Source organism: uncultured Porphyromonas sp. (assembly GCF_905372525.1).
Classification (GTDB): domain Bacteria; phylum Bacteroidota; class Bacteroidia; order Bacteroidales; family Porphyromonadaceae; genus Porphyromonas.
The window spans coordinates 1-45,417 of sequence record NZ_CAJPPN010000019.1 but is presented as its reverse complement, the minus strand read 5'-3'; the positions used below and the strand labels follow the sequence as shown (position 1 = coordinate 45,417).

Below are 45,417 nucleotides of genomic sequence, written 5' to 3'. Positions count from 1 at the left end.
ACTGGGCAACATGCTAAATATCTTTTCCCGGGATGGCGAACTACTACAAACCATATCAGGAGAAGGCTACTACTATACGCTGGCACTCAACGAGGGTAGGCAGATCTACTTCGTCAATAGACGCCGCTTATTTAGCTATGACCTCTCCACCAACACGTACAGAGACCTAGATCCTCCCCAGCTAAAGTCACCCTCCTACTATAAGGGTAGCCACCGTGGTCTCCACTTCTTTACCAGCCAAGGGAAGAGCCAGCTGGTCGCCATGCGAGATAAGGGCGGCCAAGGCTTGGAGGAGGTCTATCGGCTGGACTTCTCTGAGAGTGGTCGTGGCTATTCCCCGTGGCACAACAAGATCGTTTCTGGAGAGATTTACTTCCTCAACTTCTACGGCTCTGATCTGTGGGTGACGACCCAAGAGCACTTACATCGTATAGATGTAGCTACAGGAAAGTCCTTAGAGATACGAGAAGAGATGATACTACCAAAGATGTCTCATTGTGGGGATCTTGGCTACTCTATCTTTGCCAGCTTCTACAAGATATTCGACTTCAAGGCCGGGCAGATGCTCTATGAGGGACGCTTGGATAGGTTTACTCACGAAGGGAAGGAGTATAACGCTCAGACTAATGGCCTCTTGCTACACGAGGGGATCTTCTACGTCTCGGTGCGGGTGTCGGGGATCTTCTTCCTAGCAGCCTTCGATGTACAGACGGAGGAGTTTGTTTGGCACGATCTCTGGGGCGGTTGGGATATCGGCTCTGTGCATATCATCGGTGACCGAATGATCGCCCACTCCCACGACGAGGTACGCATCTATCAGCGGGTATGGCAGAGGTCGTGACTTTAATAGAGCGACCTAACGTTAGGCAGACTCTGAATGAAGCCTTGGGAATAGACATCCTTGAGGCTCGGACTCTCTATATAGCCCTCAAAGAGACTAAAGTCTTTAATTCAATCTTCGATATAATAGAATGATACAGCAGTTAATTCAACGAATTCCAGCTCCCTGGATGGCGATCTATGAGGACTCTATCTTCATTACGACGACCAACAAAAAGCGGACTTACAGTACCCACCGATACTCTCTGGATGGTGTCTGTCAGGAGAGACTACAGTCCCTGTATAGTCCCTATGCAAGGGTCCCTGAGCTGCGAAGAGGCTTGTGGTTCATACATTACTCACCAGACTCTCCGCTCTCTGATCGGATAAATATATTCTCTCTGGATGGAGAGCTGAAGCAGTCTCTAGTGGATGCAACGGGATATTTTAACATACTCGATACGGAAGAGGAGGACTGGGTCTACTTCGTAAATAAGAGGGTCGTCAAGTATAACCTCTCCACTCATGAGTATCAAGACCTAGGGGTGTTCCCCCTCGAGGTTAATTCCTTCTATAGGGGTAGCCACCATGGTCTCCACTTCTTCGCCTGCCAATGGAAGAGCCAGTTGGTAGCCATGCGCGATAAGGACGGCCAAGGCCTAGAGGAGGTCTATCGGCTGGACTTTTCCGAGAGCGGTCGTGGATATTCCCTTTGGCGCAATGGAATTGTTCCAGGGATGATTGAATTCATCAACTTCTATGGCTCTGATCTATGGGTGACGACCCAAGAACACTTACATCGTATAGAGGTAGCTACGGGAAAGTCCTTAGAGGTACGTGAAGAGATGATACTGCCAAAGATGTCTCATTGTGGGGATCTTGGCTACTCTATCTTTGCCAGCTTCTACAAGATATTCGACTTCAAGGCTGGGCAGATGCTCTATAAGGGGCGTTTAGATAGGTTTACTCATGAAGGGAAAGAGTATAGCGCTAGAACTAATGGTCTCCTACTACGCGACGGGATCTTCTACGTCTCGGTGCGGGTATCGGATACTTTCTTCCTTGCAGCCTTCGATGTGCAGACGGAGAAGTTTGTCTGGCATATCCCCTGGGATGGGTGGGATATTGAGTCTATCCACATCATCGGCGACCGAATGATCGCCTACTCTCAAGGCAAGGTATACATCTATGAGTGGGAGGAATCCAGCGGTGTACCCAAGGCCAGGGAGTGTGAAGATAAGGTATAACGGCCTGATACCAAACAGGTGCAACCTGCCCAGATAGGGCTGACGGAGGAGGTCAGAGAGAGACTGAGGGGGGAGTGTCGCTGAGGTGTCCAGAGCTAAGGCAGGAGTATCAGTATCCTAGGTGTGGACGCATCCCGTGTATACCTACTACCTAGAGGGGAAGAGTATACACGCAGGTATACAATAGTGTACACGTGTGTATACCATAGTGTACCCACGTGTACACTCCCTCCCTCTAAGTACACTCTCTGTAGGGCTCTCATCTGTGTTTGTCACACGCTGTACACCCCTGAGGCACCCCCATAGATAGGAGGGGGATAGGTAGGGCAACTCGTGGGCATGAACGAAGATCCCAAAGGAGGAAGCTAGAGGCACAATGGGGTCCTAGTATGAAGGAGCTACAACGTGAGAGCCCGTTACATTTAGAAAAGGATAGAATAAACAATATGATCGTAATAAAGAGCGGAAGATGAATAGAATGCGCATTCCTTATCGCTTGATAGCAGTACTGCTGGTGACAGCCTTGCTATCGTCTTGCCTCAGGGAGGAGTCCGTGCCGATAGCCTCCGCCTTCTCCATTGAGGTGGCGGAGGATAAGACTACGCCCGTGCAGGTTCAGCTGAAGAATGAGAGCTATGGGGCGGATGAGTATGAGTGGACGTTTGAGGGCGGTTCGCCAGCATCCTCACGTGAGAAGCGACCCGGGACAGTGACATTCACCGAGCCTGGAGAGCATAGGATACGGCTCCGTGTGCGGAATGCCGTTGAGGAGAAGGTCAGCGAACAGACCCTTCGAGTAGACTCGGCTCTTTCGCTGAACTTCGACTATCAGATAGCGATTAACGATATCGCCCCAGCGGTAGTTACGCTCCGTAATTGGAGCAAAGGAGGCAGTCGCTATGAGTGGAGCTTTGAGGGCGGAGAGCCCTCCTCATCTGCGACCCAATATCCTTCGGCTGTTACGTTCAAAGATGGCGGTGAGCATAAGATCCACCTTAGGGTCTTCAATGGCAGTCGCTACGAGGAGCTGAGCAAGACCTTTACCCTGCAGGCTCCGATGCATGCAGACTTTAGCTATACCCCCAGTGCCGTAGACCAAGACTGGGAGGCTCCCCTGACCCTGAGGACCCAGAACCTCACCACAGGGGGGCTTACCTATCGCTGGCTCTGTGAGGGAGCGACCATAGAGCATCCCGAGGCCGAGGCCACGAGTATACGCTTCGAGCGGGCTGGGAACTACAAGCTGATCCTTTTAGCTAGCAATGGCAAGGAGGAGCAACGTGTCGAGAAGCTCCTTACCATCAAGCCCAATCGAGGGATCATCGAGCAGGTGGACCTAAAGCTCGGCATCAATGAGGCTAAGAACACTGTCGGATGCTTCTATTCGGCCTATGCGGGAGGGGTCGTGACGTCGAAACGTATTGCTGAGGAGCAACTCGGAGCTAAGGTCGATTTGGGCTTCTTTGCCTTGAACTCCTCCTTTAGTTATTGCTACTTCTTTGCACCCAATCAGGCCGTCTCCAGTTCCTTTCCATACATTCCTGGGGCACAAGGGGCGAGCTTCGTCCATTATCCATCTGACTACGGGAGCACGATCACTGATGCAGACTTCGAGAGCTTCGAGCAGGCTAAGGACTTCGACCGCTTCAGGCAGTGGAGCGAGCCACGTCCTAGGCACTTTGACAAGGGGAGTCTGCCCCACTTCGTCCTCTTTCGTACGGCAGATGGTCGTCGTGGCGTGATCCGTGTCAAGCGCTATGTCCAAGCAGGTGCCGCCTCCTACATCCTTGCGGATATCAAGGTCGAGAAGCGCCCCAATGAATAACCTCTATTGCCTATGCTGAAGATTTACCCTACGCCCCTCCGGAGGATACTCCTACTGACAGCTCTGCTGCTCCTCGGGATGAAGCCTAGCTATGCCCAGAATATCGAGGAGGTGCTTGCCTTTCGTAAGAAGACCCCCCTTAAGATCAGTGGGAGCATCTCTGCTCGTGCTACGCTATTCAGCAGTCAGCCTAGCGAAGCCCGCCAGAGCTTCACGTACCAGCTCACGGGGGCGGTGAACCTATCGCTCTACGAGCTCCTCAATATCCCCCTCTCGTTTAATCTGAATAACTATGGGGCGAACTTCTCCTATCCCTCGCTTCCCAATCGGCTAAGCCTCCATCCTTCGTATAAGTGGGCGAAGGCTCATATCGGCGATGTATCTATGAGCTTCGGGCCCTATACGCTGAATGGTCATCAGTTTACGGGTCTGGGCGTAGAGCTAAGTCCCGGGAAGTGGCAGGTATCGGCTATGGCAGGGCGACTACTCAAGAGGGTGGATGCCGACCCGAATATTCCCTCCCTGCAGGTGGGCTATGAGCGATGGGGGTATGGGCTCAAGACTCGGTATGAGGGGAGTACCTTTGCCCTCGGAGGGACGGTCTTTGCGGCACGGGATCGAGATGGGCACATCTCCTTCGACATCGATGCGCTAGGGATCTATCCCAAGGGGAATATAGCTCTGGGACTAGAGGGGAGCCTCAGTCTCATCAAGGACCTTAAGCTCTCGCTGGAATATGGGCTCAGCAGGATGCAGCAGGATCTGCGAAGCACAGAGGTGAGTTACTACCATGCCCTCAAGGCCGACGTGTCTTATAGCTTCGTCGGCAATACTCTGGGGGTAGGCTACGAGCGTATCGATCCGGGCTATGCGACCTTAGGGGCTTACTACTTCAACAACGACTACGAGAATCTGACGCTCAACTATAGCCGGAGCTTCTTCGATAGTAAGCTCAGCCTTGCACTAAGTGGAGGCCTCCAGCGAGATGACCTCATGGGGCAGAAGCAGGAGCATAATAAGCGCTTCGTGGGCTCAGCACAGGTCGGCTTCACTCCCAGCGAAGCCCTCTCCGCCTCGGTCTCACTATCCAGCTTCCAGTCTTATCGCAATCTGAAGTCCAGCTTCGACTATATCAATGCACGGACTCCCTATGACAATCTTGACACCCTGCAGTTTACCCAGCTCAGCCATAGCCTAGATGCCGATATTAGCTGGCGCCTCAAGCAGAGTGAAGCTCAGACACAGACCCTGTCAGCTACTCTGAGCTACCAAGAAGCCGCCGATAGGCAGGGGCGCTATATCCAGCCCGGTCAGCTCACCCGCTTTATGAACCTCGGGACGAGCTATAGCTTAGATCTGAGCGCGCTGGACCTTACACTCACGGGGGGCTTCAATGTAAGTAATAACTATGCCGACCGCAAGGCCGTGCTTACCCTCGGGCCAAGCCTCAGCCTAGCTAAGCGCTTCCTAAAGAAACAGCTCAGTACGGGGCTTAGCCTATCCTACAATGAGACTCAGGAGGTAGGGCACAGGCTAGCGCAGGTGTACAACCTCCGAGCTACTGCAGGCTATCGCTTCTGGGGCAAGCACGGCCTGAATGCAAGCGTCGCTTACCAAGGGCGCAAGCTCCTCCAGGCAGTGAGCGCTCCTAGATCTTCCTTTACGAGCGAACTTAGCTACAGCTACTCTTTCTAGTATCTTTATCGATTAGTATCATCCTATGACGTCACACTATATCTCTCGTCGGGCACTCGCCGTCCTGGTCGGTCTCCTTCTATTCCTCTCCTGCAAGAAGGAGCATGCGCCACAGACTCCCTCTGAGCAAAGTCCCTTTGCTGATGCCACTTCGGCTACGGAGGCTGTCCAGCGACTGTATAAGGAGGGACTTCCCTCGATCTACTTAGATACCGATCCAGAGGAGGGGGTACGCTCCGCTTGGCCCGCCTATCTGAGCGGCTTGATAGAGAGCGAAGCACTTGCTGGCCCTTACCCCATATTAAATACGGCGAAGCTATCCTCTCCTGCGGTACAGAGGCTCGCTGAGACTATTTATTCTCGGTGCTATGATGGGATAGAGCTCGCAGACTCACTGCTTCGTCTCCTCCCTACGGCGAAGGGGCTACAGGCTGGGGAGCAAGCACAGCTACTCGGAGAGGTACGTTTCTTCCGAGCCTTCAGTCGCTTCTATCTCTTGCGTAGCTTTGGGGTCATTCAGGAGAGCCGTGGAGGACAAACAAAGTCCCTAGAGGAGGGCTATCAGCTGATCGAGCAAGACCTCCGGTCGGCTATTGCCCTTCTTCCCAGTAGGACAAAGGAGGTAGGGTCGTATCGTGTACACCAAGACCTTGCCCGAGTGCTCCTAGGGGAGGTATACCTACAGATGAGTGGCTATCCTCTGAGACAAGCTAAGTACAAGGACGCGGCGGCTATCCTCCGCCCCGTCCTTAGCTCTGGGAGGTATCGATTGATGCCTAACGGTGGGAGCGAAGAGCATTCGGCATACAACACGCTACGCACCAACCCTGCCTGCGACGAATACCTCTTCACCCTCCGAGGTGCCAGTGCCCCGAGTCTGGAGGCCTATACCTTCCCTCGGGAGGCTAAGAGCTGGGGTAAGGTAGGCGAGTCGCTCGCCTTCAATGCCTTTCGACCGACGAAGCTCTTCATGTCGGTCTATGGTGAGAGTGATTTGCGGGGCAAGGATAGGCAGTATTTCCACAGTTTCTATAAGGTAGCGGAGGAGGGGAAGACAGTCTTTCAGATCTTTAATCCAGCCCCTTGGTTCTGGCTCCGATCGACCCCTGAGCATATAGGCACGAGGCCGATGGAGCTGGGGCTCTATCCCTACTCAGAGGTGTTGCTCCTGCTCGCCGAAGCACTGCTGGAGAGCGAAGAGGAGACAAGTACAGCTATTCGCTGCCTTGCGGAGGTTCGAGGGAGGGCCCTGCAGCAAGCTCCCTCGGAAGTAGCCCTCGCCCTCGCCCCCCTTTCGAAGGAGGAGCTCCAAGTGGAGCTGTGGCTGGAGCGTCTCCGTGAGCTCCCCTTTCAGATGAAGCAACTCTGGGACATTCAGCGCACGAGGAAGTACCCCAAGGTGCAAGGTGGTCGCCTCCACCTCATCCCACTGGAGCAGGCCGTGACCCCCCAAGGCCATAAGCTCAGCCCTCAGGGGCTCGTTCTGCCTCTCCCTATTTAGTTCATGGCATGTACTAGGCATTACTCACTACCGTGCTTTAGCAAAGCACGGTAGTGAGTCTTAGGTACGTCGCCTTCCTCATTCCACCAAAGTAGGGCTGGAGTGAACGTGGATGGGAAAAAGCTAAGCAAGTTTATCCAGCTATGAGCAACATCATGCGTTAGCTCTGCCTATAAACTGAAGGCGAACAATGGAAAGAAAACTTGTGAATACGCTGTGAGCTATGGGGCTACTTACCATAGTGAGCCTTTGTCTCCCTGCTTGTGATCGGGAACTGGAGGTGCAGTAGGCTTATGACTTCACGCTGGAGACGATGCTAGTCCAGAAAGACCGTTATGGAGAGGAAGTTGCCGAGATAAGATACTCTCTCAAACGAGCGGGTCGCTTTGCTGGAGCCCGCTATACCCTTCGCTACTTCCAAAGCGAGGGTAAGGGGATGCTGAGGTTGGATAAAGGAGCAGCACTCAAGCCTAATCTGCTATCCCTTAGAGAAGGAGGAGTTTCGCTTGTACTACAGCTCGTAGTCGGCAGACCGCCAAACGATAGATGCCTATATCGAAGACAACTTCGGCAAGGTGCAACAGCAGACTTTTTCTTTCAATCATAAGAAGGCTGAATAAGGCTCCTTCTGTATGAAATGGATATAATCCCCCCCAAAAAAGCCTACCTTTGTCTTTATGAAGACTGTATTTGAACTATCTTGGCGTGCCACTTTGCCATTAATGTTTTTCAAGAGAGAGGATAAGACTTGTTCGAATCCCCAGGGATTTGGGAGTGGATTTTTTCTCTTGTATCGTGGTCGATATATCTTTGTCACTGCAGATCACAATACACATAGTGAGGACTTTGAAAAAGGTGAAAGAACCCCTGCAGAGAATACTGTTTGCATTATGACAGAACAGGTCGATTCTGAAAACCTCTCGACAGCGTTAATTCCTATAACCGGCTTTTGTGATTTTACTTCGTTCGATCTGAATGATCCTAATTTTTCTGATTTTCCTGATTTGGTAGATATCTCTTTTAAAGTGTTTGAAGAGAATAGCATACCGATGAAGATTCTTTCTCCAAGATTAGAAGTAGGAGGTGAGATCTTGGTCGAGGAGGGTGAGAAAATCCTGATTCTAATGGAGGATCCAATACCATTGTCAAAAGATGATTTTTGCTTAGTTACAGGTCTTGTACAGAATGAAATTGTTAGGACTATGTGTATTCAGAGAAAAGCAGCAATACATATAGACCTACAATTTAAGGAATTAGACCGTGACAGATATTATGTGATGAGTTATCCAAAGCCCGTTAAACGAGAGGAATGGGCTGGGTTAAGCGGAGCCCCAGTGTTTAGTGATAAAGGTAGCTGTATCGGTATGATCATTCGAGGTGCGGAAGATTATGATACGGTCACGGTTGTTCCAATACGTAAGATCTTAAGCTTGATTGATGCTGCAATGTGCTTTGAGAAGCAAGCCAATGCTCATCCCATCTAAGAGAGGCTTTACTCAAACTTATCTAGATAGATTCGTTTACCCTAGTTTTTGCACAGAATCTTTCCCTAGTAGCTCTCATATATCAAGAGAAAATAAAGGAAGCCCTGAAGCGATAACACCGCTTCGGGGCTTTTTATGTGCAAGTGGCTCTTTAGGCTACACGGCTTTGTATCTGTTTCATATTCTGATGCACGAGTTCGATGATGCGCTCGTGGTACTCGGTGTCTTGATTCATCAAGCCACGGCACTGAATGACCTTCATCGTTTCCGAGGATAGCTCGATGGTCTCTATCGGCTTGCCGTCAATACTTGCCGATAGAATAAGGCTCTTCTCCTTGAGGTGGTACTCATTAGTGAATACGCAATGGTGTAGAGCTTGTCCTTCCTCTATATACTCCTACACGCTCTCCAGCACTCGGATTTGGATGATCCCATCAGTGAAGGTGTAATCCCAAAGAATAGAGCTTTGAGTTTTTAGAATCGTGTTTCACCCTCCGTGCCTTCTTTCGTTTGTGCTCCTCTTGTTCTCGCTCTTGCCGGGCTCGCAACCTTGGGATAATCTCGTAGTGGGCTTGCTGTAAGTCTTCGGGGCAAACGTAGTGAGCGTTGTGCATATCTCGACCAAGCCTTATGAATATATCTACGTAGTCGTACCATAGGACAATCTCTGTGATGTTATAGCCTCTTCGGAGGCTCATCTTGTAGGCTAGCCAATAGTTACTCTACTTCTGCGGACGGCTGAGCAAGTAACGCAGGTGCTCGGTGCGTCTCGCTTTCATTAGGATCTTGACCGTCTGTGAGCAAGGCAGGGATAAGACTTGTATAGCAGAATTTGACCGATTGATGACAATTAGGCCCTAGGGGTAAGCCGTCAGGTCTATGGACTGCGTACAAAGAAAAATCGTTGTAAGACCATGCCTACAACGATTTACTCTTGTTTTGAAGGCTTCTCTGACAACCATTTTGCAGTCATTTTGAAGCCTCTTTTGCGGAGAGAGAGGGATTCGAACCCCCGGAGCCTTGCAGCTCAACGGCTTTCGAGACCGCCACAATCGACCACTCTGCCATCTCTCCTTTGGGTCTTTGCCTTAGCTCTGTAGAGTTAGGGATACTCTGGGCTAACGCGGTGCGAAGATACATATAAAATACTATTGCTTGCAAATATCCTCTGTGCCTGTCCTCTCTATACACCTGTATGGGGCCGTTCTCCCTCGCTATCCGTCGGGTGGGGGAAGAGTGAGTAGGGTGGGAGAGGACATACTTAGAGCGAAGGTGTGTACACGTGTGTACACTGTTGTGTACAGGCGGGTATACTACAGTGTACACACGTGTACACTTTTGCCCCTTAGGTAGTAGGTATACCCTGGGTGAGGATACCCCTCGGGTAGAGATGTTTCTATACAGTATGTGTGCTCCTGCCGAGGAGCATGCTCTGGGACTACTTTGTCCTCGACCTCTACAGTTTTCATGCCTTAGCCCTAGTGCTAAGGGAGGAGAGGGACGAATTGCGTATCTTTGCCCGTGACTTATGGGTAGACTCTTAGCTATAGACTATGGACAGAAGCGGTGCGGTGTCGCCGTCACTGATCCCCTACAGATCATCCCCGGTGGACTGGGGACGATCCCGACGCATCAGCTTCTAGACTTCGTGCTGGACTATGTGCAGCGTGAGGAGGTCGAGCGCATTATCATTGGCTACCCAAGGCAGATGAATAGCCAGGAGTCTGCCTCGATGAAGTATATCCGCCCCTTCGTGGGACGGCTTCAGAATGCCTTGCCCTCGATGGCTATCGAGTATCAGGACGAGCGCTTCACCTCCACCCTTGCCCAGAGGACGATCCGTGAGGCTGGCATTGGTCGGCGACGGAGAGAGACGGACAAGGGGCTCGTGGACGAAGTCAGTGCCGTCATCATCCTGCAGAGCTATCTGGAGGCTAAGAAGGGGCTTGGCCCAATCCATCTACCTGGCTAGATCCAAATCATTTATTACTCCAAAAGGAAATTATACACCCTATGAAGCTACCTATTTATATCTACGGCCATCCTGTCCTCCGAGAGATGGGGCAGGACATCACCCCTGAGTACGAGGGGCTCCAGCAGCTCATCGCCGATATGTGGGAGACGATGTACTTCTCTGAGGGTATCGGGCTTGCGGCACCTCAGATCGGGCGAGCTATTCGCCTCTTCGTGATCGATGCTGACCCGATGAAGGAGGACTTCCCCGAGTGTGCGGGGCTGAAGCAGACCTTCATCAATGCTCGTATCATCGAGCGGAGCGAGGAGACGCTCTCCGAGAACGAAGGCTGCCTAAGCATCCCCGGGATCAATGAGCGGGTCACACGCCCCTCGACCATCACCATCGAATATCTCGATGCGGACTTCCAGCCTCATCGGGAGACTTATTCGGGCTTTGCAGCACGTGTCATCCAGCACGAGTACGACCATATCGAGGGGATACTCTTCATCGATCAGATCGCTACTATCCGTAAGCAACTCATCAAGGGCAAGCTCACAAACCTCGCCAAGGGTAAGGTCTCGGCACACTATCGTGTCGTGACTGCACCACAGAAGCGTCGCTAGGATACACTACCCGGCGTAGCTACGCCGTTCATCCTATATAACACTGTAGACACGGCCTCATAACGATATAGTAGATGGTAAAAAGCTCCCTGAGGAAGCTTCAGCTCCTGATCCTTGCCCTTACGCTCGGTGCGCCACTGGCGCATGCGCAGATAGATGTCCACCAGGTGCTCTCTATCGGGCGAAACGCTATTTACTTCAACGACTATATCGTCTCTATGGGGTACTTCAACCAAGTGATAGGTCTTCGCCCTTGGATGGCAGAGCCCTATTTCTATCGCTCGGTAGCGAAGATTAACCTCGAGGACTATCGTGGAGCAGAGGCCGATGCTACGCTGGCGCTGGAGCGTAATCCCTTCCTGAGCAAGGCTTACCTCGTGCGTGGTATCGCGCGCTTCTCTCAGAAGGAGTACGAGGCCGCCATCGGAGACTTCCGACAGGGGCTGAGCCTATCCCCCTCGGACGTGGGGCTACGCTACAACCTCGCCATCGCCCAGCTCGAGGCCAAGCAGTATGCAGCTGTCGATAGCACGGCACATGAGCTGCTGCGCTTCTCCCCTCGTAACAAGGATGCCTACCGCCTACTCGCTCAGACGGCTCTCGAGCGTAAGGATACGGTGCAGGCACTACGTCAGGTGGAGGAGCTCCTGAAGCGTGACAGCCTCTACACCCCAGCCCTTCTGCTACGTGCTCAGGTAGCTGCTGACCGTCGGGACTATGCTACGGCCATGAAGGCGATCGATCAGGTGATCGGGATAGAGGGGGGCAATGCCAGCCTCTATGTCAATCGTGCCATCATGCGCTATCATCAGAATGACCTACGTGGAGCCATGCAGGACTACTCGGAGGCCATCAAGCTCGAGCCCTCTAATATTCCAGCCCGCAACAACCGTGCCCTCCTGCGCTCGCAGGTCGGTGAGTACAGCCCTGCTATCTCCGACTGGGATGAGGTCATCCGCCTATCCCCCAAGAACTATATCGCCCGCTACAACCGTGCCCTACTGCACATGCGTCTCGGGAACCCTCGTGCAGCCCTGCAGGATCTCAATGCTGTGCTGGAGCAGTACCCGATCTTCGGTGAGGGCTTCCTCGCCCGTGCCGAGGTCAAGCGTATGCTCGGCGATGTCAAGGGCGCTGGACGGGATCAGCTCCACGTCTTCGACCTGCAGAACAGCAAGCAGTATCGAAGTTCAGCTGCTAAGACCTCCAGAGACAAGACCAAGGAGCGGGATACTCGCAGCAAGGAGGATGAGGCCATAGAGAAGTACAACATGCTCGTCGAGACAGCGCCACGAGCAGAGACTGAGAAGCCCAAGTACACCAGCCAGGTGCGTGGACGGGTGCAGGATAGGGAGACGCAAGCGCTACCCAAGTCCAATATCACCCTCTCCTACTTCACCGAGGTCGATAAGGACGGCAACCAGACCCGCATCTACTACTCTCCTCTCTTGGATCGCTACAATGCCCAGCAGCTACAGCGAGACAAGCGCACCCCCCGTATCCTACTGCAGGAGCGCACGCTGGCTCTGTCCTCGGATCAGATCAAGGCACTAGAGCAGGATATCGCTCGCCTCTCTCGGGAGACTGCGGAGACAGCCTCGCTCTACCTGCGTCGTGGGATCGACTACGCCCTCTTGCAGGACCTAGACCAAGCCATCCTAGACTTCTCTCGTGCGATCAGCTTGGATCCAGCCTCACCCCTAGCCTTCTTCGCACGTGCTACGGCTACGATGCGTCGCTCCGAGGCCGAGCAGGGACGTATCCCCGAGGAGCACTCGCAGCAGGAGCGTGCTATCATCCGCTCGGCAGCCACGGGGGGTAAGGCGCTCCCCACGGCTCCCACAGCCACGACACCTGCCCTTCCTCGGACACCACGTCTGAGCGAGCAACCCGCCCTACTGGATCTCAATCGAGCCATCGAGCTAGATCCACAGTTCGCCTACGCCTACTACAATAGGGGCAATCTCTATGCCCGATCGGGGGAGGAGGATAAGGCACTGCTAGACTATACGAGAGCCATCGAGCTTAATCCAGCCTTCGCCGAGGGCTACTACAATAGGGGCCTGCTCTACCTCTCTCGTGGTAGGGTCGCCGATGGCGTGCGGGACCTGAGCAAGGCGGGTGAGCTAGGGCTCTACGAAGCCTATAGCTTCATCAAGAGGATGAATAAGTAACCTATTCGCTCAAAATGCGTACCTTAGCAGAGGCTCTGATGAGCAATTGCTAGAGTCAACGGTAATTAAATCCCACACTTATTAACCCCTAAAACGCTATGATCGAGACAATAGGAACGAACGCTGGTCTCATCTGGAATGCCCTAGACAAGCTAGGCAAGATGGACGTCAAAGCACTGAAGAAAGCCACGAAGCTACGCACGGACAAGGAGCTCTATGCCGCCCTTGGCTGGCTCGCCAAGGAGGGTAAGCTCCACTTCGATGAGGTCGGCGAAGAGCTCTTCGTGGAGCTAATCTACCTCTAGTAGGTCGCGCAGGGCCAGAGATGGCCTAGAAGAAGGAAGCCCCCACAGCATGTCTTGGATAGATATGCTGCGGGGGCTTCGATGTGTCGGGTGGTATCGTCTTACCTCCCCCCCTTGGGATCCTTATCGCCTTTTAGTCTCATACTGCTCCTTATCTATGTCCTATCTCCTCATGGGGGCTGGAGCGGAGAGGCTCAGTAGACAGCCTTGTAGCGACAGGGCGTCAGTCGGGGGTCGAGTACCCATAGCTCCAGATCTAGGAGGTCTAGGCTGAGCTGAGGCCTCGTCTGTAGGCGGAGGGTCGTCGCTAGTCGCTTGGCCGTGCGGGAGCGGGTATTGATGAGTATGGTCGTACGCTTGGGGCTACTCTGGTAGCCACTGAGGAGAGCGCCTAGCTCCACTAAGGTCGTAGCCTCGGAGGGGAGACGCTCTAGTAGGATGAGGTCATAGTCTCCACTCAGGGCGGTTGCCCCTGAGGCCTCCACCTGGTGTAGTACCTCTACATAGCCCGTACGGACGAGGTATAGGGGGACCATCGTCTGTTCTCCAGAGATGAGGAGGACACGCTGAGCCTGCTCCTCGTGCGCGATACGAAAGATCAGCTCTAGTGTGCGTGAGCTACGTATCGGACGTGGGCGCTCGGCTCGTGCCAGCTCCCGAGTATGGCGTCCGAGCTCCTCCCTCAGCTCGGCGAAGCAGTAGTAGGGGCGGCGGTTGCGGATGACCCTAGAGATCAAGTGAAAGGCATAGGGCGAGTGCACCCCATCCCCACGGCGATTGATGATGAGGCGCTTCGAGCGCTTCAGCCGACGGGTGAGTCCCTCTAGCCGAGGGAGCCTACGCCCCTTAGCTAATCGCCTCATGGATCTCTTCGCTAGGTACACCCTGTAGATAGCGGTAGAAGAGTGTGTGGTAGAGCATCCCTAGAGGGAGCGTAATGATCACACCGAGCCCTAGGGCTATCCCTCCGAGCAGGGATAGTGCCAGCTGGATGACTAGTAGGAGTAGGAGGGGGTAGAAGTGCCCGTCGGTGAGTCGCCAAGCTTCCTTGACGGATCGCCGTAGGCCTCCCTGCTCGATGTAGACCTGGGGGAGGAATGCGAGCCGCAGCACTAGATAGAGCCCTGGCACGATGAAGAGCACGAGCCCTAGACTACAGGCGAGCCCTAGGAGCAGGCCTAGGAGTAGTAGGGGGAGGAACTTGCGTAGAGCTACCCGGTAGGCACTCATCTGTACGCTCTCCTCGCCCCCTCGGGCTGTGATGTGTAGCACACGTATCTGTAGGACGAGTATTAGATAGGCATATAGGAGGGTGGGGGCGGATAAGAGGCCGAGGCTGAGCCATGGCGCTGTCGTAGGGGCGGGGGCACTCGCTAGCTGCCCTTGGGCGAAATAGAACCCATAGACGCTCAGTAGGATGAGGACGAAGATGAGTACCGAGAGTCCGTAGAGTCCCTTGTGGCTCTGCAGTAGCCGATAGGCTTGCTTGAGCGCTTGACCATGAGCGAAGGGGGGGAGTGGATGCTGGATCATTGCTCTTAGGATGAATATTATCGTGGACGTAGATGCTATGTAGCGTTTATAAGGACAAATATACGTATTTGTGGGGGCTTGTGTACACTTTCCTTGCTATTTCATTACCTTTGTCGCGGGATTGTGATCCCAGTGAGCAGATTTGTTTCACCTATTAACTTTGAGACGATAATGAAGAAGTTTATTTTGGCTTGTGCCTGCGCCTTTGCGCTTGGCGTCAGTGTATCCGCCCAGACACCTCAGAAGAAGGAACCCGCGAAGACCTGCTGTAGCCCTGGTGCTAAGAGCTGTGACTGCAAGGCTGGCTCGGCCTGTGAGAAGGACGGCAAGAAGACCTGCAAGAACGCTCAGTCCAAGGAAGCCGCTAAGTGCGACAAGATGGACGGTGCCAAGTGCGACAAGAAGGACGGCGCCAAGAAGTCCTGCTGCAAGGATGGTGCTAAGTGCGACAAGAAGGACGGCGCTAAGAAGTCCTGCTGCAAGGATGGTGCCAAGTGCGACAAGAAGGACGGCGCCAAGTGTGACAAGAAGGACGGTGCTAAGGGGTCCTGCTGCAAGGACAGCGCTAAGAAGGCAGACCAAGCAGAGAAGATGTAGTCCACCTCCTACGAGATCATACACGACTAGCCAGAGGCGATCCCTAGAGATGGGGGTCGCCTCTGCTCCTTTTCGCCCCTCTGCTCCATCTGCCATTACTGTCTATGGAGACTCATGGGCGGGGAAGAGAGCTAGAGATACCTACGTCAGGGGAGGGATGAGGTAGATGACATATCCGTATCTTTGTGGAGTGCCCCACCGGTATCGGATTACCCCGAAGGGGGGCACACATGTCTCACACAACTACTAAGTATCGATATGGGAAAGAACATATTCCAGGACGTACTCCGTTCGTTCGGCTTCAGCTCCAGCGATGACTCCACCAGCAGCGATCACCCTCAGGCTACATGCGATGCCCTGCACCCCACTCTGCTCGCTGGGGTCTACTACTATCGTGGGTACGGAGGGGTAGAGGAGGTCGATCGGCTCGTCAAGCGCTATGGCAAAGGATTGATTGAGGGCTACTCCTACTTCTTCATCGATCCCTTCGAGGGAGAGCGTGTCGGCAGTGTGCTCGCTATGCTACGGCATGACTGGCGTATCACCGACGTCGCTTCGCTCCAGGCGATGCTCTCCAAGCTCAAGACCCAGGAGTCCGAGCACAAGGCTTGGGACTTCGCCCGTGCTGTACATGTCTCGTGGGCTAGTGTCCGTGCTGGCTTCATCTCCCTGCCTGATGCCGAGTCCTATCAGAGGGAGATCCTCTCCCTCGCTCAGGCTAAGTACTCCGACTGGGCTACGTACTTCCAAGACTTCCTCGATGGTCGTATCGCTTGGGATCCCGAGAATGAGTATGGTGGCCAGGCTGAGCTTGAGGCGACTGTCAGAGACCTCCTCGGCTCCCCTGTCTCCATCTATAAGGTTATCCCTCTAAGGTAGTCCCTCCGCCTTCGCACGAAGGCTGTCCCCCTACGATCCCTCCGAGAGGTCGCACCCCGAGTCCTGTGGGACGGGGTGTGACCTCTCGCTCTTTGTGACTAGGCATTCCTCCTCTGCCCCTCGTCCTACCCGAGGTATGTAGTGTCTAGGTGGAGGGGTACGGCCTCTCCCTCCCCTCCTACAGCGCACACCGTCCCTCTATAGGAGCCCGTGAGATGCCGAAGAGGCAATATTTCTGAGGATCTGGTGATAATGATATGCATATATATATATATACTTATCTTTGTGGTGCACCTCACCAATATAGGATCGTCCTAGAGGTGCATTCAAGTCTCATCCAAAATAATGACAACATGAGAAAGAACGTACTCAAGACCGTACTCCTCGCTCTGCTCGCAGTAGTAGGTCTCGCCTCCTGCGGAGGCTCCTCATCCTCCTCGTCCAACGGCCAGAATAATGCCGAATACGATGCCCTGCGCCCAACCCTCCTCGGTGGGGTCTACTTCTACCGTGGCTATGGTGGGGTACAAGCCGTAGATAGTCATATCAAGAGCGGCGGTGTGGAGCAGATCGAGGGCTACAAGCAGCTCTTCATCAACCCCTACGAAGAGGAGACTGCCTCTAATGTAACTGGTATGCTCAGGAAGGACTGGAGCGTCACTAATGCAGATGAGCTCAAGGCTCAGCTCGAGAAGCTCAAGACTCAGGAGTCCGAACACAAGGCTTGGGACTTAGCTCGTGCCGTGAATATCTCCTGGGCTGGTCTCCGTGTAGGCTACCTCACTCAGGCTGAGGTCGAAGCCTACCAGAAGGAACTCCTCGCTCTAGCTCAGGCCAAGTACCCTGACTGGACTGCGTACTTCAACGACTTCCTCGCTGGCCGTACGGCTTGGGATCCCAACGATGAATACGGTGGCAAGGCTGAACTAGAGTCCGTCGTCAAGGACATCCTCGAGTCCCCTGTCTCTATCTATAAGGTAATCCCTCTGAAGTAAGCCCCCTTCGATAGAAGAACTTCTTCTCTGAGGTCGTACCCTCAGTCCCTCTGGGACGGGGTACGACCTTTTCCTTTTTCCCTCTCCGCCCCTTCGAGTCGCTTCTCTCTCCCTCTACCCTACACCCTTCTCGCTACGTCGTACTCCCCACTTTGTGGTATCGTTCACCCCGAGGTAGGAGGGTGGGGGAGTTTCTCTAGCTAGATAGCTCTGTGTCAGGCGTTCCGATCGGGCTGAGACGTTCATACCGAGAGCGTGACTGCGCTCTCGGTATGAGCGTCTCCATCACCTTACATAGGTGACGAGAGCCTTCTTACCGAGACCGCTCCGACGATGATACTATGTTCGTTTTAGCCTGCTTGGGGTGGGCTAATAGTTGAGCTGAATATTGGCCGAACCATCCCACTATCCCCGCTTCTAGCTCCCCACTGCCCCAGCTCCCTGATCCCCCTATCGCCCGGGTCGTCGCCCAAGGGCTGCATCCTTGCCCGAGCACTAGAGTAGTGGTATGCCTCCTTTATTGCCTTGATTACTTGTGTCTGGAGCTTCATTGATCGAATGCTTATCTTCCTCGAGATCTTCCTCGGGATAATTGTGCTCTCGACCGTATCTTTGCGGAATGATAGGGGCTTCTCTTGGAAGTCCTCGAGCTGGGCTATTATTGATGGCTAAGAAAGAAGTACAAACCGATATATAGATATGCAATAATATTTATGGATGAGTTATTGGTGTTTTCGGACAATAAGACAGGGGATAAGGTCGGTGTGTATTATAATACCTGGTTGTTTATAATCAGATGTATACTAGTGGAGTATGCGCATAAAACGACCAAAGAGGTGGACGAGATCCTAAAGAAGCGATACTACCAAAAGCCCCAAAATTATGAGGACGCCCTATGTATAAGTCATGAGACAGAGTACCATTGGGCTATGCTCGGAGCCTATGGTGAACGGTATTGGTTGAAGGGGATTAGCGCCCTAAGTCCGATCGACTATGATGAATGGTATAACGACTGTATAAGGCAAAACAAGTTGCACAGCCCTATTAAATGGTTTTGATACCTACCACGCAGGAATGAGTAGTGGCACACCTTTTCCCTCGGATTGATAGCTGGTATTTGGGCTTTATTACCCCTGGATATAAGGCTTGTTGAATCCTACAGCCCGTGGACGTTAGTCCGCTGGCTGTCGCTTTTTATTCCGACGATTGCCTCTACGAGGAGAAGGGTGGTGGGCAGGGCTGATGCATGAAATCACCTTAGTGCGAGGGCAAGGTCGTGGGGGAGCATACGCCGAAGATAGAAGTACCCGTATCCTAGGTGTAGAGATCCCCAGCGTATACCTCCTACCTAGGAGGGATGAGTGTACACGTGTGTACACTACTGTATACCCACGTGTACACAACAGTATACACGCGTGTACACAAGTGCGCTCTAAGTATCTTCTCTGTAGGGCTTGCTTGTATGTCTATCCCTTTGGGGGTAATGCCTAGGATCTTTAGGGATAGGCTAAGGCTCCCTGGGATCTAAAATGATACCCCCGAAGATCCAAAGGCAGGAGTGCGAGCGAGATTATGCGTTGGCTCTGAGGTGTATGGGCTAGGGGAAGGCTCATTTGTGTGATTATATCTATCTTTGCGTGCAAATTGTCCATGGTCTGTCCGTATGGTTGCTATTTTAGCTGATCAGTGTAAGGGCGATGGACGAGCTGATATATCCTAAGGAATAATGGGTGCGCCCAATACAAAACAGTCTACGACGCTCCGCTACTCGCGTCTCTTGAGCTTCGTCAGTATCACTGTCTCGCTCTTCATGCTCGGGGCTCTGGGGCTGGTCTACGCTCTGGAGCAAGGGCTGAGTGGGGAGGTGCGTGAGCGTGTCTCCTTCACCGTGGAGCTCCCACGCGAGGGAGAGCTTACCGCAGAGGAAGCAGTAGCACAGCTCCGTGCACTACCCTATGTACGTCAGGTCGAGCTCATCTCCTCCGATAGTGCTGCCCGTAGCCTCACCGATATCCTGGGCGAAGATCCTACGAAGGTGCTTGGCTACAACCCCCTTCCCCCGCTTGCCAAGGTACATCTGCACGCAGCCTATACCCACCCCGATAGCCTACGCTTGATCGCACGGCAGAGCCCCCTGCTCCGTACGGCCGAGGAGCTGAACGACCAGGAGGGACAGTGGGCCTCGGCAGCAGCGAACCTCCAGACGATACGTATGGTACTCTGGTGTATCCTCGTGCTCAACCTCCTAGTGAGCTTCCTGCAGATCAATACCGCCACGGGGCTCGTCATCTACTCCCAGCGGATGCGTATCCGTACCCTCTCACTCATCGGAGCTACGGCTGGCTTCATTGGCCGGCCCTTCGTGGTGCGGGCGATGCTAGACGGCTTCCTCGGGGCTCTAGTTGCCCTAGCTCTACTGGGGGGCGGGATCTATGGTATCTATAGGGGCTTCGGCTTCGACCTCCTAGCCTACAGTCCCGTTGTCCCCTTGGTCGGGGTGATCCTCATGATCCCCCTCGTCGGGGTCTCGGTGAGCTTCGTCTCCTCCTGGAGGGCTACTCGCAAGTACATCCACATGGATGAGGGCAAGATCCACCTCATCTAGTCCGAGGGGAGCACTTCGTCACGCTTACACATACAGCATCATTACATCATGCTTTATAATAAAAAGAACTACATCCTAATGGGCATCTCTGCCCTGCTGATTATCGTGGGCTTCGTCCTGATGTCTGGTGGGCAGAGCGAGGACCCACGAGCCTTCAGTCCCGATATCTTCAGTAGCCGTCGTATCGTCCTAGCGCCGATCGTATGCCTCTCGGGCTTCATCCTGATGGTCTATGCTATTCTCGTCCATGGAGGCGGGGATAAGAGCACGGAGAAGGAGGCTAAGGAATGACCATCCTCGAGAGCATCATCCTAGCGATCGTCGAGGGACTGACGGAGTTCCTCCCCGTCTCCTCGACTGGTCATATGATCCTCACGGAGGGCATATTGGGCATGCAGAGCACGCCCTATCTCAAGGCCTTCACGGTGATGATCCAGTTCGGCGCTATCCTCTCCGTGGTAGCCTATTACTTCCGCCGCTTCCTCCCCTTCCCTATGCTGGGGATGAAGCCCGATGAGACGACGAGTCTCGGGGGCTGGCGCTTGTATGGGCTGATGATCGTGGGCTGTATCCCAGCGGCTATCTTCGGTGCTCTGCTGAGTGACCAGATCGATATGCTCCTGGGGAACACTTGGGTTGTCCTAGGGATGCTGTTCCTCGGGGGGATCCTCATGGTGTACTTTGACCGCCTCTTCGGTACTAGAGAGGAGCGTCGTGTGACGGTACGCAATGCCTTCGTCATCGGTCTCTTCCAGTGCCTAGCGATGATCCCTGGAGTTTCCCGCTCGATGGCGACGATCTTCGGGGGGATGCAGCAGGGGCTGAGTCGTAGGCAGGCCGCTGAGTTCTCCTTCTTCCTCGCTGTGCCGACGATGTTCGGTGCGACCCTGCTCAAGGGGTACAAGCTCTATAAGGAGCTCGGGGTGGAGATCTTCCGTGACAACTGGCAGACCCTGCTCGTGGGCAACGTAGTGGCCTTCGTTGTCGCCCTGCTCGCCATCAAGTTCTTTATCGACTTCGTAGCCAAGTACGGCTTCCGCCACTTCGGCTACTATCGTATTGCCCTCTCGGTAGGGATCGCTATCGCCCTGCTCGCAGGTGCACACATCTCGCTGAGCTAGATGCCGGAGCAGCTAGACCTCATCGCTGGGGCTACAATTGCCCTAGATAAGCCCCTCGGGTGGAGCTCCTTTAGCCTAGTCAATAAGTTTAGGTACGAGGCTTGTCGCTACCTCGGCATTCGCAAGCTCAAGGTCGGTCACGCCGGGACGCTTGATCCCCTAGCCACAGGTGTGATGATCCTCTGCACGGGACGGCATACCAAGCTCATCGAGCAGCTCCAGTCGGGGCGTAAGGAGTATATCGCTGATATTCGCCTCGGGCAGACGACGCCGACCTACGATATGGAGAGTGAGCCTGATGCCTTCTTCCCGACAGAGCATATCACCGAGGAGCTCGTCCGGACGAAGCTCCTCGGGTTCGTCGGCGAGATCGAGCAGGTGCCCCCTGCCTTCTCCGCAGTGAAGGTGGATGGGAAGCGAGCCTATAAGCTAGCCCGCAAGGGGCGAGAGTTTGAGCTCAAGGCCAAGAAGCTCACGATCGACGAGATCGAGCTCCTAGCCTACGCTCCCACACAGATCCAGATACGTGTGGTCTGTAGCAAGGGTACCTACATCCGAGCCCTAGCCCGAGACATAGGCCTCGCTCTCGGCTCGGGGGGGCACCTTACCGACCTTCGCCGTACACGGGTCGGGGACTATAGCCTAGAGCAGTGCTACCGAGTGGAGGATATACGTCACTTCCTCGCCGAGCACGTCGCTCCACTAGATGATACAAACGAATAACTACTCCAGACAAGATAGATAGAAATGAAGGATACTAAGCTGAGTCACTTCGAGCTCGACATCCCAGATAGCCTGATCGCCAAGAAGCCTGCTACCTTTCGTGACGAGTCCCGTATGCTCGTCCTGCACCGAGGTAGTGGGGAGATCGAGCACCGACAGTTCAAGGACGTACTCGACTACTTCCAGCAGGATGATGTCTTTGTCTTCAACGATACGAAGGTCTTCCCCGCTCGTATGTACGGCAACAAGGAGAAGACCGGAGCCCAGATCGAGGTCTTCCTCCTACGCGAGCTTAACCCTGCCCTCAAGCTCTGGGACGTAGTCGTAGACCCTGCCCGTAAGATACGCATCGGCAACAAGCTCTACTTCGGCAAGAACGATGAGCTCGTAGCGGAGGTCATCGACAATACGACCTCCCGAGGGCGTACCCTACGCTTCCTCTATGATGGGACTCCCGAGGAATTTCGCCGTGTGCTCTACTCTATGGGCGAGACTCCACTACCGAAGTACATCAATCGTAGCCCCAATAGCGAGGATGCCCACCGCTATCAGTCCCTCTTCGCTCGTCACGAGGGGGCTGTCGTAGGGCCTGCAGCGAGCTTCCACTTCAGCCGTGAGCTCCTGCTACGTATGGAGATACGTGACATCCACAAGGCCTTCATCACCGTGCACAATGGACTAGGTAACTACCGGGACATCGACGTCGAGGATCTGACGAAGTACAAGATGGAGAGCGAGCAGATCATCATCCCCGAGGAGGCCTGCACTATCGTCAATAAGGCGAGCGACGCAGGGCGCAACATCTGTGCCGTCGGTACCTCGGTGCTACGAGCTATGGAGACCGCAGCTGGGACGGAGCGACACCTCAAGGCCTTCGATGGCTGGACGAGTCGCTTCATCTTCCCTCCCTATGACTTCAACGTCCCCAACGCTCTGGTGACGAACTTCCATATGAGCAAGTCTATCCTACTGATGATGACGGCAGCCTTTGGAGGGTACGAGGAGACCATGCAGGCCTATGCCGTGGCTCTCAAGGAGAAGTACCGCTTCGGAGCCTATGGCGATGCCATGCTCATCGTAGACTAACCTACGGCTTCTACCCGCTTGCTCCTCTATGCCCCAGCTCTATCTGGCACTAGGTAGTAACGAAGGGGACCGAGAGGTGCTCCTCTACCGCGCTATAGACGCTATCGGTGTGTCCATCGGGCATATCGGTAGCGTCTCTTCATTCTACGAGACGGCTCCCTGGGGCTTCGAGAGTCCTCATCCCTTCCTCAATGCAGCCCTCAGCCTCACGACCCAGCTTACCCCAGAGCAAGTGCTTGACCGGACTCAACAGATAGAACGACAGCTGGGGAGAAAACAAAAGAGCAGCCTCGGTAATTACCAAGACCGCCCTATAGACATCGATCTACTGCTCTACGATAGCCTCGTCCTCGATACCGAGAGACTGACTCTACCACATCCCCTCCTACACCGCCGTGCCTTCGTCCTTGATCCGCTGGCGGAGATCGCCCCTCATCTATACCACCCCTTACTAGGAAAGACCATACGTGAGCTACAGCTGGAGCTCTACGCCATAGATACGTCCCAGCCTAGCCTCTAGTTCCTCCCAGCGCCCTAGGCGAATGGAGAGCCGTAGGCGACACGTCTCCCGAAAGTCCTGCTCTAGGATCGTCGCTCCGAGCTCCTTGACCTGACGCATCACGACCCCCATAAGGTCGTAGGCGAAGAGGACATTACACTCTTGCTCTAGGATACATTCCCTTCGCTCTGCACCCTCCAGTGCCGCTAGTGTCGCCTCTCGGTAGGCCTCGATGAGTCCGCTAGTGCCGAGCTTTACCCCACCGAAGTAACGTATGACGAGGACGATCAGATTGGTCAGTCCCTGGGAGATGAGGATCCCTAGTATGGGCTTGCCCGCTGTTCCCGAGGGCTCTCCATCATCATTGCTTCGTGTCCGCTCTCCAGTCGGGTCTAGTCGGTAGGCCCAGCATACGTGTCGGGCATCGAAGTACTTTGCCCTGAGCTCCTGCACACGGGCAAGAGCCTCCTCTTCGCTCGTGACGGGGAAGGCAAAGGCCAAGAACTTACTTCGCTTCTCTGAGTATTCACCACTTGCCTCTCGGGCAAGTGTCCAGTAGCTATCCTCTTGCATCTAAAGTCGTCTATAGGGGTCTTATCAGTGGCAAAGATACGGTATTACTGGGGGATAGGGTGGGGGATACGGCGTGAAGAACCCCGTATGTACGGGGAGAAGCATAAAGACTTTTGATTATTCTTTGCAAAAATTTGGTGGTATTAAAATTATCCGTATCTTTGTAGTGTGTTTTTCATGGTATTAGATTTAAGGTTAACATGAATAGGGGCTGTCGGGAGACAGCCCCTATTTGCATGTATTAAGTCTAGATATCTGGGCGAAGGTAGGCGTCTCATAGAGAGGAAGATAGATGCGTGGGTGAGCGCGGGATGACTTTCATTGGATACCTCACGGCACCTCCTTTGTGACGCTACGATCCTATTTCTCCCCACTGCCTGCTCCGTTACTTTTTTACTTCCCTGTCCTTACTCCCTTCTTCTTGTGGGTCTCGCTCTTTCGCTCCAAGTATAAATAAATACAAGGGGTAAGGTACTGATGTCGTACCTTACCCCTTGTAGTCGCTGGTGTCGTGCTCAGCCCTGCGATGGTCTCGGGGGGACTTGAGTGACCTTGACCTTATCCTTGGTGACGTAGCAGAGCCACCCCTTGACCTCTCGATAGCCCATGCGCTGTAGGAGGGATAGGTAGCCCTGGATCTGGCTGTAGTAACGCTTGTCGAAGTGCCCAAACTTGTAGTCAATGATCTCTACGGAAGTCTGGCTTCTATCGCCTCCCTGACCTCCATAGAAGACGATACGGTCAGGGCGCCGACTACCCTCTAGTCCACCTCCGATGATGGCACTCTCCGTCTTGACGATGCCGGAGCCATCGAACCATCGGGCGCACTCGGGGGCGGAGACGATCCGCTGTAGGCTCTGTCGTACCTCCTCCTCTTCGCTTGGGGCGATCAAGCCCTCGGTCACCGCTCGCTCGGTCGCTGCCTGTATATCCTGTGCGGTCTCTATCTCGGCTAGGATGAGGTGCATGGTGTGCCCATACCTTAGCTGTTGCTCTTCGGAGAAGTAGTCAAGCCCCTTACGGAGGATAGAGATACGATCCGTGATGGGATGGGAGATGATGGAGTCTATACGTAGGAGAGACTCCTGTGTCCCAGAGGGGCTGGTCTGTCGCTGGGGAAGCTGAGGATAGCCCGTGGGGGAGCTGCCCTGCTCCTCGGTGATAACCTCAGCGGGCAGCCTCTGCCATAGGGGGCTCCCATCGATCTTCGTAGCGAGGAGTCCCTTGATGTCCTTGGGGAGGTCTGCGGGTTGCCCCTGCTCCTTTCCGTCCTGATCGCCTTTCCCCTTTTTGCTTTTCTTCTCCTTCTTTCCCTCCTTCTCCTCTGCAGCCTTGGGTATCCAGAGGTGTAGCTCCTCCTTGGCTCGGGTGGTAGCTACGTATAGGAGGTTGAGCGCATCGAAGGTGTAGCTCATCTGCTCCTGGAGATACTCGAGGGCGAAGAAGGTATAGTAGAGCCTGCTGCTATACTTGATCGGGAGCTTAGCGATCCCCTCCATGGGAATCTTCGCTGTCTTGCCTCGGCTCTCGCACCAGAGGATGTTCTCTAGTTGTGGAGAGGCGTCTAGCTCCCAACCTAGGTCGGGTAGGAGGACGACGGGGAAGCCTAGTCCCTTAGACTTGTGTATGGTCATCAGGCTACAGGCCTGCTCGTTGGTCGGTGTGAGGATACGCTCCCCAGCGCCGATCTCCTTCCAGTACTCTAGGAAGCCGGGGATGTCCGCAGACTGCTCTGTCTCCCAGGTGTAGAGCATATCTAGGAGGTGCACGACGTAGGCACTCTCCTCATCGGGGAGTATCGAGTGGAAGAGGTGGATGATCTCCTCGGCGGACTCATAGGGACCCCTTCGGCCGATGGTCCGTAGCTGTGCGAGCGTCTCCTCATTGAGGGGGGGCGGGGGAGTCGCTCCGCCCGTACCCCCGGCCAGCTGGCTATAGAGCTCCTGTAGGAGAGCTCGCTGTAGTCCGTCTCCATTGCTGCTGATGTAGGCGAGGGCGGCTATGATGAAGCGGGTGGAGACAGCATTGCTGACGAGGAGTGCCTCCTGAGAGATGAAGCTGAGGGAATAGCCCTCGCACTTCTCTCGGGGGTAGGCCTGTAGGATCTCTGCGATGTCGGTCGCAGTCTTCTTGCTACGTACGAGGATCGCGATATCCATCGGTCGGTAGCCTCGCTTCTGTAGATCTATTAGGACGAGGGGGATCTGGTCGAGGGCTCCCTGCTGGGTCGCCTCATCGCCCTCCTCGCTACGGGATTGCCTAGACTGCCCACCCTTCGTCTCCTGGGGGGTATACTCGTGGATGGCGACGAGTCCCTTAGTCTCGCGCTTCTGCTCGGGCACCTGTTGTACTACATCTGCATAGGCCTCCAGATGCTCTCGGAGGGTCTTCTGTAGGCATTCCTTCACCTCCCCTCTGGGAGCAGGTCTTTTGGGGGGCTCTCCTGAGGGGAGAGTAGACGCTGCGGACTCCCCTCCCTCGTCTGTGGTGGGGATGGTGTCCTCCTCTAAGGCTATGGCGAGCTGGGGGAGCCCAGCGATACGATCGGAGAAGATTTGGTCTAGGAGGTGGATGATCCGCAGGTAGAGCTGGTTGTTGAACTCGATGATCTCAGGTACGCTACGCCAGTTCTCCTGTAGGCTAGTCTGCCGGACGGACTTAGCGAAGTCCCTCGGGACGGCACTAGTCAGTAGGGTACTGTCGGAGTTGCGGAAGCGGTAGATGCTCTGCTTGGCATCCCCCACGACGAGGCTGTCGTAGCCTGAGTCCATGGACTCCTGCAGTAGAGGGCGAAAGTTGGCATACTGTAGCCTGCTCGTGTCCTGGAACTCGTCGATCATATGGTGGTAGATCTTCGTCCCTATCTTCTCATAGAGGAAGGGAGCATCCCCCTCTGTATCTCCTAGGAGGCTCGAGATGAGGGTAGGGGCATCAGCTAGGAGCATCGTCCCCTGCTCCTGCTTCAGCTCCTGGAGCTTGTTGTCGATGTCGATGAGCAGTCCGTAGCGACCGAGGTATCCATAGATGGCGAGAGCCGTCATGTAGACCCGTCCCTCCTCCCGACAGAGCTTGTCGAACTCCCGCACGTTGTCTACGATAGAGGCGAGCTGGGGCTCTAGTTGGGCTCTGTAGCGCTCTAGTTTATCTTTTGCTAGGAGCTGTCCTAGCTGTTCCTCTAGGTCGCTTGCTTGGCATATCTTCTGTAGGGTCGCACGGTCGGAATAGAACCCCTTGCTAGCACTCTCGAAGATCTCGCCCGAGGCCTTGATACAGCTCTTGAGTGCCCCTAGGGGGGATCTCGTGCTACCGCCCTTGAGGTCCTCGGGGGGGATACCTGATGCCTGGAGGGCTTGGAGGGCATTGGTCGCTAGGCGCTTGGCCTTTGCTCGAGTCTCGTCTATTATCTTCTTTAGTGCTCGCTGTAGGTTAGCGATCGCCTCCTTACTCGGTAGTCCCTCCTCTTGGCGGAGGTGCTTCACGGGCTCTACCTCCAGCTGCTTGGCGAAGTGCTCTAGGCTCTTCTCGATATGGTAGCTCTTCCCGGAGCTGAGGTTGTCCTCTGCGAGGGCTTGGATCCACGCTCCGATAGGGTTGTCTGGGTGCCTCTTGCTCGGGTCGGACTTATCTACATCCTGATCCGCTAAGACCTCTAGTACGGCTTGGTGTAGGAGCGTACTGCTCTCGATCTGGACGCGTAGCCCCCCGGTGACTCCTAGCTCGTAGGCAAAGGAGCGGACGACCTCCTGAAAGAAGGAGTCGATCGTGCGCACTCTGAAGCTCGTATAGTCCAGCAGTAGGGCATGGAGTACCCTCTGGGCTCGGTGCTGTAGTTGTCCCTCATCGAGGCGCAGAGCCTGGCTAAGCTCAGCGAAGAAAGGAGAGTCCTCGGGGCTCTTGGCTAGGCCATAGAGCTCCTGGGTGATACGCTCCTTCATCTCCGCCGTAGCCTTGTTGGTGAAGGTCACCGCCTGGATGTGTCTAAAGGTATTCGGGTCGTCGGACGATAGGGCTAGTCGTAGGTATTCACGGGTCAGTGTGTGGGTCTTCCCCGACCCTGCTGAGGCGGTATAGAGGTCAAGAGCCATGCTTCTCTCTGGATATAGTCGTGGGGCTCGGGGTTAGTAGTCCTCGGTGGTATCGATCTTCTCATCGTCCCGACTACGATTGTGGTAGTAGCGACGTAGCGGATTGCGTGTAGCCTCGTCATACCGGCGTCGGGCACGATAGATGTCTAGTGCATAGTAGATGGCTTCGCGCATCGAGGTCGGATCGGCTATCCCCCTACCTGCTATGTCGTATCCCGTCCCGTGGTCGGGCGAGGTGCGGACGAACTGTAGGCCGAGGGTGACATTGACCCCCTCACCCATGTAGAGAGCCTTGAAGGGAGCTAGACCCTGATCGTGGTACATGGCTAGGATCCCATCGAAGGAGTCCATACGACCATTGCCCCAGAAGCCGTCCGCGGCATAGGGGCCAAAGGTGATGATCCCAGCCTCGAAGGCCTTGGCTATGGCTGGCTGGATGATCGTCTCCTCCTCCCGACCCATGAGCCCCTTGTCCCCAGCGTGGGGGTTGAGGGCTAGGACGGCTAGCCGAGGCTTCGTGATGCCGAAGTCCCGCTGCAGTCCGGCCTCCAGTAGGCGTAGCTTCCTCAGGATAAGCTCCTCACTCAGCGCCGAGGCGACCTGCTGTAGGGCGATATGCTCCGTGGCGAGGGCTACACGGCAGTCCCCTGCAGCGAGTACCATTAGGGACTCTCCTGGGGTCGTTGCCCCTACGCTCTCCAGATACTTCGTATGTCCGTTGAAGGGGAAGACCTCGCGGGGCATCACTGCCTTGTTGATCGGGGCGGTGACGAGCACATCGCATAGCCCGCTACGTATATCTGCCACAGCCCGCTCTAGTGCCATGAAGGCACTGTAGCCAGCCTCCTCCTTCGGCTCTCCCATACAGACGGTCTCCCGTCCCTGGGTGCAGTCGATGAGGTTCAGTACACCCGACTTAGCCTCCTGTGGGCTCGTGATGGTGTGCCAGGAGACTTGCTCGAGCCCTAGCTGACTGCGCCAGAAGGCTGCTACGTGCGATGAGCCGTAGAGGATAGGGGTACAGAGCTCGCAGAGGCGATCATCCTCGAAGATCTTGAGGATGAGTTCATAGCCGATACCGTTGATGTCGCCATGTGTGATGGCTACACGTATCCGTTGTCCGTCCATCTGAGGTCGCCGTCTTAGAAGCCCTTGGTGAACTTGGCCGTGAGGATGCTCTTCGGGTCGAAGTCCTTGACCGATCTAGGACGGAAGCTATAGAGGGCAGCCTCCATCATGCGTATGAGGTGGAGCTTGTCCTCGTTGGGACGGTAGACGAAGCCCTCGACGACGTAGACCTTGCCGGCCTGCTCATCGACGACGGCTTGGCAGACGAAGGGGCCCCCCATCATCGCTCCGCCCGTCATCTTCCATAGTCCTCTGACCTCTGCCCGTGCCTTCGAGTCTCCGAGCTGTACACGGCGGTAGAGGAGGCCATAGTTCTGCTCCGTGCAGGGGTAGGAGCCCTCGAACTCACCCGAGATATTCATCCTCAGTACAGAGTCTCGCTTGGCGACGATGGCATCTAGGCTGATGTCCTTGTCGGAGTGGTAGGGATAGCTGTAGACGAGGAGGTCGTGGCGACTACGCATGGAGGCATTGGACATCCAGAGGAAGTCCTGGCCGACCTTGCTACTACGGATATCCTCGGGGACGTTCACCCGATAGCCGAAGAGGCTGTCCGCCTTCTCCAGAGCCTGCTGGCTGTACTGCTTGCTGAGGAGCTCACCGAAGAGGAAGAGTTCGTGGCGCAGGAAGAGGTTCATGATCGCCTCACCATCCCGCTTGGTGTAGTTGATGACCGAGTCGGGGGAGGGGGAGGTGATACGTAGTACGATCTGCCCCTTGGCCCAGTCGTCGTAGCTGTACTTGAGAGCGGTCTGGGTGTAGCGCTCGGCGTCCACATCTACGATGAGGACATTGCGTACCAGCTGCATGAAGCCCGTGAAGGACTGCGTAGGGATACGAGAGATACGTAGCGAGGGTTCACTCTGGGGAAGCGAAGGGGCATCATCCTCTAGTAGGTCGTAGAGGGCAAGCCCCATGGGGGACTCGAAGTACTCTTTGTTCATCACGAGCATGAGCTCCCCGGGCTTGCCGGTGGAGTTCTGCTGGAGGACAGAGCCTCCGGACTTGGACTTACAGCTCGTGAGGGGGAGTAGAGCTAGGCTGAGCAGTAGGGTCAGCGTGAGAGGCCATCGTTTCATCGTCCGTTATATTTATGTGGTTTGTATTCCGTGATAGATGCTATCTGTATATGTAGGCAAAGATAACGAAACTAGGGGGAACAGCTTCCGGAGTACGGTGTGATCTCGATCTTCTCATCCTCCGTCCTAGGTCTCCCTCAGGGGCTTGTCTCGTCCGGGGGCGCTAGGGAGCTTTTCGGGCTCGACGCTAGAGACTCGTCTGCCTCCTCTCTCCCGAGCTATCTGTGGCCCTCCAGAGCCTACGTATGATCTCGCTCACACACTCCTGCCTTTGGATCTTCGGGGGTATTATTTTATATCCCAGGGAGCCTTAGCCCACCACTAGAGATCCTACATATTATCCCCAAGGAATAGACCTACAAGCGAGCCCTACAGAGGATATACTTAGAGCGCACTTGTGTACACGCGTGTATACTGTTGTGTACACGTGGGTATACAGTAGTGTACACACGTGTATACTCATCCCTCCTAGGTAGGAGGGATTCGCATGGCATATCTATACTAGGACATAGATACTTCTATCTTCGGCGTATGCTCCCCCACGACCTTACCCTCGCACTATAGTGATTTCATGCGTCAGCCCTGGTGGTACCCCCTCCCCCCCCCTCATTCTTCACTCCGTTATCTCCTTATGTATCTGTGCTATATGAGGGCACGCCTAGGGGGTAAAAACGCTCTTACCGAGAGCGTCTCTGCGCTCTCGGTAAGAGCGTGTGAGCGTTCTTTATAGGAACGCATGAACGATCTTTATAGGAGCGCAAAGGCGCTCTTTATAGGAACGTAAGGGAGGGGCTCGGGAGGCCCGATGTAAGGGGCTTGGGACAGCCCCTGTGGCAGAGCTCTCTGCCCGTTTCGATCTGTCTCATCCCACAGGTTGGGGAGCCCGTACAGCCGTCGCCTCGCCGAGAGGAGATAGATCCCCCTACCCGGGCTATCTGTGCGGCAGCTCTCGTCACGGCGATACCATCATCGGGCTTATGGGACGAGCTTACCAGAGGTGGGCATTGGCTCCCGCTACCTCGTAGCAGGTGGGCTCTAAGTCGTTCGTTTCGTTAGGTGTTAAAGAGTTATGTTAGGTGTGAATAGTTGTATTTGCGTATCTTTGTACCGCCATGAGACAAGAGCTGTCTCGTGGCTCATATAAAACTAACAGACATATATGAAGAAGATTCTCATGGTAGCAGCCCTCGCTGCTACATCGATCGTAGCCGCTCAGGCACAGAGTGAGTTCAAGCCCAAGGCTGGTGATGTCACCACAGACGTTAGCCTCTTCGCTAACGGCCTCTTCGCTAACCCTACAGCTCTCTACAAGGGGAATGTAGCTAGCGGAGTATCAAGTAATAAGTTTGACCTCAGCACAGTAGGTGTCCTCAAGGGTCGCTACTTCTTCCAGGACGATCTCGCCCTTCGCCTCTCCCTTGGCCTCTCCTCCCCTTCGGTCAAGTCTACCCTAGAGGAGACAAACCACAGCCTAGAGAATAAGTATCGCGCTACGACCCTCTATTTCGGCCTAGGTGTCGAAAAGCACTTCACTGGCACCGACCGCCTCTCCCCCTATGTAGGGGCTGAGCTACACGTTGGCTCCTACACGACGAACGCTGAGAGCAACGACACCAGAACGGTCGGTACCATCGTCACCAAGACTAATCAGCAGATCAAGGCCGCTCCAGGCTTCACCTTTGGTGGTGGTCTCTTCATGGGTGCAGACTACTACATCGCACCTAAGGTCTTCCTCGGCCTCGAAGCAGGTCTCAATATCGATGCTTATAGCCTCGGTAAGACCACGAACATCACGACAATCAATGTGACGGGTCAGCCTACTCAGACGACGGACAATAGCGGTAAGACCAAGTACAGTGGTTCTTCGCTGAACACTGACCTTCAGGTTGGCTTCAAGATTGGTTTCGTCTTCTAAGCGCTAGATCACGTTCATCCCCTAGCCTTAGGCTAGGAGGTACATATGACACAGCCCATCGGGAACTATTCCCGATGGGCTGTGTCTGTATAGAGTAGGGCTGACGCTGTCGTCTCGTGGCTTAGGGCTATTGTCTTACGAGCTGGAGATTAGTCTAAGACTTGGAGCTGGGCGAAGCGTAGGAGGAGCTTCTTTGTGTCGCCTGCATCGAAGGCTACCACAGCCTTTGCATTCTCGCCCGAACCCTCTAGTTCCATGACCTCACCCTCCCCAAATCGCTTGTGTAGGACTCGGGTACCGATACGTAGGTCGCCGATCGAGGTGTGCTTCTCCTCCGCCTCATCCCCCCATCTGCGCTGGGTGAGGACACGCCGACTGGGGCGAGCCTGAGGCAAGAAGTCTGGGGCTGAGCTAAAGTCCCTCGGGAGCTCACCTCCACGCTGGGGGCGAGGAGGCCCCTGAAGCCACGAAGGGGTAGAGCCGAAGCCATGTGCCGTATCGAACTGGATGAGCTCCGTGGGGAGCTCTCTGAGGAAACGGCTGGGGCGACAGAACTCCGTGCGCCCATTGCGGAAACGCTCTCGGGTATAGCCCAGATGACAGGTCTTCTCCGCTCGGGTGAGTGCTACGTAGAAGAGTCGTCGCTCCTCCTCCAGCTCACGTCCCGTATTGCTCATCGAGGAGGGGAAGAGATCCTCCTCTAGCCCTAGGACAAAGACGTGGGGGAACTCTAGCCCCTTCGAGGCATGGATCGTCATCAGGGTCACGGCCTCCTCTCCCTCTCCTTGGGTATCTTGGTCGGTCAGTAGGGCTACGCCGCTTACATAGGAGGCCAGCGTGGGTGTGTCTCCCTCCTCAAGCGTCGCCTGTACATACTCCTCTATGCCGGAGAGTAGCTCCTGGATATTCTCTACACGAGTCTTACCCTCCTGCGTGGTATCGCTCTTCAGGTCAGCGAGGATACCTGTCTGTAGGATCACTTGCTCCACGACATCGTAGAGGTCATCGCTCGTCTGGCTAAGGGTACGGAGCTCGTCAAGTAGGGCTGCGAAGGACTGGAGCCGACCCGCCGTAGGCCTATTGACTGCTACCCCATAGGCGAGCGGATCACGTAGGATCTCCATGAGTGGGAGGTGGTGCGTCCGCGAGGCACTGTGTACACGCTGTATCGTGGTGTCTCCTATGCTTCGCTTGGGGTAGTTGATGATGCGTAGGAGGGCTTCCTCGTCCTGCTCATTGATGAGCACACGTAGGTAAGCCATTACGTCCATGATCTCCTTGTGGTCGAAGAAGGATCTCCCCCCATAGATGCGGAAGGGGATACCGAGACGACGAAAGACCTGCTCCAGCGTACGGCTCTGTGCATTCGTGCGGTAGAGTATGGCTATGGAGTCGTAGCTCTCTCCCTGCTCTCGGTGCAGGCGCTGGATCTCCTCACCTGCCCAGAGTGCTTCGAGCTCCCCCGAGAGTGCCTCGTGTACCTGGATTGGCTCCCCGACAGCCTCCTCGGAGAAGACTTGCTTGGGGATCTGGTACTCGTTGTAGGCGATGATGCTCCCAGCGGCAGAGACGATGGTCTGGGTGGAGCGGTAGTTGCGCTCCAGCTTGAAGACCTTGGTAGAGGGGAAGGTCTTCTCGAAGTTGAGGATATTGTCTAGGTTAGCACCTCTGAAGGAGTAGATACTCTGTGCATCGTCACCGACGACGAAGATAGCCCCCTTCTCCTGCATGAGTTGCTTGGCGACCATATACTGAGCGAAGTTCGTATCCTGATACTCGTCGATGAGGAGGTAGTCGATACGCTCCTGCCACTGCTTGAGTACCTCGGGATGCTGACGGAAGAGGATATTGATCTGTAGGAGCAGGTCATCGAAGTCCATCGCATTGCTTTGCCTCAGTTCGTCCCAGTAGAGGCGGTAGATCTCGGCTATGCGGGGTAGTCCACTCTTGGCATCATACTTCACGAGTTCGCCATAGGAGGCATAGGCCTCGGGGGTGAGTAGCCTATTCTTGGCCGAGGAGATACGGCTGTGGATGAGGTTGGGCTTGTAGACCTTGTCATCGAGTCCCAGCCGCTTCACGATCGCCTTGATACAGCTACGACTATCACTGGTATTATAGACCGAGAAGGTCGGGGTATAACCCAGGAGCGAAGCGTGTAGGCGTAGGATACTGAGGAAGACCGAGTGGAACGTCCCCATCCGTATCTGTCGTGCTACGGACCCTGCTCGCTCACTGATGCGCTGACGCATCTCCCGAGCAGCCTTGTTGGTGAAGGTCAGAGCCATCAGCCCCATCGGGTGGTAGCCACAGTCTAGGAGGTAGAGGAGCTTGTAGACGAGGACACGAGTCTTGCCACTACCTGCACCTGCGATGACCAGAGCGGGGCCATCGTTGTAGGTCACAGCGGCGCGCTGTGCCTCGTTGAGCTCGGCGAGATAGGGGAAGTCCAGCGGTGTAGTGCTAGGCATGTATCTGATGAGATGGATAGGTGGTGGAGGGCTTAGCCTCGGTCACGGATGGAGCGTGTCGTGGTGCGCCCACCAGAGGACTTGGAGCTGGACGAAGCCTTTGGTGTACGTACCTTCTTTGCCTTTTGGGTGGAGGGGCGGTGCTTTAGGGTGCTATCGGGGAGGAAAAGACGAGAGCCAAAGGCCTTTAGTTCGTCCTCGATACGTGTCTGTTCCTTCTTCAGCTCCTCAGCAGAAGTAGCGGACTGTACGAGACTGCGCCCGAGGAGGTGGTCTGCTCTGATGATCTCACCCTCGTAGAGGTGTAGGGTGAAGAAGTCATCTAGCGAAGCACGCTTAGCAGCATTCTGCTTAGATAGGGGGATGAGCTGATCACTTAGGTAGGGCTGAAGAGCTTCGTACTCGACCCAGAAGAGGGGCATATTCACAGCACCATAGTCCCCGACAGTAGAGAGGATGGGGCAGAGGGCGAGTACGAGTCGGTCGTAGGTAGAGGTCGCTTCGTCGAAGAGGTACGCTTCCTTGAGGTAGTAGCTCTTGACCTCGGTGGTGGGGAGGTCACTGGGCTGGACGGTGGGTACTTCCTTTGCCCCCTTGCCCTCGACCTTGTAGGGGATATGGAAGCGATCTAGGAAGTCTCGGTAGGGGAGTAGGTGCGCTTCGTCGAGCTGCTCCTCACCATCGAGGTACTCATAGACCCGTAGCTTCCCCGCTTGATAGAGCCGGCAGATCTGTGCGAAGAGGTTCGCACGTGTCGGGGTCGTGACCTCGGGATAGTAGAGGGGGGCGTTAGCAGGAGTCGTGAGGTCGATCAGACGATAGACGCTGCGTAGCCATGAGGCAGACTGGAGCACACTGGCGATACGTCCCTCTTCGTGAACGAAGGTGCGGGATGTAGAGGACTGAGCCTTCGGAGTCTCGAGTGTCGCCCTTGCGCCCTTGCGTACCACTGGGGTACTAGGTGTGGAGACCTGTGCCCAGAGAGGGGTGAGGGCGAGGAGGTATAGCGAGAGGAGGGTGAGGAGTATCTTCTTCATATTCGTTCGTCCTGAGAGGGGACATTTAGCCGATGATGAGCTCAAGGGAGGGGAGCTTACGCTCGATGCCATCTGGGCCACGAGCGATGATGTCTGATATGTAGAGACGCTTACCACGGGGAGCGGTCTGTATCTGCCGGATCTGTCGGGGTGAGAAGGTCGCTCCACTAGAGACCTCGGGAATAGCATTGCCCATAGAGTCAAAGGCAATGAGCTGGAAGCGTACGACCGTGTAGCTAATATCTAGGAAGGAGTCGTCGATGGCTGCACGCACTCCGCCTGCAGCGAGCAGTGCCTGCTTGGCGATCCGTCCGCCTCGGAAGCGACTCTCTCCCCCCTCGGTGAGGGCTATATAGGGAGAGGGATCGGGTAGACGGCGCACTCGTAGCTTGGTCTGTGTGATGAGGCTTGTCTTGCCCCCCTCACCTCGTGCAGAGACCGAGATGGTGACCTCACCTAGCTGGCTGGGGTGGGCGACCCAGAGCTCTCCTCGGCGGGTAAGTGTACCACTGCTGATAGAGGCTGTGAGGTCTTGGGGGGCGATACCTGGCACTGCTATCTTGATCGGATTGTCTATACCGGAGTAGAGGACGTTCATCATCACAGGGGCGATGGTCGCCGTCCGCTCTATGACGGTGTAGTTGGTCGCAAAGGGAAGGCGCTCCGTAGAGCCGTCCCCTCGGTCTGCCTCTACATAGCCCTCTACGGGGAAGGTACCCGTCCTAGGAGTAGGTAATGAGAGCTGTCCCCTGAGTGTCGGAGAGAGAGGAGCACCATTGACCACGATGTGGGGCTGTCTCGTCGTATCTGTACTACTGAGGACGATACGTGCTCGGTAGGGCTCGCCACTGAGTACGATCCTGCTGTCGGGGATTACCTGAGCGGTGAGTAGGCTGAGGCGGTAGTCATGGGCATCGATGCCCTGGAGGAGTTCGGTGAGCCCTTCGCCCTCGGTATGGCGGATATTGCTCTGTAGGTGGGATAGGAGAGTGAGGGCAGCTATGGCAGGCATGTTCTCGAAGTTTGCACTCTCCCAGCTCTGTCCTCCTTGTCCATCCTTCGTCGCTAGTCGTGCAGTGATCTGAGCCGATCGAGGGCTACCGCCTAGTAGCTCTGTGACCCAGCTACGGTACTGCTCTAGGCGCTTCCTTAGCTCCTTGGCTCGTGGGTGAAGGGGGGAGAGCATCACTACGGACGAAGCCGATAGGTCATCTAGGTGACGAAGTGCATCTGCCCGCCCCTCTCGTCCGTCGGCCTCCTGAGCGATGAGCTCCTTGAGGCTCTGGATGTAGTGATATAGGGAGTCGGAGCGTAGGCGTAGCTCCTCACTCCGCTGTCGCCAGGGGGATACCTTGATGGGGTTCGCCTGATAGGCCTGATCCATATCTTGGCTTAGTGCCTTGTTGCGCTGCTCCGTAGTGGATATGGTCTGCTGTAGCTCTCCCTCTACCTGAGAGATGCCATCGAGTACCTCAGGGGATACATTGAGCGCCATCATAGCGATGAAGACAATGTACATGAGGTTGATCATGCGCTGTCTATTGGGATTGCCCCTGCTACCTACAGCCATATCCTTAGCGTGCTATGTGGTCGTCTTGATCGGAGGGAGAGGCAGTGTAGGGGGTATGCGGTGCCCCCGGAGTGGTCATATTCACCGTGAGGGCTCGCAGTAGGCGTGCATATACGTCGTTGAGCTGGGTGAGCTGCTGGGTAAGGTGTGCGCTCTCCCTGCCGAAGGCCTCGCTGTCGGGTAGTCCCCCTTCGTACATCTGTCGGATATGCTGGAGACCCGAATTGATACGATCGATGGTCTCTACTTGGCTACTGATGCTCTTGAGCTGTAGCTCATAGATGGCATTGAGCCCCGTGACGTTGCGGGCAAGGCTCTCCATCTCCCCAAGGTACTGGGCAGAGTGCTGGCTCATCTTGCTGTAGTCGAGAGCCATCAGTTCGTATCGCTTCGTCATCTCACTGGATACTGACCCGATGCGTGCTAGCTGTGCAGCTGCCTCCCCGAGGCGGTCAATAGCCTCACGCAGGTGCTCCACTTCCTCTGAGGATATCGTCTGTTGGCTGACTAGTGACTGTGGACTCTGTGATGCGCATGTCCCGCTCTGGAGGGCTGGAGCACCCTGCTGGGCACGCTGAATGAGAGCCTCTCTGCGTGAGATAGACTCGGAGAGGGGTACCTCCTCTGCTCCCCGAAGTTCGGGAAAGACGGCCTCCCAGTCATAGCTCTTCTCTGGGCGCTCAAAGCCAGAGATGAAGAAGACGACAAACTCGGTGAGCATACTGACCAGCAGTATCTCGTCACCATATCTAATATGTAGGAGCTTGAAGAGAGCTCCGAGGATCACGAAGGCTGCCCCCCAGGAGTAGAACCGATTGAGGATGCGCCGACCTCGCTCACTGGCTAGGAACGTCTCTAGGCGGGAGAGCAGACGGGGATGTGCAGACATATTCAGTAGCTATATCGGGTAGTGGTTGTATTTACTTGGCGAACTCCACGGCGGAGCGTACACAGCGGAAGCCGATGTACGAATGAGCCTCGCTCTGCGCTGCTCGGCTGCGGTTATTGGCCTGTATGTAGCGAGCTATATCCTTCCATGAGCCTCCCTTGATGACCTTCATCGTGCGACTGATGGGATCCTTGAAGTCTACGTGGCCACGTAGCTCGGGATTGACATCGTTCACCTTGCGTAGGCCAGAGGCACTCCACGAGGTGCTCGTCCACTCAGCTACATTGCCTGCCATATCATACAGCCCGAAGTCATTGGGGGGATAGGAGGAGACACGTGCCGTGATGAGGTGCTTGTCTGCGGTGTAGTTCCCATCGCCGGGCTTGAAGTTGCCCAGTAGGCAACCCTTAGGGGCACGAAGGCCCTCCGAGCTCCAGGGATACTTCAGACTATCTACGCCCATGCGGGCGGCGTACTCCCACTCGGCCTCTGTCGGCAGACGAAACTCCTCCACGACCTGTCCCTCGGGGAGCTTGAGCCCAGCACGGTAGGTAGCTGTGCGCCAAGCGCAGTAGGCATCTGCCTGCTCCCAGGTCACACCGACTACGGGGTAGTCATCGTAGCCAGGATGGCTGAAGTAGCGGGTGGTGTAGATCTCATTGCGGGAGTTGGGGAAGTCATTGACCCAAACCGTCTCATCGGGTAGGACGGGGACTATGTAGGTGCTGAGGAAGTCATATTCGCTCGTCAGAGGACGGGTAATCGTCTCACGGACGATCTTGCCCGTAGCATCTAGGTAGGCTGTATCCTTGGTGATCAAGACAGGGGTATTAGGCGAAGGTGTCCACTCAGGGTTGGTCTGAGCATGACGTAGCCTATTGCGCCATAGGGCTGCTGCCCGATGGTCGTACCGCTCGTAGCGGTAGTTGAGCTGTGCAGGATCTAGCTTACGCTCTCCTGTGATGGGATTGGTGTAGTAGAGGCTTTGTAGGGCACGAAGCTCTTCGTCCGAAGCTCGCTTCTCCGAGGGGATCGGGCGAGACCAGTCAAGTCGTGGGGGGATGGGCTCACCGTACTTGTCCTCAGTGATCTTGTAGCTCTCATCACCTCCGTAGGCTGGGTCGGCTAGTCGCTCTCGTAGGATCGAGTCTCTTACGTAGTAGACGAACTGGCGGTACTGGGCATTGGTCACCTCGGTACGATCCATCCAGAAGCCATCTACCGAGACCCCACGTGAGTGTGCGGGATCGCCCCATAGGCTGTCTGGATGCTGCTCCCCCATGTGGATGTGCCCCCGAGGGATGAGTACCATGCCGTAGGGTGCAGGTTCATTCCACGAGGTAAGTCGTGCCGCCCTTACCCCTGCACCTCTCGGGCTGTGGGAGGATCCGCAGGAGGCCACGAAGCCCAGCAGGAGTAGGGCTAGTAGGAGGTCACCTTCCCGATGAAAGATCTTCTTCATCTCTTGTCGTTTTGATTAGAGTAGCCGCACGCTCTTGTAGTGCTGCGGCCTACCTCTCTGCCTAGATAGGGGGAATGAGTAGCTGACTAGGAGCTCGTGGTGGAGCTGCCCTCGATGCTGTGTAGAGAGCTCCCCCTGGTAGCCTAAGTAGAGCCTAGAGAATGAGGCTCCTAGCTGGATGCCTACCGCTCTGTCCCAGCGATAGACGGCACCGAGGACGAAGCGTCCCCGCCACCATGCCCTCAGCCCTAGGTCACTACGATAGCCATCGCTCTCGTGGTATATGCCGAGTAGTGAGCCCTCCCAGCTTAGTCCCGTGGAGCCCTGCCCGAGACGGTAACTGATGCTGGCGGAGTAGCTCCGTGGGAGGTGGAGCTGATAGCGATCCGTGAGGTAGACCTCCGCTCCTAGTAGATGCTGGGCAGACAAGCCTATGCTAAGACCTGCCCCACGCCAATAAAGACCCAGACCAAGGTCAAAGGCTTTGCCCTCGACCTTCGTCGTCGGTAGCTGGGGGTCGGTGATCCCTTCCTCCAGTGCTCGTGCTCCGTCGAAGGCAGTACGAGCGAGTACACCCTCCAGACCTATCTGTAGTCGCCCACCGAGTAGCCCCTGTAGCCACGCATAGCGAGCGGCGAACTCCGTGCCGGAGGTAAGCCCCCGAGTGCTATTCATCACCCCAGCTCCGACCCCATGCTCCCTCCCGAGGAGGCTGATAGGAAGATCGGTCATAGCCCCATAGAGGCTACTCTGTCGCTCCTCGTAGGAGTACAGACCTAGGATGCGCTGCTCGTCACTGAGGGCGATAGCTGCAGGGCAGATGTAGGCATGAGCCTCCTGCCACTGCCTCACGAGGGGCGACCGCTGGGCATATAGTCCTATAGGTAGCCCCCCGAGGAGGGATAGGAGCGCAAGAGCCCTCATCGGTCGTCCTCGGGTCAGGAGGCGTGAGACGGTGAGGGGGCGCTTCATCTAGGGCGTGCTGGTAGAGTAACTGGAGCTAGTACTCCTCCTCGTCGAAGAAGAAGTCTTCCTTACTTGGGTAGTCGGGCCAGATGTCCTCGATTGATTCGTAGAGTTCGCCTTCGTCCTCCATCTCTTGTAGGTTCTCTATGACCTCAATGGGGGCGCCGGAGCGCTGTGCATAGTCGATCAGTTCGTCGCGGCTCGCAGGCCATGGTGCATCCTCGAGCTTAGAGGCGAGTTCTAGAGTCCAGTACATAGTTATTTCTTTGTTTATAAGTCGTTTTATAGGTGAAGACCACGTCTTCGTACTAGGGTGCAAAAATAACAATTATTCGGACACGATGCTCGTCCTCCCGTCCAGTCCCAGAGCCGATGCGTGGTCTCCCGTAGTATTCCCCTCGCTTAGATACTTTGATGGGATTATCTTGTGCTCAGGGGAGCTCCAACCTCGACCTCCAGAGCCTCCTAGCACTTGCCCCGAAGGCCGTATGAGGAGCACCCTACTGGGGACATACTTAGAGCGAGGTAGTGTACACGCGTGTATACAACAGTGTACACATGAGTACACTAGTGTGTACACACGTGTATACTTTGTCTCTCCTGGGTGGTGGGTATATGCCTGGTAAGTATGTGCTTAGGTGTAGGTGTTTCTATCTTCGATGTATGCTCCTTGATCACATTGCCCTTGACCTCTAGTGATCAGTTCATATGTCAGCTCTAGTCTGCGTCCCCATAGACCTAGTGGGGAGTCGGTGGGGGCGCATATATAGCCCATGATCCTCGTCCTCATGTGGTGGTGCTAAGTCTAAGGATAGTGGGGGAGCTAATATCCCCCCTTCGTGGTCTGCTCCTCCCACACCACTTGTTCGGACGCCTGGGGTACACCATCCTTATATCCCTCCTGATAGATGCCTCTATTGAAGGTTTTAGCCTCCTTTCCTAGATCGTTACCCCTCCCTCTATGTACCTAAGGGGTAGGGGGGATCTATTGTCGTTACTCGCTCTGTCCTCAGAAGGATTGTATCCTCTCGATCAGCCCAAGGATAGGGATCATGTATGCTGGTCGTGATGTATTTGAAGCAGGCATTCTGATGGCCCTAGAGTGGACACGTAATGTTCGAAGGAGAGGACTCGGTATCCTCGCCTCGGTCACCTTACATAGGTGATGGGTGCGAACATACCGAGTCCTATCACACGCTCTCGGTATGTCCTCTGAGCCCCTCCCGATGTGTGCGCTACAGAGTGAGTTAGCTGGAGGGTTTCGTGGGGTGCTGGAGAGAGCTATGAGGGTGGAATCGGGTTCACTTCATCTAAATGGTAGGGGACAGCCAACATCTCTACCTCTCCGTTTGTTTTCTTCTCATAGAGCAGTACCCCACACGCCTACTGCCCAGATCATCATCTAATAGACATATAATAGGTAGGTACAATGAAGAAAGTAGCACTCATCACTGGAGCCTCCAGCGGTCTAGGCCGTGAGTATGCCCGTGTGCATGCCTCACGTGGAGGGGATCTTGTCCTCGTGGCTCGTCGCTTGGATCGGCTTAATGAACTGAAGGCGGAGCTAGAAGCCCAGTATCAGGTAGATGTCCTCACCCTCAGCTATGACCTCTCACGCCCCGAAGCCCCTCAGCAGATCTACGATGCCCTCGCAGATCGGGGAATAGAGGTGGACTATCTCATCAATAATGCTGGGCTCGGGGGGCAAGGGAGCTTCGCCGAGCGTCCCATAGAGGAGGAGATCAACCTAATCTCGGTGGATATCGTCGCTCTGACCCACCTCACCAAACTCTTCCTCCCAGACTTCCTACGTCGGGGGACAGGGCGCATCCTCAACGTCTCTTCCACCGCTTCGCTCCTCCCTGGCCCCTACCAAGCCACCTACTTCGCCGCAAAGGCTTACGTAACCTCGCTCTCCGAGGCTCTATGGATGGAGACCCGAGGGACAGGTGTGACCGTGACGAGTGTCCTCCCGGGTGGGCTGAGCACGGAGTTTGGGACGGCTGCTGGTCTCGAGGGTACGGGACTAGCCCAGGCACTCACTCAGAGTCCCTACAAGGTCGCCCTAGATAGCTACCGAGCAATGCTCCGAGGGAAGAGGAGGATTATATCAGGTGTGACTTGGTCACAACGGCTAGCCCTGAAGATGATCCCCTTCGTGCCGAAAATCTTTGTTCTGCTGGCTGCGATGGGATTGAACAGGAAGGATGCTTAGTGGTGGGAGCTTCCCTCCTAAGCTCTACATCCCACAGGACGATAAGCAATGGGAGGAGAAGGCTAGCCCTATCGCTGCTGTTCTGTGCTTCGCCTTCCTCTCAAGACGATAAGCAATGGGAGGAGAAGGTTAGCCCTATCGGTGCAGTTCTGTGCTCCTCCTTCCTCTCAAGACGATAAGCAATGGGAGGAGAAGGTTAGCCCTATCGGTGCAGTTCTGTGCTCCGCCTTCCTCTCAAGACGATAAGCAATGGGAGGAGAAGGCTAGCCCTATTGGTGCTGTTCTGTGCTCCTCCTTCCTCTCAAGACGATAAGTAATGGGAGAAGGAGAAAGGAAGTCTTACCAGCAGAGCCCTGTGCTTCGCTTGCTTCACAAGGTGATAGGGGAAAGATGGAGGAGAAAGGAAGTCTTGCCCGTGATGCATTGTGCTCCCCCTCCTCTTAACTACGATAATTGAAGAGGCGCAGTCCCCAGTGTTAGGGGGGCTGCACCTCTTCTATTCGTGGTATGTCTATAGGGTCTCCCTACGGGGAGTAGGCTTTGTCGGCACTTAACCCTATCCTAGCGTGACTACATGCCAGGCCAATGGGCACGCACACGGGGATCAGAGGGATCCTCTGCTTCGAACTTGTTCTCTATCTCGTCAGGGAAGTTATGGAAGAGGTCGAAGCCTAGCTTCTTCTCTAGTTCGTCGATGGAGATGGCGACCGTCATCATAGGGGTCTTCATATTCCATTCCTTGTGCTCCAGCCAGAAGGCTAGGCCGTGGTAGGTAGCTCCCTTCTTGACGACCATAGCCATCCAGTAGTACTTAGGGACGACAATACGCCCCTTGACCTTGGTGTTCTCTACTTGGTCGTCACGGATTGTACCGCCCTTAGCGACATAGAGGACGTCTCGGAAGCTCTTGTTGCGCCCCCAGTCCTGCACCTGCTTCTCGAGCTTGCCCCAGTACTTCTGGTTAAATGAGGGGAGCTGTGGGCTCATATTACTGTAGTAGAAGGTCTGCATGTTCGCCTCCCGACTATAGACACGGTCATGGGAGGCTACTAGATGACCACGATCGTAGCCACTGTTCTTGAACATGCTCTCCGTCGAATGCTGTGAGGGGATCTCAGGATCCCAAGCCCAAGCATTGGTGCGGTTAACTACCATCGCTGAAGTGACATCATCGAAGGTGAAGCAGACGAAGCGAGGGTGACGCTTATCGACATCGTACTCTAGAGAGAAGTTTACGATGTTATTCGCCCTGTGGGTGATGTAGTAGTTGTTCGACCCACCAGCTAGAGCAGGAGCCTCGAGGAGGGTCACATCACCAAGGATATGCTCTCCCTTTGGGTCTGTCGTCGGAGGATTGGGTTTGGGGTCGGGATTAGGAGTAGGAGGTGTAGCAGCTGTACCCTGCTGTGTGATGATAATCGTATCAGCCAGTGAGCCTGAGCGGACGATGAGCTTAGCCTCACGTGCCTGCCCGAGGTTCTTCGACAGCTGTACTGCTATATCTACAGGACTAGCCGAGGCCTGCCCACGGGTACGCTCTAGGGTGATCCACTCCTTCGCTGTCTCAGGAGACAGGTGTAGCGTCCAGTCGGTCTCGGACTGTAGGCGTACGAAGAAGTTGTCCCCCGCACTGGTCGCTGTCTTCACCTTGGAGGTCGAGGACGGAAGGTGTAGCTGCAGTGGGGGCGTTCGGCGTATGGGCTGCTCCTTACGCTGTGTCGTGCAGGCCATAGCTAGAGCTATGACGCTGCCGACCATCAGCGATAGGAGTAGGGTATAGAGTTTCTTAGGGGAAGTCATAGAGTAGACTTATCTTTTGTTGAAGTACTTCTCGATGAGCCCTGCCAGCTTGCTTGCATTAGCCCTATCTATGCTCGTAGATTCCCACTGATTGGCATCGAAGGTCGTCGCTGGAGCATTGATGTCAGTCTTGCGGTGTAGGAAGACGTCTATACCCGCACCCTTGTCCCCAATGAGCCATATATTGGGGTAGGAGCCAATCACATCAATGACTTTGTCTCCCTTCTTGAGGGCTAGAGGGTCGTTACCATTGAAGTTGATGACCCTCGTGTCCTTGATACCCTTAGGGTACACCTTCGCACCGGCATTCTGATAGATCGTGAAGCCCTTTGCTGGGATCTTGCCTGTGAGCTTCAGCTCTTGGGCTTTACCCTCTTTGTCCGTACGACCATCTGTGGAATAATTCTGCATCACGAGGGTGTAGGCGCTGAGGTCGATCTCTTGGTCTGTGGGGTTGTAGAGCTCAATGTACTTCTCACTGCTAGTCCCTTCGGCATAGACTACGAACATGAGGTCTGCTGTCCCAGGTGCTGGGGGCGTAGGAGGGTTAGGGGTAGGG

39 protein-coding genes, 1 tRNA gene and 1 pseudogene are annotated in these 45,417 nt (G+C 55.1%); 22 read left to right on the top strand and 19 right to left on the bottom strand.

Annotated features, from left to right (window positions below):
• The 7 genes and pseudogenes from QZ170_RS05065 to QZ170_RS05035 form a co-directional block, all read left to right on the top strand.
• Window positions 1-841 (top strand): hypothetical protein (locus tag QZ170_RS05065; protein WP_297178070.1); only part of this gene is annotated, 841 nt, incomplete at its 5' end.
• A gap of 130 nt (window positions 842-971) precedes the next feature.
• Window positions 972-2,066, top strand: coding sequence for a hypothetical protein (locus QZ170_RS05060; RefSeq protein ID WP_297178067.1), 1,095 nt, complete (start codon window positions 972-974; stop codon window positions 2,064-2,066).
• A 469-nt stretch (window positions 2,067-2,535) separates the two neighbouring features.
• Window positions 2,536-3,891 (top strand): PKD domain-containing protein, encoded by a 1,356-nt coding sequence (locus QZ170_RS05055; protein WP_297178064.1) that lies wholly within the window; start codon window positions 2,536-2,538, stop codon window positions 3,889-3,891.
• Between the two features lie 12 nt (window positions 3,892-3,903).
• Entirely contained in the window at window positions 3,904-5,586 is a 1,683-nt protein-coding gene (locus QZ170_RS05050; protein WP_297178061.1) for a hypothetical protein, read from the top strand.
• A 25-nt stretch (window positions 5,587-5,611) separates the two neighbouring features.
• Window positions 5,612-7,087: a RagB/SusD family nutrient uptake outer membrane protein gene (locus QZ170_RS05045; RefSeq protein ID WP_297178058.1), complete on the top strand. Its 1,476-nt coding sequence runs from the start codon at window positions 5,612-5,614 to the stop codon at window positions 7,085-7,087.
• A gap of 223 nt (window positions 7,088-7,310) precedes the next feature.
• Window positions 7,311-7,707: pseudogene (locus QZ170_RS05040) on the top strand (DUF3872 domain-containing protein).
• Window positions 7,708-7,764: 57 nt separating this feature from the next.
• Window positions 7,765-8,571 carry a hypothetical protein gene (locus tag QZ170_RS05035; RefSeq protein WP_297178055.1) on the top strand — a complete coding sequence of 269 codons (807 nt, stop codon included), beginning with the start codon at window positions 7,765-7,767 and terminating at the stop codon, window positions 8,569-8,571.
• A gap of 151 nt (window positions 8,572-8,722) precedes the next feature.
• Here the strand turns inward: QZ170_RS05035 and QZ170_RS05030 are convergent, their stop codons facing one another.
• From QZ170_RS05030 to QZ170_RS05020, 3 genes are all read right to left on the bottom strand, one after another.
• On the bottom strand, window positions 8,723-8,962 hold the full coding sequence (locus QZ170_RS05030; protein ID WP_297178075.1) for a PcfJ domain-containing protein: 240 nt from the start codon (window positions 8,960-8,962) through the stop codon (window positions 8,723-8,725).
• A gap of 43 nt (window positions 8,963-9,005) precedes the next feature.
• Window positions 9,006-9,185: a PcfJ domain-containing protein gene (locus tag QZ170_RS05025; protein WP_297178072.1), complete on the bottom strand. Its 180-nt coding sequence runs from the start codon at window positions 9,183-9,185 to the stop codon at window positions 9,006-9,008.
• A 375-nt stretch (window positions 9,186-9,560) separates the two neighbouring features.
• Window positions 9,561-9,645: transfer RNA gene (locus QZ170_RS05020), tRNA-Ser, on the bottom strand.
• 454 nt (window positions 9,646-10,099) lie between these two features.
• On the opposite strand from QZ170_RS05020, the gene ruvX reads away from it, so the two are divergent.
• The 4 genes from ruvX to QZ170_RS05000 all read left to right on the top strand — a co-directional run bounded on the left by ruvX (window position 10,100) and on the right by QZ170_RS05000 (window position 13,630).
• Entirely contained in the window at window positions 10,100-10,543 is a 444-nt protein-coding gene (gene ruvX / locus QZ170_RS05015) for a Holliday junction resolvase RuvX (protein WP_297178052.1), read from the top strand.
• A gap of 41 nt (window positions 10,544-10,584) precedes the next feature.
• A complete protein-coding gene (def, locus tag QZ170_RS05010) occupies window positions 10,585-11,151 on the top strand; it encodes a peptide deformylase (protein WP_297178048.1) in 567 nt (188 codons plus the stop codon).
• 74 nt (window positions 11,152-11,225) lie between these two features.
• Window positions 11,226-13,325 carry a tetratricopeptide repeat protein gene (locus tag QZ170_RS05005; RefSeq protein WP_297178045.1) on the top strand — a complete coding sequence of 700 codons (2,100 nt, stop codon included), beginning with the start codon at window positions 11,226-11,228 and terminating at the stop codon, window positions 13,323-13,325.
• Window positions 13,326-13,423: 98 nt separating this feature from the next.
• Complete coding sequence (locus QZ170_RS05000) at window positions 13,424-13,630, top strand: winged helix-turn-helix domain-containing protein (RefSeq protein ID WP_297178042.1); 207 nt, start codon at window positions 13,424-13,426, stop codon at window positions 13,628-13,630.
• A 194-nt stretch (window positions 13,631-13,824) separates the two neighbouring features.
• Here QZ170_RS05000 and QZ170_RS04995 read toward each other — a convergent pair whose 3' ends face one another.
• Window positions 13,825-14,493, bottom strand: coding sequence for a hypothetical protein (locus tag QZ170_RS04995; protein WP_297178039.1), 669 nt, complete (start codon window positions 14,491-14,493; stop codon window positions 13,825-13,827).
• Window positions 14,477-15,163 (bottom strand): hypothetical protein, encoded by a 687-nt coding sequence (locus QZ170_RS04990; RefSeq protein WP_297178037.1) that lies wholly within the window; start codon window positions 15,161-15,163, stop codon window positions 14,477-14,479. The genes QZ170_RS04995 and QZ170_RS04990 overlap by 17 nt, the downstream gene beginning before the upstream one ends.
• 171 nt (window positions 15,164-15,334) lie before the next feature.
• Here QZ170_RS04990 and QZ170_RS04985 point away from each other — a divergent pair, with 171 nt between their 5' ends.
• The 3 genes from QZ170_RS04985 to QZ170_RS04975 all read left to right on the top strand — a co-directional run bounded on the left by QZ170_RS04985 (window position 15,335) and on the right by QZ170_RS04975 (window position 17,634).
• Complete coding sequence (locus tag QZ170_RS04985; RefSeq protein WP_297178034.1) at window positions 15,335-15,760, top strand: hypothetical protein; 426 nt, start codon at window positions 15,335-15,337, stop codon at window positions 15,758-15,760.
• 258 nt (window positions 15,761-16,018) lie between these two features.
• Entirely contained in the window at window positions 16,019-16,639 is a 621-nt protein-coding gene (locus QZ170_RS04980; RefSeq protein ID WP_297178032.1) for a DUF1266 domain-containing protein, read from the top strand.
• Between the two features lie 353 nt (window positions 16,640-16,992).
• Window positions 16,993-17,634, top strand: a complete 642-nt coding sequence (locus QZ170_RS04975) for a DUF1266 domain-containing protein (RefSeq protein ID WP_297178029.1) — start codon at window positions 16,993-16,995, stop codon at window positions 17,632-17,634.
• A gap of 350 nt (window positions 17,635-17,984) precedes the next feature.
• Here the strand turns inward: QZ170_RS04975 and QZ170_RS04970 are convergent, their stop codons facing one another.
• Window positions 17,985-18,185, bottom strand: coding sequence for a hypothetical protein (locus tag QZ170_RS04970; protein WP_297178026.1), 201 nt, complete (start codon window positions 18,183-18,185; stop codon window positions 17,985-17,987).
• A gap of 1,175 nt (window positions 18,186-19,360) precedes the next feature.
• Between QZ170_RS04970 and QZ170_RS04965 the strand changes: the two genes are divergently transcribed.
• From QZ170_RS04965 to folK, 6 genes are read left to right on the top strand one after another with little or no spacing between them, the layout of a single operon-like run.
• The gene (locus tag QZ170_RS04965) at window positions 19,361-20,239 is read left to right on the top strand and encodes a permease-like cell division protein FtsX (protein ID WP_297178023.1); all 879 of its coding nucleotides are present in this window, start codon (window positions 19,361-19,363) and stop codon (window positions 20,237-20,239) included.
• Window positions 20,240-20,287: 48 nt separating this feature from the next.
• On the top strand, window positions 20,288-20,530 hold the full coding sequence (locus QZ170_RS04960) for a DUF3098 domain-containing protein (protein ID WP_297178020.1): 243 nt from the start codon (window positions 20,288-20,290) through the stop codon (window positions 20,528-20,530).
• Window positions 20,527-21,360, top strand: coding sequence for an undecaprenyl-diphosphatase UppP (gene uppP / locus QZ170_RS04955; RefSeq protein ID WP_297178017.1), 834 nt, complete (start codon window positions 20,527-20,529; stop codon window positions 21,358-21,360). Before QZ170_RS04960 ends, uppP begins: the two co-directional genes overlap by 4 nt.
• Window positions 21,361-22,083, top strand: coding sequence for a tRNA pseudouridine(55) synthase TruB (truB, locus tag QZ170_RS04950; protein WP_297178014.1), 723 nt, complete (start codon window positions 21,361-21,363; stop codon window positions 22,081-22,083).
• Window positions 22,084-22,107: 24 nt separating this feature from the next.
• On the top strand, window positions 22,108-23,169 hold the full coding sequence (gene queA / locus QZ170_RS04945; protein WP_297178011.1) for a tRNA preQ1(34) S-adenosylmethionine ribosyltransferase-isomerase QueA: 1,062 nt from the start codon (window positions 22,108-22,110) through the stop codon (window positions 23,167-23,169).
• A gap of 28 nt (window positions 23,170-23,197) precedes the next feature.
• Window positions 23,198-23,689 (top strand): 2-amino-4-hydroxy-6-hydroxymethyldihydropteridine diphosphokinase, encoded by a 492-nt coding sequence (folK, locus tag QZ170_RS04940; protein ID WP_297178008.1) that lies wholly within the window; start codon window positions 23,198-23,200, stop codon window positions 23,687-23,689.
• Here the strand turns inward: folK and QZ170_RS04935 are convergent.
• The 4 genes from QZ170_RS04935 to QZ170_RS04920 all read right to left on the bottom strand — a co-directional run bounded on the left by QZ170_RS04935 (window position 23,642) and on the right by QZ170_RS04920 (window position 30,533).
• On the bottom strand, window positions 23,642-24,241 hold the full coding sequence (locus QZ170_RS04935) for a YigZ family protein (RefSeq protein WP_297178005.1): 600 nt from the start codon (window positions 24,239-24,241) through the stop codon (window positions 23,642-23,644). The two genes, folK and QZ170_RS04935, sit on opposite strands and share 48 nt — an antisense overlap.
• A gap of 515 nt (window positions 24,242-24,756) precedes the next feature.
• Window positions 24,757-28,326, bottom strand: a complete 3,570-nt coding sequence (locus tag QZ170_RS04930; RefSeq protein ID WP_297178003.1) for a UvrD-helicase domain-containing protein — start codon at window positions 28,324-28,326, stop codon at window positions 24,757-24,759.
• A gap of 33 nt (window positions 28,327-28,359) precedes the next feature.
• On the bottom strand, window positions 28,360-29,454 hold the full coding sequence (gene pdxA, locus QZ170_RS04925) for a 4-hydroxythreonine-4-phosphate dehydrogenase PdxA (RefSeq protein WP_297178000.1): 1,095 nt from the start codon (window positions 29,452-29,454) through the stop codon (window positions 28,360-28,362).
• A 14-nt stretch (window positions 29,455-29,468) separates the two neighbouring features.
• Complete coding sequence (locus QZ170_RS04920) at window positions 29,469-30,533, bottom strand: DUF4837 family protein (protein ID WP_297177997.1); 1,065 nt, start codon at window positions 30,531-30,533, stop codon at window positions 29,469-29,471.
• 1,159 nt (window positions 30,534-31,692) lie between these two features.
• On the opposite strand from QZ170_RS04920, the gene QZ170_RS04915 reads away from it, so the two are divergent.
• Window positions 31,693-32,448 carry a BT1926 family outer membrane beta-barrel protein gene (locus tag QZ170_RS04915; RefSeq protein ID WP_297177994.1) on the top strand — a complete coding sequence of 252 codons (756 nt, stop codon included), beginning with the start codon at window positions 31,693-31,695 and terminating at the stop codon, window positions 32,446-32,448.
• A 149-nt stretch (window positions 32,449-32,597) separates the two neighbouring features.
• On the opposite strand, the gene QZ170_RS04910 is transcribed toward QZ170_RS04915, so the two are convergent.
• The 7 genes from QZ170_RS04910 to QZ170_RS04880 are packed head-to-tail and all read right to left on the bottom strand — an operon-like array spanning window position 32,598 to window position 41,099.
• Window positions 32,598-34,919: a UvrD-helicase domain-containing protein gene (locus tag QZ170_RS04910; protein ID WP_297177991.1), complete on the bottom strand. Its 2,322-nt coding sequence runs from the start codon at window positions 34,917-34,919 to the stop codon at window positions 32,598-32,600.
• 32 nt (window positions 34,920-34,951) lie between these two features.
• The gene (gene gldN / locus QZ170_RS04905; RefSeq protein WP_297177988.1) at window positions 34,952-35,956 is read right to left on the bottom strand and encodes a gliding motility protein GldN; all 1,005 of its coding nucleotides are present in this window, start codon (window positions 35,954-35,956) and stop codon (window positions 34,952-34,954) included.
• A gap of 25 nt (window positions 35,957-35,981) precedes the next feature.
• Window positions 35,982-37,526, bottom strand: coding sequence for a gliding motility protein GldM (gene gldM, locus QZ170_RS04900; protein ID WP_297177985.1), 1,545 nt, complete (start codon window positions 37,524-37,526; stop codon window positions 35,982-35,984).
• 4 nt (window positions 37,527-37,530) lie between these two features.
• Entirely contained in the window at window positions 37,531-38,415 is an 885-nt protein-coding gene (gene gldL / locus QZ170_RS04895; RefSeq protein WP_297177982.1) for a gliding motility protein GldL, read from the bottom strand.
• 31 nt (window positions 38,416-38,446) lie between these two features.
• A complete protein-coding gene (locus QZ170_RS04890; protein ID WP_297177979.1) occupies window positions 38,447-39,877 on the bottom strand; it encodes an SUMF1/EgtB/PvdO family nonheme iron enzyme in 1,431 nt (476 codons plus the stop codon).
• A 15-nt stretch (window positions 39,878-39,892) separates the two neighbouring features.
• Window positions 39,893-40,849: a PorP/SprF family type IX secretion system membrane protein gene (locus QZ170_RS04885; protein ID WP_297177976.1), complete on the bottom strand. Its 957-nt coding sequence runs from the start codon at window positions 40,847-40,849 to the stop codon at window positions 39,893-39,895.
• A 28-nt stretch (window positions 40,850-40,877) separates the two neighbouring features.
• Window positions 40,878-41,099, bottom strand: coding sequence for a DUF2795 domain-containing protein (locus tag QZ170_RS04880; protein WP_005467333.1), 222 nt, complete (start codon window positions 41,097-41,099; stop codon window positions 40,878-40,880).
• A 1,173-nt stretch (window positions 41,100-42,272) separates the two neighbouring features.
• On the opposite strand from QZ170_RS04880, the gene QZ170_RS04875 reads away from it, so the two are divergent.
• A complete protein-coding gene (locus QZ170_RS04875; RefSeq protein ID WP_297177974.1) occupies window positions 42,273-43,058 on the top strand; it encodes an SDR family oxidoreductase in 786 nt (261 codons plus the stop codon).
• 570 nt (window positions 43,059-43,628) lie between these two features.
• Here QZ170_RS04875 and QZ170_RS04870 read toward each other — a convergent pair.
• Both QZ170_RS04870 and QZ170_RS04865 read right to left on the bottom strand, forming a co-directional pair.
• A complete protein-coding gene (locus tag QZ170_RS04870) occupies window positions 43,629-44,858 on the bottom strand; it encodes a DNA/RNA non-specific endonuclease (RefSeq protein ID WP_297177970.1) in 1,230 nt (409 codons plus the stop codon).
• 9 nt (window positions 44,859-44,867) lie between these two features.
• The coding region (locus tag QZ170_RS04865; RefSeq protein ID WP_297177968.1) for a lamin tail domain-containing protein at window positions 44,868-45,417 on the bottom strand (550 nt) is incomplete at its 5' end.

What these genes read in the sequence shown, in the direction of transcription:
- QZ170_RS04980 (WP_297178032.1), top strand. Translation starts at nt 16,019, where the DNA reads ATGGGAAAGAACATATTCCAGGACGTACTCCGTTCGTTCGGCTTCAGC.
- QZ170_RS04910 (WP_297177991.1), bottom strand. Translation starts at nt 34,919, where the DNA reads ATGCCTAGCACTACACCGCTGGACTTCCCCTATCTCGCCGAGCTCAAC.
- QZ170_RS04920 (WP_297177997.1), bottom strand. Translation starts at nt 30,533, where the DNA reads ATGAAACGATGGCCTCTCACGCTGACCCTACTGCTCAGCCTAGCTCTA.
- QZ170_RS04880 (WP_005467333.1), bottom strand. Translation starts at nt 41,099, where the DNA reads ATGTACTGGACTCTAGAACTCGCCTCTAAGCTCGAGGATGCACCATGG.
- truB (WP_297178014.1), top strand. Translation starts at nt 21,361, where the DNA reads ATGCCGGAGCAGCTAGACCTCATCGCTGGGGCTACAATTGCCCTAGAT.
- uppP (WP_297178017.1), top strand. Translation starts at nt 20,527, where the DNA reads ATGACCATCCTCGAGAGCATCATCCTAGCGATCGTCGAGGGACTGACG.
- QZ170_RS04890 (WP_297177979.1), bottom strand. Translation starts at nt 39,877, where the DNA reads ATGAAGAAGATCTTTCATCGGGAAGGTGACCTCCTACTAGCCCTACTC.
- QZ170_RS05045 (WP_297178058.1), top strand. Translation starts at nt 5,612, where the DNA reads ATGACGTCACACTATATCTCTCGTCGGGCACTCGCCGTCCTGGTCGGT.
- QZ170_RS05055 (WP_297178064.1), top strand. Translation starts at nt 2,536, where the DNA reads ATGAATAGAATGCGCATTCCTTATCGCTTGATAGCAGTACTGCTGGTG.
- QZ170_RS04915 (WP_297177994.1), top strand. Translation starts at nt 31,693, where the DNA reads ATGAAGAAGATTCTCATGGTAGCAGCCCTCGCTGCTACATCGATCGTA.
- QZ170_RS04975 (WP_297178029.1), top strand. Translation starts at nt 16,993, where the DNA reads ATGAGAAAGAACGTACTCAAGACCGTACTCCTCGCTCTGCTCGCAGTA.
- QZ170_RS04995 (WP_297178039.1), bottom strand. Translation starts at nt 14,493, where the DNA reads ATGAGGCGATTAGCTAAGGGGCGTAGGCTCCCTCGGCTAGAGGGACTC.
- QZ170_RS04875 (WP_297177974.1), top strand. Translation starts at nt 42,273, where the DNA reads ATGAAGAAAGTAGCACTCATCACTGGAGCCTCCAGCGGTCTAGGCCGT.
- folK (WP_297178008.1), top strand. Translation starts at nt 23,198, where the DNA reads ATGCCCCAGCTCTATCTGGCACTAGGTAGTAACGAAGGGGACCGAGAG.
- QZ170_RS05050 (WP_297178061.1), top strand. Translation starts at nt 3,904, where the DNA reads ATGCTGAAGATTTACCCTACGCCCCTCCGGAGGATACTCCTACTGACA.
- QZ170_RS05060 (WP_297178067.1), top strand. Translation starts at nt 972, where the DNA reads ATGATACAGCAGTTAATTCAACGAATTCCAGCTCCCTGGATGGCGATC.
- queA (WP_297178011.1), top strand. Translation starts at nt 22,108, where the DNA reads ATGAAGGATACTAAGCTGAGTCACTTCGAGCTCGACATCCCAGATAGC.
- gldL (WP_297177982.1), bottom strand. Translation starts at nt 38,415, where the DNA reads ATGTCTGCACATCCCCGTCTGCTCTCCCGCCTAGAGACGTTCCTAGCC.
- QZ170_RS04985 (WP_297178034.1), top strand. Translation starts at nt 15,335, where the DNA reads ATGAAGAAGTTTATTTTGGCTTGTGCCTGCGCCTTTGCGCTTGGCGTC.
- QZ170_RS04970 (WP_297178026.1), bottom strand. Translation starts at nt 18,185, where the DNA reads ATGAAGCTCCAGACACAAGTAATCAAGGCAATAAAGGAGGCATACCAC.
- QZ170_RS04935 (WP_297178005.1), bottom strand. Translation starts at nt 24,241, where the DNA reads ATGCAAGAGGATAGCTACTGGACACTTGCCCGAGAGGCAAGTGGTGAA.
- QZ170_RS04990 (WP_297178037.1), bottom strand. Translation starts at nt 15,163, where the DNA reads ATGATCCAGCATCCACTCCCCCCCTTCGCTCATGGTCAAGCGCTCAAG.
- QZ170_RS05000 (WP_297178042.1), top strand. Translation starts at nt 13,424, where the DNA reads ATGATCGAGACAATAGGAACGAACGCTGGTCTCATCTGGAATGCCCTA.
- QZ170_RS04960 (WP_297178020.1), top strand. Translation starts at nt 20,288, where the DNA reads ATGCTTTATAATAAAAAGAACTACATCCTAATGGGCATCTCTGCCCTG.
- def (WP_297178048.1), top strand. Translation starts at nt 10,585, where the DNA reads ATGAAGCTACCTATTTATATCTACGGCCATCCTGTCCTCCGAGAGATG.
- gldM (WP_297177985.1), bottom strand. Translation starts at nt 37,526, where the DNA reads ATGGCTGTAGGTAGCAGGGGCAATCCCAATAGACAGCGCATGATCAAC.
- gldN (WP_297177988.1), bottom strand. Translation starts at nt 35,956, where the DNA reads ATGAAGAAGATACTCCTCACCCTCCTCTCGCTATACCTCCTCGCCCTC.
- QZ170_RS04885 (WP_297177976.1), bottom strand. Translation starts at nt 40,849, where the DNA reads ATGAAGCGCCCCCTCACCGTCTCACGCCTCCTGACCCGAGGACGACCG.
- pdxA (WP_297178000.1), bottom strand. Translation starts at nt 29,454, where the DNA reads ATGGACGGACAACGGATACGTGTAGCCATCACACATGGCGACATCAAC.
- QZ170_RS04870 (WP_297177970.1), bottom strand. Translation starts at nt 44,858, where the DNA reads ATGACTTCCCCTAAGAAACTCTATACCCTACTCCTATCGCTGATGGTC.
- QZ170_RS05025 (WP_297178072.1), bottom strand. Translation starts at nt 9,185, where the DNA reads ATGCACAACGCTCACTACGTTTGCCCCGAAGACTTACAGCAAGCCCAC.
- ruvX (WP_297178052.1), top strand. Translation starts at nt 10,100, where the DNA reads ATGGGTAGACTCTTAGCTATAGACTATGGACAGAAGCGGTGCGGTGTC.
- QZ170_RS05005 (WP_297178045.1), top strand. Translation starts at nt 11,226, where the DNA reads ATGGTAAAAAGCTCCCTGAGGAAGCTTCAGCTCCTGATCCTTGCCCTT.
- QZ170_RS04930 (WP_297178003.1), bottom strand. Translation starts at nt 28,326, where the DNA reads ATGGCTCTTGACCTCTATACCGCCTCAGCAGGGTCGGGGAAGACCCAC.
- QZ170_RS05035 (WP_297178055.1), top strand. Translation starts at nt 7,765, where the DNA reads ATGAAGACTGTATTTGAACTATCTTGGCGTGCCACTTTGCCATTAATG.
- QZ170_RS04965 (WP_297178023.1), top strand. Translation starts at nt 19,361, where the DNA reads ATGGGTGCGCCCAATACAAAACAGTCTACGACGCTCCGCTACTCGCGT.